This is a genomic window from Weissella thailandensis, from assembly GCF_005405465.1.
Taxonomy (GTDB): domain Bacteria; phylum Bacillota; class Bacilli; order Lactobacillales; family Lactobacillaceae; genus Weissella; species Weissella thailandensis.
This window is the reverse complement of the sequence record NZ_BJEC01000007.1, coordinates 57,672-101,190: the sequence shown is the minus strand read 5'-3', so window position 1 is coordinate 101,190 and position 43,519 is coordinate 57,672. Positions and strand designations below refer to the sequence as shown.

General features: G+C 41.9%; 60 protein-coding genes and 3 other annotated features (1 of these 63 running past the window's edge). Of the genes, 7 read left to right on the top strand and 53 right to left on the bottom strand.

Translation table 11 applies throughout. The features are described 5' to 3' along the window. On the top strand, positions 1 to 334 hold a 334-nt coding region (locus FFM62_RS04645), incomplete at its 5' end, for an IS3 family transposase (protein ID WP_137604531.1). A 59-nt stretch (positions 335 to 393) separates the two neighbouring features. On the opposite strand, the gene FFM62_RS04640 is transcribed toward FFM62_RS04645, so the two are convergent. The 22 genes from FFM62_RS04640 to cysS form a co-directional block, all read right to left on the bottom strand. Next, positions 394 to 1,269: a serine hydrolase gene (locus FFM62_RS04640; protein ID WP_168388671.1), complete on the bottom strand. Its 876-nt coding sequence runs from the start codon at positions 1,267 to 1,269 to the stop codon at positions 394 to 396. A 215-nt stretch (positions 1,270 to 1,484) separates the two neighbouring features. Next, a complete protein-coding gene (rplL, locus tag FFM62_RS04635; RefSeq protein WP_075270270.1) occupies positions 1,485 to 1,850 on the bottom strand; it encodes a 50S ribosomal protein L7/L12 in 366 nt (121 codons plus the stop codon). A gap of 90 nt (positions 1,851 to 1,940) precedes the next feature. Beyond that, positions 1,941 to 2,444, bottom strand: coding sequence for a 50S ribosomal protein L10 (gene rplJ, locus FFM62_RS04630; RefSeq protein WP_075270271.1), 504 nt, complete (start codon positions 2,442 to 2,444; stop codon positions 1,941 to 1,943). A gap of 29 nt (positions 2,445 to 2,473) precedes the next feature. Beyond that, positions 2,474 to 2,601: a sequence feature (ribosomal protein L10 leader region), on the bottom strand. A 67-nt stretch (positions 2,602 to 2,668) separates the two neighbouring features. Beyond that, positions 2,669 to 3,358 (bottom strand): 50S ribosomal protein L1, encoded by a 690-nt coding sequence (gene rplA, locus FFM62_RS04625; RefSeq protein WP_075270272.1) that lies wholly within the window; start codon positions 3,356 to 3,358, stop codon positions 2,669 to 2,671. Between the two features lie 96 nt (positions 3,359 to 3,454). Continuing rightward, a complete protein-coding gene (gene rplK, locus FFM62_RS04620) occupies positions 3,455 to 3,880 on the bottom strand; it encodes a 50S ribosomal protein L11 (protein WP_075270273.1) in 426 nt (141 codons plus the stop codon). 143 nt (positions 3,881 to 4,023) lie between these two features. After that, positions 4,024 to 4,578: a transcription termination/antitermination protein NusG gene (nusG, locus tag FFM62_RS04615; protein WP_075270274.1), complete on the bottom strand. Its 555-nt coding sequence runs from the start codon at positions 4,576 to 4,578 to the stop codon at positions 4,024 to 4,026. Positions 4,579 to 4,681: 103 nt separating this feature from the next. After that, positions 4,682 to 4,852, bottom strand: a complete 171-nt coding sequence (gene secE / locus FFM62_RS04610; protein WP_115471056.1) for a preprotein translocase subunit SecE — start codon at positions 4,850 to 4,852, stop codon at positions 4,682 to 4,684. A gap of 23 nt (positions 4,853 to 4,875) precedes the next feature. Then, the gene (gene rpmG / locus FFM62_RS04605) at positions 4,876 to 5,025 is read right to left on the bottom strand and encodes a 50S ribosomal protein L33 (RefSeq protein WP_075270276.1); all 150 of its coding nucleotides are present in this window, start codon (positions 5,023 to 5,025) and stop codon (positions 4,876 to 4,878) included. A 68-nt stretch (positions 5,026 to 5,093) separates the two neighbouring features. After that, positions 5,094 to 5,645 carry a hypothetical protein gene (locus FFM62_RS04600; RefSeq protein WP_075270277.1) on the bottom strand — a complete coding sequence of 184 codons (552 nt, stop codon included), beginning with the start codon at positions 5,643 to 5,645 and terminating at the stop codon, positions 5,094 to 5,096. 119 nt (positions 5,646 to 5,764) lie between these two features. Next, the gene (gene rlmB, locus FFM62_RS04595) at positions 5,765 to 6,571 is read right to left on the bottom strand and encodes a 23S rRNA (guanosine(2251)-2'-O)-methyltransferase RlmB (RefSeq protein ID WP_083603478.1); all 807 of its coding nucleotides are present in this window, start codon (positions 6,569 to 6,571) and stop codon (positions 5,765 to 5,767) included. After that, positions 6,555 to 6,980 carry a Mini-ribonuclease 3 gene (locus FFM62_RS04590; RefSeq protein ID WP_115471055.1) on the bottom strand — a complete coding sequence of 142 codons (426 nt, stop codon included), beginning with the start codon at positions 6,978 to 6,980 and terminating at the stop codon, positions 6,555 to 6,557. Before FFM62_RS04590 ends, rlmB begins: the two co-directional genes overlap by 17 nt. Positions 6,981 to 7,033: 53 nt before the next feature. Continuing rightward, complete coding sequence (pyrE, locus tag FFM62_RS04585; RefSeq protein ID WP_115471054.1) at positions 7,034 to 7,654, bottom strand: orotate phosphoribosyltransferase; 621 nt, start codon at positions 7,652 to 7,654, stop codon at positions 7,034 to 7,036. Between the two features lie 3 nt (positions 7,655 to 7,657). Then, on the bottom strand, positions 7,658 to 8,365 hold the full coding sequence (pyrF, locus tag FFM62_RS04580) for an orotidine-5'-phosphate decarboxylase (protein WP_115471053.1): 708 nt from the start codon (positions 8,363 to 8,365) through the stop codon (positions 7,658 to 7,660). Continuing rightward, entirely contained in the window at positions 8,362 to 9,333 is a 972-nt protein-coding gene (locus FFM62_RS04575; protein WP_115471052.1) for a dihydroorotate dehydrogenase, read from the bottom strand. The genes pyrF and FFM62_RS04575 overlap by 4 nt, the downstream gene beginning before the upstream one ends. 38 nt (positions 9,334 to 9,371) lie before the next feature. Then, positions 9,372 to 12,548 (bottom strand): carbamoyl-phosphate synthase large subunit, encoded by a 3,177-nt coding sequence (carB, locus tag FFM62_RS04570; RefSeq protein WP_115471051.1) that lies wholly within the window; start codon positions 12,546 to 12,548, stop codon positions 9,372 to 9,374. Beyond that, positions 12,541 to 13,626, bottom strand: a complete 1,086-nt coding sequence (locus FFM62_RS04565) for a carbamoyl phosphate synthase small subunit (RefSeq protein ID WP_115471050.1) — start codon at positions 13,624 to 13,626, stop codon at positions 12,541 to 12,543. The genes carB and FFM62_RS04565 overlap by 8 nt, the downstream gene beginning before the upstream one ends. 10 nt (positions 13,627 to 13,636) lie before the next feature. Further along, positions 13,637 to 14,914, bottom strand: a complete 1,278-nt coding sequence (pyrC, locus tag FFM62_RS04560) for a dihydroorotase (RefSeq protein ID WP_115471049.1) — start codon at positions 14,912 to 14,914, stop codon at positions 13,637 to 13,639. Next, the gene (locus FFM62_RS04555; RefSeq protein WP_115471048.1) at positions 14,895 to 15,818 is read right to left on the bottom strand and encodes an aspartate carbamoyltransferase catalytic subunit; all 924 of its coding nucleotides are present in this window, start codon (positions 15,816 to 15,818) and stop codon (positions 14,895 to 14,897) included. The genes pyrC and FFM62_RS04555 overlap by 20 nt, the downstream gene beginning before the upstream one ends. 274 nt (positions 15,819 to 16,092) lie before the next feature. Then, a complete protein-coding gene (locus tag FFM62_RS04550; RefSeq protein WP_115471047.1) occupies positions 16,093 to 17,049 on the bottom strand; it encodes a KpsF/GutQ family sugar-phosphate isomerase in 957 nt (318 codons plus the stop codon). Beyond that, positions 17,033 to 17,884: a 3-deoxy-8-phosphooctulonate synthase gene (kdsA, locus tag FFM62_RS04545; protein WP_115471046.1), complete on the bottom strand. Its 852-nt coding sequence runs from the start codon at positions 17,882 to 17,884 to the stop codon at positions 17,033 to 17,035. Before kdsA ends, FFM62_RS04550 begins: the two co-directional genes overlap by 17 nt. A 200-nt stretch (positions 17,885 to 18,084) precedes the next feature. After that, a complete protein-coding gene (locus FFM62_RS04540; protein WP_115471045.1) occupies positions 18,085 to 18,564 on the bottom strand; it encodes an S-ribosylhomocysteine lyase in 480 nt (159 codons plus the stop codon). Between the two features lie 80 nt (positions 18,565 to 18,644). Further along, positions 18,645 to 18,857: a binding site (T-box leader), on the bottom strand. Positions 18,858 to 18,934: 77 nt separating this feature from the next. Next, on the bottom strand, positions 18,935 to 20,350 hold the full coding sequence (gene cysS / locus FFM62_RS04535) for a cysteine--tRNA ligase (protein WP_115471044.1): 1,416 nt from the start codon (positions 20,348 to 20,350) through the stop codon (positions 18,935 to 18,937). A 232-nt stretch (positions 20,351 to 20,582) separates the two neighbouring features. Here cysS and FFM62_RS04530 point away from each other — a divergent pair, with 232 nt between their 5' ends. Then, on the top strand, positions 20,583 to 21,599 hold the full coding sequence (locus FFM62_RS04530; protein WP_115471043.1) for an aldo/keto reductase: 1,017 nt from the start codon (positions 20,583 to 20,585) through the stop codon (positions 21,597 to 21,599). 107 nt (positions 21,600 to 21,706) lie between these two features. Here the strand turns inward: FFM62_RS04530 and nadE are convergent, their stop codons facing one another. Together nadE and FFM62_RS04520 are read right to left on the bottom strand one after the other, a co-directional pair. Beyond that, positions 21,707 to 22,531, bottom strand: a complete 825-nt coding sequence (nadE, locus tag FFM62_RS04525; RefSeq protein ID WP_115471042.1) for an NAD(+) synthase — start codon at positions 22,529 to 22,531, stop codon at positions 21,707 to 21,709. A gap of 20 nt (positions 22,532 to 22,551) precedes the next feature. After that, complete coding sequence (locus FFM62_RS04520) at positions 22,552 to 24,030, bottom strand: nicotinate phosphoribosyltransferase (RefSeq protein WP_115471041.1); 1,479 nt, start codon at positions 24,028 to 24,030, stop codon at positions 22,552 to 22,554. 131 nt (positions 24,031 to 24,161) lie between these two features. Here FFM62_RS04520 and FFM62_RS04515 point away from each other — a divergent pair, with 131 nt between their 5' ends. The 4 genes from FFM62_RS04515 (at position 24,162) to FFM62_RS04500 (ending at position 28,020) form a co-directional block, all read left to right on the top strand. After that, positions 24,162 to 24,866, top strand: coding sequence for a YoaK family protein (locus FFM62_RS04515; RefSeq protein WP_115471040.1), 705 nt, complete (start codon positions 24,162 to 24,164; stop codon positions 24,864 to 24,866). Between the two features lie 24 nt (positions 24,867 to 24,890). Further along, positions 24,891 to 25,158 (top strand) — a binding site (T-box leader). A 103-nt stretch (positions 25,159 to 25,261) separates the two neighbouring features. Then, the gene (locus FFM62_RS04510; protein ID WP_115471039.1) at positions 25,262 to 26,092 is read left to right on the top strand and encodes a MetQ/NlpA family ABC transporter substrate-binding protein; all 831 of its coding nucleotides are present in this window, start codon (positions 25,262 to 25,264) and stop codon (positions 26,090 to 26,092) included. A 186-nt stretch (positions 26,093 to 26,278) separates the two neighbouring features. Further along, positions 26,279 to 27,325 (top strand): methionine ABC transporter ATP-binding protein, encoded by a 1,047-nt coding sequence (locus tag FFM62_RS04505; protein WP_115471038.1) that lies wholly within the window; start codon positions 26,279 to 26,281, stop codon positions 27,323 to 27,325. Continuing rightward, positions 27,325 to 28,020 carry a methionine ABC transporter permease gene (locus FFM62_RS04500; protein WP_115471037.1) on the top strand — a complete coding sequence of 232 codons (696 nt, stop codon included), beginning with the start codon at positions 27,325 to 27,327 and terminating at the stop codon, positions 28,018 to 28,020. Before FFM62_RS04505 ends, FFM62_RS04500 begins: the two co-directional genes overlap by 1 nt. Positions 28,021 to 28,084: 64 nt before the next feature. On the opposite strand, the gene FFM62_RS04495 is transcribed toward FFM62_RS04500, so the two are convergent. From FFM62_RS04495 to rpsJ, 29 genes are all read right to left on the bottom strand, one after another. Next, entirely contained in the window at positions 28,085 to 28,300 is a 216-nt protein-coding gene (locus tag FFM62_RS04495; protein WP_115471060.1) for a hypothetical protein, read from the bottom strand. Positions 28,301 to 28,703: 403 nt separating this feature from the next. Next, positions 28,704 to 29,090 (bottom strand): 50S ribosomal protein L17, encoded by a 387-nt coding sequence (gene rplQ / locus FFM62_RS04490; RefSeq protein WP_075270298.1) that lies wholly within the window; start codon positions 29,088 to 29,090, stop codon positions 28,704 to 28,706. A gap of 38 nt (positions 29,091 to 29,128) precedes the next feature. Next, positions 29,129 to 30,073 (bottom strand): DNA-directed RNA polymerase subunit alpha, encoded by a 945-nt coding sequence (locus FFM62_RS04485; protein WP_075270299.1) that lies wholly within the window; start codon positions 30,071 to 30,073, stop codon positions 29,129 to 29,131. A gap of 51 nt (positions 30,074 to 30,124) precedes the next feature. Next, entirely contained in the window at positions 30,125 to 30,511 is a 387-nt protein-coding gene (gene rpsK, locus FFM62_RS04480) for a 30S ribosomal protein S11 (protein WP_075270300.1), read from the bottom strand. A 33-nt stretch (positions 30,512 to 30,544) separates the two neighbouring features. Next, positions 30,545 to 30,910 carry a 30S ribosomal protein S13 gene (gene rpsM / locus FFM62_RS04475; RefSeq protein ID WP_075270301.1) on the bottom strand — a complete coding sequence of 122 codons (366 nt, stop codon included), beginning with the start codon at positions 30,908 to 30,910 and terminating at the stop codon, positions 30,545 to 30,547. Positions 30,911 to 30,966: 56 nt separating this feature from the next. After that, positions 30,967 to 31,086 (bottom strand): 50S ribosomal protein L36, encoded by a 120-nt coding sequence (rpmJ, locus tag FFM62_RS04470; protein WP_040760535.1) that lies wholly within the window; start codon positions 31,084 to 31,086, stop codon positions 30,967 to 30,969. Between the two features lie 35 nt (positions 31,087 to 31,121). After that, the gene (infA, locus tag FFM62_RS04465; RefSeq protein ID WP_002827967.1) at positions 31,122 to 31,337 is read right to left on the bottom strand and encodes a translation initiation factor IF-1; all 216 of its coding nucleotides are present in this window, start codon (positions 31,335 to 31,337) and stop codon (positions 31,122 to 31,124) included. Positions 31,338 to 31,427: 90 nt separating this feature from the next. Beyond that, positions 31,428 to 31,997 carry an adenylate kinase gene (locus tag FFM62_RS04460; protein ID WP_115471036.1) on the bottom strand — a complete coding sequence of 190 codons (570 nt, stop codon included), beginning with the start codon at positions 31,995 to 31,997 and terminating at the stop codon, positions 31,428 to 31,430. Next, on the bottom strand, positions 31,994 to 33,301 hold the full coding sequence (gene secY, locus FFM62_RS04455) for a preprotein translocase subunit SecY (RefSeq protein WP_115471035.1): 1,308 nt from the start codon (positions 33,299 to 33,301) through the stop codon (positions 31,994 to 31,996). The genes FFM62_RS04460 and secY overlap by 4 nt, the downstream gene beginning before the upstream one ends. Continuing rightward, positions 33,301 to 33,735, bottom strand: a complete 435-nt coding sequence (rplO, locus tag FFM62_RS04450; protein ID WP_115471034.1) for a 50S ribosomal protein L15 — start codon at positions 33,733 to 33,735, stop codon at positions 33,301 to 33,303. The genes secY and rplO overlap by 1 nt, the downstream gene beginning before the upstream one ends. 41 nt (positions 33,736 to 33,776) lie before the next feature. Continuing rightward, positions 33,777 to 33,962 carry a 50S ribosomal protein L30 gene (gene rpmD, locus FFM62_RS04445; RefSeq protein WP_075270305.1) on the bottom strand — a complete coding sequence of 62 codons (186 nt, stop codon included), beginning with the start codon at positions 33,960 to 33,962 and terminating at the stop codon, positions 33,777 to 33,779. 11 nt (positions 33,963 to 33,973) lie between these two features. After that, the gene (gene rpsE, locus FFM62_RS04440; RefSeq protein ID WP_075270306.1) at positions 33,974 to 34,477 is read right to left on the bottom strand and encodes a 30S ribosomal protein S5; all 504 of its coding nucleotides are present in this window, start codon (positions 34,475 to 34,477) and stop codon (positions 33,974 to 33,976) included. Between the two features lie 19 nt (positions 34,478 to 34,496). Continuing rightward, positions 34,497 to 34,853 (bottom strand): 50S ribosomal protein L18, encoded by a 357-nt coding sequence (gene rplR / locus FFM62_RS04435; protein ID WP_115471033.1) that lies wholly within the window; start codon positions 34,851 to 34,853, stop codon positions 34,497 to 34,499. Positions 34,854 to 34,939: 86 nt separating this feature from the next. After that, a complete protein-coding gene (gene rplF / locus FFM62_RS04430) occupies positions 34,940 to 35,476 on the bottom strand; it encodes a 50S ribosomal protein L6 (protein WP_115471032.1) in 537 nt (178 codons plus the stop codon). 31 nt (positions 35,477 to 35,507) lie between these two features. Next, complete coding sequence (gene rpsH / locus FFM62_RS04425; RefSeq protein ID WP_075270309.1) at positions 35,508 to 35,906, bottom strand: 30S ribosomal protein S8; 399 nt, start codon at positions 35,904 to 35,906, stop codon at positions 35,508 to 35,510. Positions 35,907 to 35,949: 43 nt separating this feature from the next. Next, positions 35,950 to 36,492, bottom strand: a complete 543-nt coding sequence (rplE, locus tag FFM62_RS04420) for a 50S ribosomal protein L5 (protein WP_075270310.1) — start codon at positions 36,490 to 36,492, stop codon at positions 35,950 to 35,952. Between the two features lie 30 nt (positions 36,493 to 36,522). Next, positions 36,523 to 36,831: a 50S ribosomal protein L24 gene (gene rplX / locus FFM62_RS04415; protein WP_075270311.1), complete on the bottom strand. Its 309-nt coding sequence runs from the start codon at positions 36,829 to 36,831 to the stop codon at positions 36,523 to 36,525. A gap of 32 nt (positions 36,832 to 36,863) precedes the next feature. After that, a complete protein-coding gene (gene rplN, locus FFM62_RS04410; protein WP_075270312.1) occupies positions 36,864 to 37,232 on the bottom strand; it encodes a 50S ribosomal protein L14 in 369 nt (122 codons plus the stop codon). A gap of 45 nt (positions 37,233 to 37,277) precedes the next feature. Next, positions 37,278 to 37,544 (bottom strand): 30S ribosomal protein S17, encoded by a 267-nt coding sequence (rpsQ, locus tag FFM62_RS04405; RefSeq protein WP_075270313.1) that lies wholly within the window; start codon positions 37,542 to 37,544, stop codon positions 37,278 to 37,280. 23 nt (positions 37,545 to 37,567) lie between these two features. Further along, complete coding sequence (gene rpmC, locus FFM62_RS04400; protein WP_075270314.1) at positions 37,568 to 37,774, bottom strand: 50S ribosomal protein L29; 207 nt, start codon at positions 37,772 to 37,774, stop codon at positions 37,568 to 37,570. Then, positions 37,774 to 38,193 (bottom strand): 50S ribosomal protein L16, encoded by a 420-nt coding sequence (rplP, locus tag FFM62_RS04395; RefSeq protein WP_075270315.1) that lies wholly within the window; start codon positions 38,191 to 38,193, stop codon positions 37,774 to 37,776. Before rplP ends, rpmC begins: the two co-directional genes overlap by 1 nt. 1 nt (position 38,194) lies before the next feature. Then, entirely contained in the window at positions 38,195 to 38,863 is a 669-nt protein-coding gene (gene rpsC, locus FFM62_RS04390) for a 30S ribosomal protein S3 (RefSeq protein WP_115471031.1), read from the bottom strand. 13 nt (positions 38,864 to 38,876) lie between these two features. After that, the gene (rplV, locus tag FFM62_RS04385; protein WP_075270317.1) at positions 38,877 to 39,224 is read right to left on the bottom strand and encodes a 50S ribosomal protein L22; all 348 of its coding nucleotides are present in this window, start codon (positions 39,222 to 39,224) and stop codon (positions 38,877 to 38,879) included. Positions 39,225 to 39,240: 16 nt separating this feature from the next. After that, on the bottom strand, positions 39,241 to 39,522 hold the full coding sequence (rpsS, locus tag FFM62_RS04380; RefSeq protein ID WP_075270318.1) for a 30S ribosomal protein S19: 282 nt from the start codon (positions 39,520 to 39,522) through the stop codon (positions 39,241 to 39,243). Between the two features lie 52 nt (positions 39,523 to 39,574). Then, on the bottom strand, positions 39,575 to 40,408 hold the full coding sequence (rplB, locus tag FFM62_RS04375; protein ID WP_115471030.1) for a 50S ribosomal protein L2: 834 nt from the start codon (positions 40,406 to 40,408) through the stop codon (positions 39,575 to 39,577). Positions 40,409 to 40,424: 16 nt separating this feature from the next. Then, entirely contained in the window at positions 40,425 to 40,712 is a 288-nt protein-coding gene (gene rplW / locus FFM62_RS04370; RefSeq protein ID WP_115471029.1) for a 50S ribosomal protein L23, read from the bottom strand. Beyond that, positions 40,712 to 41,335: a 50S ribosomal protein L4 gene (rplD, locus tag FFM62_RS04365; RefSeq protein ID WP_075270321.1), complete on the bottom strand. Its 624-nt coding sequence runs from the start codon at positions 41,333 to 41,335 to the stop codon at positions 40,712 to 40,714. The genes rplW and rplD overlap by 1 nt, the downstream gene beginning before the upstream one ends. Before the next feature lie 24 nt (positions 41,336 to 41,359). Beyond that, entirely contained in the window at positions 41,360 to 41,986 is a 627-nt protein-coding gene (gene rplC / locus FFM62_RS04360; protein ID WP_075270322.1) for a 50S ribosomal protein L3, read from the bottom strand. A gap of 93 nt (positions 41,987 to 42,079) precedes the next feature. Beyond that, positions 42,080 to 42,388 (bottom strand): 30S ribosomal protein S10, encoded by a 309-nt coding sequence (gene rpsJ, locus FFM62_RS04355; protein ID WP_115471028.1) that lies wholly within the window; start codon positions 42,386 to 42,388, stop codon positions 42,080 to 42,082. Positions 42,389 to 42,854: 466 nt separating this feature from the next. Between rpsJ and FFM62_RS04350 the strand changes: the two genes are divergently transcribed. Next, positions 42,855 to 43,519, top strand: partial view of a polyprenyl synthetase family protein gene (locus FFM62_RS04350; RefSeq protein WP_240005911.1) — the 5' portion only. 325 nt of this gene lie beyond the right edge of the window; only the first 665 of its 990 coding nucleotides appear in the window; its start codon is at positions 42,855 to 42,857; the stop codon falls past the right edge of the window.

The following is a 43,519-nucleotide window of genomic DNA, read 5'->3' as shown; positions in this document are numbered from 1 at the left end:
AAATACTAGACCCAAATTAAATTACCGTTTAACAATCCACTCTGACCAGGGATTCCAGTATCAAAATTATGAATATGTCTCACGTTTGCAGAACAACCATGTGTTTCAAAGTATGAGTCGCAAAGCGACCTGTCTAGATAATGCTATGGCGGAGAGCTTCTTTCATCTCTTGAAGGTAGGAACTGTCCATAATAACCATTATCAAAACTATGACGAGCTGAAGTCTGCCGTCAATAATTATATCTATTACTACAACAATAAACGGATTAAAACAAAGCTGGCCGGAAAAACTCCGGTTCAATACCGAAGTCTTTCCGACCAGCTAGTTGCTTAAACTTCTCTCCAATTTTTGGGGTTCAGTTCATCCCAACCGTTTTTTACCAAATATATTTTTTATTTCGATAACTCGCGATATGCTTGTTTTGATAGTTTTTCAATTAACTTAATGCCGTCTTCTTCTGTCTCGTCACCATTAGTCAAAACAGCTATCACATAGTCTGCTTGTTTATTTTTAACATGGCCGATACTATTGACGACCCAGCCATCATCAAGTGGTAACCAACCATTCTTGACTGATGTTTCAGCATCAGATGGGACGCCGCCGGTAATTCCCCAGCTTTGATTAGATTCAACGTGACTCATTAATTCCTTAGCATATTGCCGTGAGTCATCATTCAACGTATCACTACTATAAAAAAGATTGCGTAACAAAGTGACTTGATCCGGTGCTGTTGTGGTTGAATTACCCCAGGCTGACGCATCCATCTCTGAATCATTCATTGATAGTGTTGCAAACAAATCATTTGGCGCGGTATAACCACCCATTTGATATAACAGATTTGTTGTTGCGTCATTATCACTTTGTTCAATCATGGCTGTCGCCAATGTTTTTTGATTATCTGTCAGTGGATCATTCGTAGACTCATGTTTACTTAATAAGGTCGCCAGAACAGACACCTTCACAATACTAGCGGTAGAAAAAGTATCTTGATTGCTTTGTCGTAAGGTGATTGTCCTGTCATGTTTTTTATCATAAACGGCAACATCCACATTAGCATTTTCTTCTTTTAGTGTTTTTTGCCATGATTGGGACAGATTCTTTTTATAATTGACCTGTGTTTTTTTAGGAGTAATCGTTCGCATTATCTCCTCGTGGTGTGGCCATACGATGGCGATAACACCAATGGTCACAATTACCGCAATGGCAATTGATAACCACTTCATCTTTTTCTTTTTTGGGTTTTCTTCACGTGAACGTAACCCGCGCATGTTTTTATTATTCATAATTAATAGTATACGACAAGTTTCTATAAACAGTATTAACTAATTTTCTTAATTTTTTGGCAATTATGACATAAATATTGCTAAATGTCATTTTGCTTGTTACATCGGTTCAAGATAAAATTATTGCATAAAAAAAAGCTACTTGCATACACAAGTAGCTTTCTTTTTATAGTCATCTCTGACCACTTAAACGAATTTAATTACTTAACAGTAACTGAAGCACCAGTTTCTTCAAGCTTTGCCTTCAATTCGTTAGCGTCGTCTTCTGAAAGACCTTCCTTGATAACTGAAGGTGCATCGTCAACAAGACCCTTAGCGTCCTTCAAGCCCAAGCCAGTTGCTTCACGAACTGCCTTGATAACCTTAACCTTAGCAGTACCTGCTGAAGTCAACTCAACGTCGAATTCAGTCTTAGCAGCGGCGTCACCACCAGCTGCACCAGCAGCTGCAACAGGGGCAGCAGCTGAAACACCAAATTCTTCTTCGATAGCTGAAACCAAGTCAGCCAAGTCCATGATCGTAGCTTCCTTTAATGAAGCAATGATTGAATCCTTATCAAATGCCATGATAAATAATCTCCTCTTTATATTTGCGTTTTTTGCAATTTTAATTTTGGGCAATGCCCGGGAATTTAAGACGCGAAACTAAGCGAATGCTTAGGCTTCAGCCTCTTCCTTTGCGTCTGATACAGCTTTAACTGCATAGGCAACGTTGCGGACAGGTGCTTGCAATGTTGACAACAACATTGATAGCAAACCGTCACGGTCTGGTAATGCAGCATACTTATTGATTTCTTCAATAGATGCCATATTACCATCGATGAATCCACCCTTGATTTCCAAGGCATCGATATCATCAGCGTACTTCTTCAAAACACGGGCAGGTGCGATTGCATCGTCGTTTGAAAAGGCAACGGCTGAAGGACCAGCAAATAGGTCGTTCATATCTGACCAATCAGCAGCTTCAGCAGCGCGAACCAAGACTTTGTTCTTGATAACACGTAGTTCAACGCCTTCTCCACGTAATTCAGCACGCAACTTAGTTGACTCGTCAACAGTCAAGCCACGGACGTCAGCAACAACGGCAGACGTTGCGTTCTTGAACTTGTCGGCAACTTCGGCAACTTGTTGTGCTTTAACAGCAATGGTTGCTTCACTCATGGTATAATGTTCCTCCTGTTTAGATTTTGATTCTTACCAAAAGACCCTCAGTACAAACTGCACCGGGGGTCAAAAGTCGCTTTCGCGTTTTTTCACTTCCTCGGCGGGATATTGAGTCTTTCGACACCTGCGTCTTAGGTAGAATCGATATATTACTCTGACTACTTTAACAGGTAGTCGAGGAAGTGTCAACAAATACTTCTACTATATTTAGAAGGATCTAATTATAGTGAAGAAATGTCGATGTTCACAGCAGGACCAAATGTTGAAGCGATTGATACGTGTTGTACGTATGTTCCCTTAACAGCTGATGGGCGTGAACGCAAGATAACAGAAGCCAATGACTTGATGTTTCCTGCAAGCTTGTCAGCATCGAATGATACCTTACCAACTGGTACAGCAACGTTTCCGTCACGGTCAGTACGGTAAGTAACCTTTCCTGACTTAGCTTCTGAAACGGCCTTAGCTACGTCAAACGTAACAGTACCAGTCTTAGGGTTAGGCATCAAGCCCTTAGGTCCCAAGACACGACCAACACGTCCAACTTGTGCCATCATATCTGGTGTTGCAATAGCAACATCAAAGTCTAACCAGCCACCTTGGATACGTTGTACCAAGTCAGCGGCACCGACAACATCAGCACCAGCTTCTTCAGCTTCTTTAGCCTTATCACCTTGTGCAAAGACCACAACAGTTTGGTCCTTACCAGTACCGTTAGGCAAAACAACGGCACCACGCAATTGTTGATCAGCTTGACGCGTATCAACGTTTAAGTTAAATGCAATTTCAACAGTTGCATCAAACTTGGCAAAGTCAATATCCTTTACCAATGCAGCAGCTTCATCGACAGTGTAAACTTTGTTACTGTCAACCTTTTCAGCAGCTGCCAAATAATTCTTACCATACTTAGCCATGGTAGCTATTCCTCCTTGCAAACGCGGTCAAACGGTCATTGACCTCCCGCTTGATCTTGCCTAGTTTCCTATGCGATCCGTACGTTACTTGTTTAATTAACCTTCAACAGTGAAGCCCATTGAACGAGCAGTACCTTCGATCATGCGAACAGCTGCATCTACATCAGCTGCGTTTAGATCTTGCATCTTAGTTTCTGCAATTTCACGAACTTGTGCTGCAGTAACTGTAGCGACCTTCTTCGTGTTTGGCTCACCAGAACCCTTTTCAGTACCAGCGGCCTTCTTCAAAAGAACAGCTGCTGGAGGAGTCTTAGTGATGAACTCGAATGAACGATCTTCATACACAGTAATAACTACAGGGATCAACAAACCACCTTGATCGGCAGTACGAGCATTAAACTCCTTTGCGAATCCCATGATGTTAACACCAGCTTGACCCAAAGCAGGTCCAACTGGAGGTGCAGGTGTAGCCTTACCGGCTGGAATCTGCAACTTAACAATACTTGAAACTTTCTTAGCCACGATTGTTTCCTCCTTCGTGTTTGTGGTGTAAATGGCGCGTTTCGATTTACGCCTCCCACATATGTGCATAATAACAACACATACTAGATTATAATAACAAAACACCTAGCTTATAGCAAGCTAAGTGTTCAAATTTGTTATATTTATTTAACTGGCTTGATATCGTTAAATGAAATTTGCGTTGGTGTGTCACGACCAAAGATGTTGATCAAGATAGTAACTTCTTGACGTTCATCATCGATTGCTGTAATTTCACCACCTTGACCAGCAAAACTACCTGAAACAACATCAACTGAATCACCAACAACGACATCCAAGTGTTCAACCTTGCGTTCAACTAAATTCATGCGAGCAAGCATATCATCAACTTCTTCTGGTAGCAAAGGCACTGGCTTTGAACCACCACCGTGTGAACCTAAGAATCCAGTAACACCTGGTGTATTACGAACAACATACCAAGCTTCGTCAGTCATGATCATTTCAACCAAGGCATAACCCGGAAAATCATTTTCTTTAACAATCTTGGTCTCGCCATCTTTTTCAACTTCGACTTCTTGCTCTGGCACTAATACACGGAAAATATAATCCGTCATACCCATTGTTTCAATACGTGATTCCAAATTTGATTTCACGCGATTTTCATATCCTGCATATGTGTGCAAAACATACCATTGCTTATCGAATGACTCAGTTGCCATGATTGCCTCCTCAGACTGTTTGACGTAAATTTTTGTAAATTAAAAACCCTCTAAAATGAGGGTTTTATCTGCTAATTCATAGCTATAGTATAGCGCATTTTGTTTACTTAGACAACCAAGTAATTCCTTGTTCAAATACCCAGTCAGCGCCACCAAAAATAAGCGCAAAGGCTAATCCGGTAAACACAACGATGGTTGTATTATGGACATTTTCATTAAATGTTGGCCAAGTAACTGTATGCATTTCTTTAATAACACTTGATATAAACTTCATCTGTAAACCTCTGTTCGATGCTCTTACATTGTTTCCCGATGCAATGTGTGATTACCGCAATACTTACAATACTTTTTTACTTGTAAACGTTCAACACGAGTTGGCTTTTTAGCAACCATATAATTTCGTGAACCACAAACACTACATGCTAAAGCGACTTTTTTCTCTGCCATTTGGCGCCACCGCTATTCCTAACTTCTTTTTTAGTATAGTAAAGTTTAACACTTTTACTCCCAAACGGCTAGTTGTTTTTCATTTCCAAGCGATAGATCTGACGCCATTTACGTCGAATACCATAGCACCACGAACGTGAACGGTGGATCAGTTGGGCAGCTTCCGCCATACCATAACCTTGCACGAGCAAAAACACCAGTTCGCGCTCTTTACCAGGTAATGTTGCGTACCATTCCATAATAAAAGCCACCAAATTTTGCTGATGAACGGCATACCGTTCGCAAGCGGTTTGAGTTTCATAAGGTGCAATATCATCTTGTAAAGCAGGTACTTGAAAATCTAGTACCTTGTATTCACTGCGCCAAAGCTGGACAACATGGGTTTGCAAGGACTGTTTATAATACAATGTCAATGCTGCCCAAGTTTGATTATGCAATAATCGTAACGTTTTATGGAGCACGACCCGACATTCATGTTGCCAATCAATCGGCTGCGTGCGCACACGTTGTTGTTGGTAAGTCTTCCAAATCAAACCTTCAAATTCATGCAAGATGGCTTGAAAAGCTACCTCATCTCCCGCTTGGGCTGACAAAATTAAATCTGCTCGTTTATCACGCACCTGATTCACCCTTTCCTTACTAATGTAAGAAAAGCATACGTAAAGGCGAGCAATGTGTCACACTTATGTTAGTCACAGCAAATGCTGACCACCCAAATATGTTGCAAAAACATGGTTTCTTATGCCAATGGGTGACGACTATTATAACCTTGATAAATAAGCAAGCTTGCTGCTACCGAGGCATTCAAGCTTTGCACATGACCAATCATTGGAATGGCTAATGTTTCGTCAACAGACTTTTTCAATAGCGGCGAGATACCTTTACCTTCATTACCAATAATCAAGGCAGTTGCCCCATTAGCATCCCAGCGTCGATAATCCTTACCATTCATATCAGTACCAAACACCCAAACACCGCGTTCTTTCAATTGTTCAACGGTTTGTACCAGGTTGGTAACACGGGCAACGGGAACATGTTCAATTGCACCAGTTGACGTCTTGGCGACAACAGAGGTCAATTGTACCGCCCGGCGCTTAGGAATAATAATCCCGTGAACACCTGCTGCATCAGCAGTTCGCATGATTGACCCCAAGTTATGTGGATCTTCAATTGAATCTAATACCAAGAAAAAAGGTGCTTCATCTTTTTCAGCTGCTTTAGCAAATAACTCGTCAATCGTTGCATATGCATAAGCTGCAATTGATAACACGACTCCTTGATGGTTTTCACCATTAGTTAATTCATCAAGCTTTGCTTTTGGTGCATCTTGCATAACCAAGCCACGTTTTTTCGCTAAGTTCGTTAGTTCATGACGTGCTTTATCTGCCAATCCAGTCTGTAACCAAACTTTGTTGATTTCAGTCTTACCTTTCAACGCCTCGACAGCTGCATGATGTCCATAGACAAATTCAACTTGGTTATCTGCTGTCACCTCAGGTTTTTGTTGCTTGCTACCAACATGTTTTTTATTATTTCGTTGTCCCATGATTAACCGTTCGCCCACTTTCCACTTGTTTATAAATCCATGAAATTAATTCTTCGAAGCGTTCTGTCTGATCACTAGCACCTAAATAACCAAACACTGCTTCAAATCCGGTTGAAATGCGGTAGGTCACAACATCCGTATTTTTAGCCTTGGTATGTGAGTTAGCATTACGTCCACGTTTAAAGTATTTTTGTTCCGTTTCAGTATAAATTCCTTCTGCTTCGATTAACGCATATAATGCTGCATGTGCCTTGGCTGAGACATACTTCTTTGATTCACGTTGTAATTTTGCTGGCTTGGTAATGCCTTTCGCTAATAGGTGACGTCGAATATACACCTCATACACGGCATCGCCATAATAAGCTAAATCCAGCCCATTTAATTGTTCATAATTTATCTTCTCGTTCATGTTTCCTATCATACCATTTTATGCGTAAAAATTGGACATAAACTCATTGACAATTACGCCAGTGTTTGGTGCCAGCCAGCAATCATCGCTAACTCATCATGGGTAATTTCACCAGTTTCTTTTGCAACCTGAATTAAGCTAGAAAAATTAGTTAGCGATGAAAAAGTTGTCACCGCCTGTGAAAAGTTATCCGTGGCTGCTGGTAATTCATAAGAGAAAATAGCAGTGACCCCTAACACTTCACCACCAGCTGCCCGCGTTGCTTTAACAGCGCCCAAGACAGAACCACCGGTCGAAATCAAATCATCAATCAAAACAACCTTTTGACCACTTTGCAATGAACCTTCAATTTGTTTACCAGTCCCATGATCCTTGGGTTGTGCTCGTACATAAATTAATGGTAAGCCCAGTTTTTCAGCAACCCAGGCCGCATGCGGAATCCCCGCGGTCGCAACGCCCCCAATCACCTCAACATCTGGATATTGTTCTTTAATGAGAGTAACCAGACCGTCAATAATCGTTTTACGAGCTGTTGGAAATGAAATAACTTTACGGTTATCCGTATAAATTGGGCTTTTAATCCCTGATGCCCACGTGAATGGGTCATTTGGTTGTAATTTGACGGCATCAATATCTAATAATGCCTGTGCTACCGCTTGTTGATAATTTGTCATTTTTTACCCCTTATGAAATGCTGTCACAACTTGTTCGTATGTTGCTACTGGATCGACTGCTTGTGTAATGGAACGGCCGACAACAATCCCGTTCGTTCCCCTTTGTTGCGCCTGTGTCGGTGTCATCACACGACTCTGATCACCTTGCGCATCTCCTAATAAACGAATTCCTGGCGTAATCGACAAAAATTCGTCACTCGTTGCTTCATGAATAGCCTGCGATTCATAGGCTGAGGAAATAACGCCAGCTAAACCGGCCTGTTGCGCTAATTGTGCCAGATGGATCACAGAATCATTCAAAGAAACCGCAATCTGTTGCGTCGCTTGTAATTCGGCTTCCGTAAATGACGTGAGCTGCGTAATTGCCAAAAGCTTTGGTCCATGGGTAGCAGCCAGGGTCGCTTCTTTAGCTGCGGTCATCATGCGCACACCACCAGCAGCATGCAAGGTTAAATAATCAACGCCTAAACGAGCGATATTTTTTGTTGCCTGCCCGACAGTATGAGGAATGTCATACAATTTTAAGTCGAGAAAGACAATGTAGCCACGCTCTTTCAAGGCCGCTACAAAAGCTGGTCCTTCACGATAGAAAAGTTCCATCCCCACCTTAACCGCCAATTGCTGATCTGCTGGAAATTGATCCAGAAAACGCCAAGCAACTGTCGCTTCAGGAAAATCTAAGGCAATAAAAACTGGGTTCTGCACACTCATGCTTGCTCCTTCTTAATTGCTGTCCATTCATCTTCATTTTCAGGTAAGGCCCGCAATGCACCAGTAACGTCGCTCACTTTATCAAAATGATACTTATCTAGCGCCGCTGGTAAAGCATCAATCAACTTAGGCAATCGTAGCTTATCGACGCTATTCATGACACCAACTTGTACTGCACTAGCACCGGCCAACATTAGTTCTAAGGCATCATCAATCGATGACACGCCACCGACACCAATGATTGGAATGTGGACCACAGAGGCTGCTTCCCAAATCAATTCAACAGCAAGCGGATGAATCGCTTCACCTGACAAACCGCCCTTACCACGATATAAACGTGCTGAACGACTTTGCAAGTCTAAGCTCATCCCCACTAAAGTGTTGACCATCGTCAAACCATCAGCACCCGCATTTTCAGCAGTCACTGCTAGTGGCTTAATATCAGTCACGTTGGGTGATAACTTGGCATAAATCGGCTTTGACGTGGCTGCGCGCACAGCACTCACCACTGCATGGATGCCAGTCTCCGTTACGCCAAAGGCCCGGCCACCTTCATCAACATTGGGACATGATAGATTCAGTTCGATCGCATTAACGGTTTCTATATCGTCAATAATTTTTGCTAGTTGTACAAATTCATCAACGGTTGCCCCTGAAATTGACAACATCTTAGGTAAATCTGGTAATTTTTCAGCCAGTTCCGGCAAAAAATCGGCGGTCACGGCATCTATTCCTGGATTAGCTAAACCAACCGAATTTAAGACACCGGCTTTGGTATTGACGATCCAAGGTTGTGGATTCCCCGTCCGTGGGGTCAACGTTGTCGTCTTTAACACCAAAGCCCCTAACTGATTAAGGTCAAAATCATCCATATGATCAAGGCCGTAATAGAAGGCACCTGACGATGGCATAAATGGATTTTTAAGTGTTAAACCTAGTAAAGAAACGGCGTAGCGTTCATCATTCATGTGCGAATTCTCCTTTATTATTGCCAGTCTTATTGTTGTTATGCAGGGGTAACCGTAAAGGCTTGTGATTCAAGGACACTTAACAGGGCCTTCACGGTATCAAAGGCTGTAAAGAGTGGTACCGCATTCTCAATCGCAGCATTACGAATCAAGCGACTGTCGTTGACTGTGGCCACATCTTGGTGCGTTGAATTAATGACTAACTGTAAATCACCTTGGCTCAAGGCCGTTACGGCATTGTGCTTCGTTTCACTGATTTTATCTAGCACTTGGACGTTCAAACCGTTGTGCATGAAATAATCACCCGTTCCAGCTGTTGCAAACAATTGGAACCCTAGTTCATTAAAACGCTTTGCTAATGCCAAAGCCTCAACCTTATCTTCATCAGCAATGGTAAACAACACATTCCCTTCATGTGGAATCTTAATATTTGAAGCGACAAAGGCTTTGTAAAGGGCCTTTTCGAAGGTCTTATCTGAACCCATGACTTCACCCGTTGATTTCATCTCAGGTCCTAATAGTGAATCTACCGCTGGTAACTTGGTGAATGAAAAGATTGGTGACTTGACGTGCACCATCTTTGATTCAGGAACCAAGCCAGTTTCAAAGCCCATGTCTGCCAACTTTTCCCCTAGCATGACACGTGTGGCTAATTGTGCCAATTTCAAGTGCGTTACTTTTGAAATAAACGGTACTGTTCTTGATGCACGTGGGTTAACTTCGATCACATAAGCTGTGTCTTCATGAATAACAAACTGCACATTCATCAAGCCAATCGTATCCAAACTCTTAGCTAAGGCGATTGATGCAGTGGTGATTTCTTGCTTCACTTTGTCAGACAATGTTTGCGTTGGATAAACCGACATTGAATCACCTGAATGGACTCCGGCACGCTCAATGTGTTCCATAATTCCTGGAATAACCACCGTTTCACCATCAGAAAGTACATCAACTTCGGCTTCAGAACCGACCAAATATGAGTCGATTAATACGGGATGATCATGTGAAACTTGGACCGCCCGTCCCATATAATCTTGTAGTTCAACCTCATTATTCACGATTTCCATGGCACGACCACCTAAGACGTACGATGGACGGACCAACACTGGATAACCTACTTCTTCAGCCGCGTGCAAAGCGTCACCAATCGTTGTCGCAGTTTTACCCATTGGTTGCGCTAGCGCTAATTGCTTGATCACTTGATCGAACTCTTCACGATCCTCGGCACGATTCAAGTTAGCCACACTAGTTCCTAAGATATTCACACCTGCATTAGCCAGTGGTTCTGCCAAGTTAATGGCAGTTTGACCACCAAACTGCACAACGACCCCGATTGGTTGCTCCAAATTAATCACATTGCGCACATCTTCCAAAGTTAATGGCTCGAAATACAACTTATCTGAAACCGAGAAGTCCGTTGAAACCGTTTCGGGATTAGAATTCATAATAATTGCTTCATAACCAGCGGCTTGAATAGCCTTGACCGCATGGACAGTGGCATAGTCGAACTCAACACCTTGACCGATACGGATAGGTCCTGATCCAAGCACCAACACGCTTTGTTTATCAGTGACAATTGATTCATTCTGCTCTTCATAAGTTGCATAGTAATAAGGTGTTTGTGACGCAAATTCAGCTGCCACCGTATCAACCATTTTATAAACGGGTTGAATGGCTGCATCTTCCCGTAACGATGTAACATCAGTAGCTGACCATTGCCAGATATCCGCGATGGTCTGATCGGCAAAACCATTTTGCTTGGCTTGTTGTAATGATTGTTCCTCGCCAACATGTTGTGCCAGATTTTCTTCAATTTCAATGAGATGGAGCACCTTATCCAAGAAGAAGTAATCAATCTTCGTCCGGTTATGGATTTCATCTATTGAAACACCCCGACGTAGTAATTCACCAATCATGAACAAACGATCATCACGTGCGGGCATCAAGTCATTTAACAACTTTTCAGTTGAAATCTCGGCAAAGTTAAGATCACGCAGACCAATGGCGCCAATTTCTAATGAACGGACCGCCTTATTCATGGCTTCTTCAATATTGCGACCAATAGCCATAACTTCACCAGTGGCCTTCATTTGTGTACCTAAATGACGGTCAGCGGTTGCGAATTTGTCAAATGGCCAACGTGGAATTTTGACAACCACATAGTCCAAGGCTGGTTCAAAGGCGGCCTTTGTTGTCCCAGTAACTGGGTTGATAATTTCGTCCAATGTCAAACCAACTGCTATTTTTGCCGCCATCTTGGCAATGGGGTAACCCGTTGCTTTTGAGGCCAAAGCTGATGAACGTGACACACGTGGATTAACTTCGATAATATCGTAGTTAAACGAATTTGGATCCAAGGCCATTTGAATGTTGACCCCACCTTCGATTTTCAAAGCTCGAATAATCTTCAAGGCTGCGTCACGCATCATTTGCAATTCACGGTCAGACAAAGTTTGGACTGGTGCCACCACAATTGAATCACCCGTATGAACACCAACTGGGTCAAAGTTTTCCATTGAAGCCACAATCAAAGCATTGTCAGCTGCATCACGCATAACTTCAAATTCAATTTCCTTGTAACCGGCGATTGATTGCTCAATCAACACCTGGGTAACCGGTGACAGCTCTAAGCCATTTGCCGCGATTGCTTTTAATTCTTCTTCATCATTGGCAATTCCACCACCAGTACCACCTAAGGTATAAGCTGGTCGCACAATAACCGGGTAGCCACTTGTTTCAGCAAATGACAAAGCTTGTTCAACCGTAACTGCAATCATTGATTCAGGAACTGGTTCGTTTAGGCGGGTCATTAGATTTTTAAAGGCTTCGCGATCCTCAGCCTCTTCAATCGCTGATAATTTTGTTCCTAATAAGATAATGCCTAATTCGTCCAAAATACCTGTTTCGGCCAGTTGCTTGGCCATGTTCAAACCAGTTTGACCACCCAAGGTTGGCAAGATGGCATCAGGACGTTCCTTGCGCAGAATTCGTGATAAAAACTCTAATGATAATGGCTCAATATAAACCTCATCAGCGATTTCACTATCTGTCATAATCGTGGCGGGATTTGAGTTCACCAAAACGACCTCGTAGCCCTCTTCTTTTAGTGACATCGCAGCTTGGGTACCTGAATAATCAAATTCAGCTGCTTGGCCGATAATAATCGGACCTGAACCAATTACTAAAATTTTATGAATATCTGTACGTTTAGGCATGTTGCATTTGTCCTTTCTTAGTGGCGACGATCATTTCTAGGAAGTCATCAAATAAATATTCAGCGTCATGGGGACCAGGTGCTGCATCCGGATGGAATTGCACTGAAAAAGCAGGTCGATTTTTTAATTGCAATCCTTCAACAGTGTGGTCATTAATTTCCTCATGGGTAATTTCTAAATCGGTTCCAACGATTGATTCAGCCGCAACCGCATAACCATGATTTTGTGAGGTGAAATCAATTTGATCCTTCACTAAATTACGAACTGCATGATTGAAACCACGATGACCGAATTTTAATTTGTAGGTTTCAGCTCCGTTAGCCAGCGCGAATAATTGATGTCCCAAGCAAATACCCATTAGAGGCAAAGTTTCTTGTAGTTCACGAATAACTGGTAAAATATGCGCCACTGCCTCTGGATTGCCTGGACCATTTGACAGCATGACCCCATCTGGTGCCATGTCCAAAATCGTTTGTGCCTCAACATCAGCTGGGAAAACCATCACGTTAACGCCACGTTTTGCTAATGAACGTAAAATCGAATTTTTCAAACCGAAGTCGATCAAAGCAATTGATAAACCTTCAGTAGGATTGACATAGGTTGTTTTCGTCGTCATTGCAGCCACTTCATTGATATCTGCTTGAATATCTTGGAGCTTCGCAACCGTGTCCGCCTGAATTTCGTCAACAATGGCCGCCTTCATGACCCCATGTTCACGAATTTCCTTAGTCAACGCCCGCGTATCAACGTTGGTAATCCCTGGTAAATCCATTTTTTCAGCCCATTCGGCAATCGACATTTGTTGGCGCCAATTTGATGGGCGCCGCGCAATTTCATGAGCCACAATTGCCGTTGCAGTTGGCTTTAGTGATTCATAATCATCACGATTAATCCCATAATTACCAATTAGTGGATAAGTAAAGGTCAATATTTGTCCAAAATAAGAAATGTCCGTCAATGATTCTTGATAACCGGTCATCCCCGTATTAAAAACAATCTCTCCTTCCACAACTTTCTCTGAACCAAAACCTTCACCGGTATAAATTGAACCATTTTCTAAAACAAGATAGCGTTGCATCTTTACCCCCTTATGCTTCGTAAGCAACCTGACCGTCGACTAATGTTAATACTGTTTGTCCATAAATCGTCGCACCGATAAACGGTGTGTTGACCCCCTTCGAAAGGAATTCATCTGCTGTAATCGTATGGGCATGAGCGATATCAAATAATGCTAAATCTGCTGGTGCCCCAACCGTTAACTCGCTTTGTCCGGGTAAGTTAAATGCCACTCGTGGTTGAACAACCATCCATTGTAGTAATTGTTCTAGTGTGGCAATTCCTGATTTCACAAAATGTGTATACATCAATTGAAAACTTGTTTCAATCCCTGTAATACCAAAGGCTGCGCCAATGAATGAGCGTTGTTTTTCTGCCAAACTATGTGGCGCATGATCTGTTGCGACCATATCGATCGTGCCATCTAGCAAACCCGCAATAACAGCTTGGCGATCAGTTGGCGTACGCAATGGCGGATTCATCTTAAAGTAGGCATTATCACCAGTAATATCAGTTTCATCAAGTAACAAATGGTGTGGTGACACTTCAGCCGTTACCTGTACACCTTGCGACTTGGCACAACGAACTAAGTCAACCGATTCCTTCGTTGAAATATGCGCCACATGATAGTGGACCCCAGTTGCTTTGGCGATTACCAAGTCTCGTGCCAACTGCGATGACTCAGCTAGTGGATCAATCCCTGGCAAGCCCAATTCTTTTGAGCGCTTGCCTAGATTCATCACACCGCCATTAACAAGTGATTCATCTTCAACATGGGCAACTAATGGTCGCTTAACCTTAGCGGCTGCTTGCATGGCAGTTAACATCGTAGCGGCCGTTTGAACACCTTTACCATCATTCGTAAAGGCAATGGCGCCATCTGCAGCTAAGGCCTCCATGTCACTCACGTCAGCTGATGTCAGTCCTTCTGAAATCGCTGCATATTGGTAAATATGCACCCGGCCATTTGCTTCATTATTGTCTTTAATTTGTGTAAACGCAGCTGGCGTTGCTGGTACCGGATCAAGATTTGGCATTGCTAGCACCGTCGTAAATCCACCACGAGCTGCTGCCTGAGAACCGGTCGCCACCGTTTCTTTATAGGCAAACCCAGGTTCACGGAAATGCACATGAACATCCACTAACCCCGGTGTCAACAAAGCACCTTGCGCATCAATTGTGCGTGTGGCTGGTGTTGTGATTTCGTCGGCAATTTCAGCAATTTTCCCTTCACTGATTAAGACATCTTGCAGTTTCAACTCATTATCATGTACTAATAAATGCGCCTGTTTAATTAGTAATCGTGTCATAGCTTTTCTCCTCAATCATTGCACTTAAGATTGCCATTCTGGCATACACCCCATTAGCCATTTGCGTGAATATCCGCGCTTTATCAGCTTCAACTAAGTCATCGGCGATTTCAACACCACGGTTCACTGGTGCGGGGTGCATAATAATCGCATCATCTTTTAACTGGTTATACCGTTCATGAGTCAAGCCAAACTGTTCGTGATATTCATCGATTGAAAATTTTTGATTTTCGTCGGCTGCCAAGCGTTCATGTTGTACGCGTAGTAACATCAGCACATCAATGTCGTTTAAATCTTCATCGATAGCTTGATAATTACCATATTGATCAAAATCTGTTGGATACCAGTCTGCCGGTCCGGCAAAACTAACCGTCGCTCCTAACCGGTTTAAAATTTCGGCATTTGAGCGTGCGACTCGTGAATGTGATAAATCACCGACGATTCGGATATGCAAGCCTTCAAAGTAACCAAACTGTTCATAAATCGTCATCAAATCCAAGAGACTCTGTGACGGATGCTGCCCATTACCATCCCCCGCATTGACTAGCTTTGGCATCAGTGGTGATTGTTCCTCAATAAGTGGCCGATACCAATCATTGATACTGTGGCGTAACACCACGACATCCACACCGATGGCGCCAAGCGTCTTTAACGTATCGCTTAAACTTTCCCCCTTTTGTGTGGAACTCGTTGCTGCATTGATATTAATTGTCGACCAGCCTAGTTTACTTTCAGCCATTTGAAAGCTGCTAGCAGTACGTGTTGAATTTTCAAAAAATAGATTAGCGACATGTTGCGTCATTTGTGGTAAATCTTTCTCCCCATTCTTATAGGCTAAACTAGCCACGATGAGTGAAGTAATTGCTTGTGTTGATAACTGATTCAAATTCACAAAGTTCCGCATGATAATCTCCTTATTGATTACACAAAAAAAGCCTTAGGAATCCAGTGGGTTCCTAAGGCTTGTCATTCAATTAGTCATACAGTTATCCCTGTTAAGGTACTGTTTACCAATCAACGTCACCCTTGATAGTCTCACTGGACTACACTTAAAAGGTATTAATGATTGGTAATAATATAGCACGGTTACATACTTTAGTAAACAGTTTAACTATTTTTATGTTTTTATTAAAACGTTTAATGTATTGGCGTTAACGTATAAAATAATTTTAATTTATTTATTCATCAAGAACATCATGAATCGTAATAATCCCAACAACCTCACCTGCCTCTTCAACAACTAAGTTGGAGATATTATGTGACGCCATTTTCTTCCAAGCAGAACTATTACGCTTATTGGCATCGATGCTAACGAACCCTTCGGTCATATAATCTGCTGCCGTTGATTTTTTAACCATTGGTACCTGTAGCATTTTCTTACGGATATCGCCATCAGTCACGATACCAACCACATTGTCATCATCATCTTTGACCAACGTCATCCCAACACTAAAATCACTGATCCGATAAATCACATCATTGATTGGGGTATGGATGCGGACATACGGAATTTTTGTATGCATCACATTCTTAACGCGCTGCAACAACAACTTTCCAATCGAACCTCCCGGATGATACAAAGCAAAATCATCACGTGTAAATTCGTTTGCTTTCTGAACGGCGATCAGCAATGCATCACCAACTACTAAGGTTGCAGTCGTTGAACTAGTTGGGGCTAATTTCGTTGTGTCCGCTTCAACAGCCACATCAACAATTAGTGGATAACTGGAATTTTGGGCCAAAGTTGATTCAGGAGCTCCCGTTAGCGCCACCGTTTTTAATTCATCATCGAAAATCTGTCGCAGGGCAAAGAACGTCTGCAGCACCTCTTGGGTTTCACCACTATTAGAGACAAAGAAAACCAAATCATCTGCTGATACGCGTCCCAAATCACCGTGAAAGGCATTTCCCGCATCAATAAAGAAACTGGCAACACCAATTGATGAAAACGAAGCTGCAATCTTTTCAGCAATAATCCCTGATTTTCCAATAGCAATAAAAATTAAACGACCAGTAGTCTCTAATACTGCGTCAACTACTTGGTCGAAACTTTCGTCCAGTTCATCACGTACCTTCTCTAAAGCTGTAATTTCAGTATTGAACGTCTCTTTTGCATCATTATAGTAAGTCTTCATCTGCATACACCGCCTTATTCTCAAGATGTTGATGGAATAATCGATTAGCTTCTTCTAAAATAGGTCGTGCCTTTGATAGATATAATTGACTATCCTGATCTGAGATTGCCTTGGGTGGATTTGGATGTACTTCAGCAAAGATACCATCAATCCCAATTGATAACGCTGCGCGCAATAATGGGAAAACATAGTCACGATTACCACCTGAATGATTACCATAACCACTTGGAATCTGTACTGAATGCGTTGCATCAAAGATAACTGGATAATCGGTTTGACGCATTTGAATCAAGCTCGTCATGTCAACAACTAGTTGATGATAACCGAACATCGTACCTCGTTCAGTCACCAGGATATGTTCATTCTGAGAAGCGACCTTGTTGACGGCACTTTGAATATCTTCGGGAGCCATAAACTGGGCCTTCTTAATATTAACGACCCGTCCCGTCTTAGCAGCCGCCAATAGCAAATCAGTTTGACGACTTAAAAATGCTGGAATCTGCAAAACATCTGCTACCTCAGCAACCGGTGCACATTGATATGATTCATGCACATCAGTCACGATGGGTACATGATAATTTTCCTTAATTTGACGTAAGACCTCAAGTCCTGCTTCCATACCAGATCCACGATCTGATGAAATCGAACTACGATTAGCCTTATCAAATGATGACTTAAAAACATAATTAATGCCTAATTCGTCAGTTATTTCTTTTAATTCCTCAACGACCTCGGCACAAGTTTCATAAGATTCTATGGCACATGGTCCTGCTAGTAAAGTTAAACGATCGTCCTTAAAGCCGTACTCATGAAATACTTCACTAATTTTTGGCATATTCTTCTCCCCCGTTCTTAACTAGTGCATCTAAAATTAAAGAATTTTAATTTTTATGTATTATAGCCTGTTTTCATATTTTTTGCACCTCTTAACACTCAGCGGGAGCTTGTTACTAAAATAAAAAAACTGGTTAATCCTTATTAAATAAAGGGTTGACCAGTTTATAAATTTAATGACCACATCGTGGCATTTTTCACTTAGACTTCGACGACATGACGTACATATGGATCATCTGAGAAACCTTGTTCAAGAATAATCTTTGACCATTCTTTAGCTGAATGTAGACTGTGATCCTTGTAGTTACCACATTCTTTAGCAACCGTTGCTGGGACATCATCCCAAGTGATATCATCACGAATCTTACGCAAGACACGTGTAAACGTTTCAGCAACCTGCGTTGGCGTGTAATCTACCCAACTAATAATGTGGAATCCAGTACGACAACCAAATGGTGAAATATCAATAATACCATCTAGTTCATCACGTACCAGACTGGCAAATAAGTGCTCCAATGTGTGAACCCCAGCCGTTTCCATAGCGGTTTCGTTTGGCTGTGTCAAACGCAAATCATAATTTACAATTTGTCCCCCATTTGGACCTTGTTGCGTCTCAATCTTACGCACGTAAGGTGCCTTTACCTTTGTGTGATCCAATGTAAAGCTTTCAACTTCTGCCATGTTTAAATCCCTCCTATATGTTTCTTTTCCCTATATCTGCATTATAACAACTAACAAAAACGTCCCGCAATCATTTCTGATTACGGGACGTCACCACGTGTTACCACCCGAGTTCGATAAGCCGCTGCTTATCCTCTAAACGTTATAACGAGCGTCCCCGAATGGCACTAGCGATTTTGTTCATGTCATTATGACTCCGAGACCATCTTCTAGCAACGTCATTACTAGTTTTCACCAACCACTAGCTCTCTCAAAATGACTAATCACTATACTCATCTCTTCTATGTCGATACGCTTATCCTAAATCTTCCAGTAAATTGTGTCAACAGTAAAATTAAAACTCTCTCATTTTAAATCGCTTCAGAATGCCTTACTGACGATGCCACCGTGTACCTTGTGGTGTATCTTCCAAAATAATACCTTGTTCAGCTAACAAATCACGAATCTCATCTGAACGCGCAAAATTCTTGTTGGCACGTGCATCATCACGTTCTTTAATCAGCGTTTCAATATCATCATCCAATAATTCATCTTCTGATAAACTATCAACACCAAAAACACCCATTAATGTCGCAATTTTATCCAAGATAAAGTTAACGGTATCCTGATAAACGACTTCAGCAGACGTATACTGGTTGGCTAAATCAACTAAGCCATAGATAGCAGTTAATGCATTCGGCGCATTAAAATCATCATCCATTGCCGAATTGAATTGGTCAACTAATTCAGTGGCGGCTGCATCAACGGTCGTCTCATCCCCAGCAATCGCATCAGCCAGACGGAACTCTAGATTACGATAACCGGTACGAATCCGATCCAGATTATTAGCTGCTTGTTTCATATTACTATCTGAATATGCAATGGCGCGACGATATTGCGTGGTTGCCATAAAGAACCGCAAGACCGCTGGATCATCAATTTGTTGCAATAAATCGTGGACAGTTACGAAATTACCCAAAGACTTCGACATCTTTTCGTTTTCATCACCAACCGTCACAAAACCATTATGCAACCACTTATTAACAAATTGTTCACCCGTATGTACTTCACTTTGGGCAATTTCATTTGTATGGTGTGGAAATGCCAAATCAATCCCACCACCATGGATATCAAAGTGGTTACCCAGGTATTTCGTTGACATCACTGAGCATTCAATGTGCCAACCGGGCCGACCTTTACCCCATGGCGAATCCCAAGCAATGGCCCCATCACCATGCTCACCTTTCCAGACTGCAAAGTCCATCGGATCCTCTTTGCGTGTTAGTTCTTCATCATCCAATCGGCCAGCTGCATTAGACGTCATTTCATCTAGATTCTGGTGAGCTAGGGCACCATAATTCTTAAACTTCTTCGCACGATAATAAACATCCCCAGCTGATTCATACGCATAACCTTTTGCAATCAAGTCGGCAACAAAATCAATAATCTCTGGAATATGCTCAGTTGCCCGTGGGCGCACGGTTGCCGGCTTAATGTTTAATGCTGCCGTATCTTCATTGAAAGCAGCAATATATTTATCAGCTAACCCAGGGACCGTAATACCTTGTTCAGCCGCTGCCTTAATCATTTTGTCATCAACATCCGTAAAGTTGGAAACATAGTTCACTTGATAACCACGATACTCAAAATAACGGCGGATAGTATCAAACGCAATAGCAGAACGCGCATTACCAATATGAATATAGTTATAGACGGTGGGTCCACAGACGTACATATTGATTGTGTCATCATGTATTGGGTGGAATGGTTCTTTTTCCAACGTCATCGTATTGAACATTTTAATCATATTCGCGTCCCTCTCTCTTAAAAAAATATCATTTTTATATGGTCTACATAAATAGTTCAACTACTATGCAAGCTCACACCCATATTTTACCATAAATTCATCACCTGCTTGAATGCGGATTCAATAAGCTACGACAGCTATTTTTACGTCCCTAACTTGGATAAATAACCGATAACAGTTACAATTAGCCTTGAAACTATTTCACGAACTACTAATAGGGGGAAGATACGATATGTATCAAGCAAATGAACATCGATATGACAACATGGTTTACAACCGTGTTGGTAAGAGTGGTTTGAAATTATCAGCATTTGGATTAGGGTTGTGGCACAACTTCGGTAGTGTCGACCCAATTGAAAATCAGCAAGCAATTATTCATCAAGCGTTTGACTTGGGGATTACCTATTTTGACTTAGCAAATAATTACGGCCCTGTACCAGGTAGTGCTGAAAAGAATTTCGGTGAGATCATGGCTCACGATATGCATGCTTATCGTGATGAACTCGTGATTGCTAGTAAAGCTGGTTACGAAATGTGGGATGGTCCATACGGCAACTGGGGCTCAAAGAAGAGTATCATCGCCAGCGCTGACCAAAGTCTACGTCGTCTTCAGTTAGACTATGTTGATATTTTTTATTCACATCGCCCAGATCCTGAGACACCAGTTGAAGAAACTGCTTTAGCCCTTGACCAGTTGGTTCGTTCGGGCAAAGCATTGTACATTGGTATTTCTAACTACTCAGGCGCACAAACTAAGGCAATCATTGATGTCTTCAAGGAACTAAAGACACCATTCATCGTGCATCAACCTCGTTACAATATGTTTAATCGCCAAATTGAGAGCGACTTACTCCCAGTACTACGTGAAGAAGGCAAAGCCGCCGCTGTGTTTAGCCCACTTTCACAAGGATTATTAACGGATAAATACCTAAATGGTGTCCCTGAGAATTCCCGTGCTGCCAAGTCTACTAGTCCGTTCTTACACCCACATCAAGTCGAAGCAACTATTAAAACTGTGCAACAATTAAACGAAGTTGCACAGCAACGTGGACAAACTTTGGCTGAGATGGCCCTTGCTTGGAACTTACGTGAGCCAGAAATCGCTAGTGTGATTATTGGTGCCAGCCGACCACAACAATTGGTCGATAACGTCAAAGCGCTAGATAATTTGTCATTTAGTGATGAAGAATTAGCAAAGATCGATGACATTTTGGATCAACAACCAGCTATTGATTGGAAAAAAGATTAGAGTGTGACAAAAGTTGGTTTGAAGCCGGTGTGTCACGCAATATATACAAAAATAGGATGGCACATTTCTTGTGCCATCCTATTTTTTAATTAATTTGAAGTCTTTCGTTAACGCCACCAACGATCAAACACCGTCACTGGTTGACGACGCTTGTGTTCTGTTGTTGTATATAGTCGTTCAATTTGATTAGCATCTGCTTCAGAAACTGTTTTACCTTCTAAGTAATCATCAATTGCATCGTAAGTCACCCCTAAAGCAACTTCATCTGGTTGACCTGGGCGATCTTCTTCCAAATCAGCCGTTGGTACTTTTTCATAGAAACCAGCTGGTGCTCCCAAGTATTCCAAAAGCTGTCGACCTTGACGTTTATTCAAACGGTACAATGGTGTGATATCAGCAGCCCCGTCACCAAACTTTGTATAAAAACCAGCCAAGGCTTCAGCTGCATGATCGGTCCCAACAACAACACCTTTATAGGCAGCTGCAACACCATATTGGGCAATCATTCGTTCACGAGCTTTAATATTACCCTTATTGAAATCGGTCACCGATACTCCGGCAGCTTCTAACTGATGCACAACACCGAGAACAGATTCTTCAATGTTAACCGTTACTGTTTTATCAGCCGCTTGCCATTTAATGGCTGCTAAAGCATCTGACTCATCAGCTTGTTCATTATATGGTAACCGCATAGCGATAAATTGATACTCGCCATCCCCCGTTTCCTCACGTAGTTGTTCAACTGCAAATTGGGCGATCTTACCAGCTAATGTTGAATCCTGTCCTCCAGAAATACCTAAAACAAGTGACTTCAATCCCGTCCGCTTCAGATAATCTTTCAGCAAAGCGACTGAACGTTTAATTTCAGTTTCTGGGTCAATGGTTGGTTGTACACCGAGTTTTTCAATAATTTCTGTTTGTAATGGTCGCATAACAGAGTCCTCCCTATTACTTATTCCTGAGTTTGATCAATTTGATCCACATATTCACGAGTTGCCTTAATCAAGTTCATTTTATGATCCCAAGCCGCTTGCGATAGATCCACTGGATACTCTTGTGGATTCATGTCACGCCGGTATTCTGAATACAAAGAATTAACATGACGCTTAGTGAACTCACGGATATCATCTAACGATGGCAATTCATAAACTAATTCACCATCCACAAAGATATCCTTCAAAATTGGTCGTGCCGTGTAATCAACTACTGTCTTACTTAGGTAGGTGTGGTTTGGATGGAACATATACAATCCGTTTGGTAGGTTTTGCGGATTTTCATCCCACAAAGCGACGTAATCCCCTTGCGACTTGCCGTCAGAATTACGAGTGATTCGCCAAACCTGCTTTTGACCGGGCGTTGAAATTTTCTCTGCCGTACCAGAAATTTTAATCGTATCGGTCATTTGACCATTTTCGTCCTCAACCGAAACCACCTTATAAACACCACCTAAAGCAGCTTGATCATAGGCAGTAATTAACTTGGTTCCGATACCCCAAGTATCGATTTTGGCATCCTGGAATTTCAAACTTTTAATCGTTGTTTCATCAAGGTCATTTGATGCCACAATAGAAGCATCCTTAAACCCTGCCTCATCAAGCATCTTACGAACACCCTTTGAAACATAGGCCAAATCACCTGAATCAATCCGCACACCAACAAAATTGATTTTGTCACCCATCTCTTTCGCCACGCGGATGGCCGCAGGGACACCTGAACGCAAAGTATCGTAGGTATCTACCAAGAAGACAACATCACGATGCGTTTCAGCATACGCTTTGAATGCATCATAATCGTTACGATATACTTGTACTAGACTATGAGCATGAGTACCAGAAATCGGAATACCAAACAGCTTACCCGCACGAACATTAGACGTGGCATCAAAACCACCAATGTACGCTGCGCGAGTTCCCCAGATAGCAGCATCCATTTCCTGAGCACGACGTGAACCAAACTCCATCAAACTTTGATCCCCAACAACTGAACGAATCCGTGATGCTTTCGTTGCAATCAAAGTTTGATAATTAACGATATTTAATAATGGCGTTTCAATCAATTGCGCATCAAATACGGTTGCTTCAACCTGCACGATTGGTTCATTATTAAAAACAATATCCCCTTCATGTGGTGTACGGACAGTTCCTTTAAAACGCCAATTTTTCAAATAGTTTAAAAATTCTTCATTAAATTGACCTGTTGAACGTAAATACTCAAGGTCACTTTCAGAAAAATGTAAACCTTTTAAAACACCAACCAATCTCTCCAAGCCAGCAAAAACAGCGTAACCATTTTTGAAAGGCATTTTACGAAAATACATCTCATAAACTGCTTTACGCTCATGGATGCCCTTCATAAAGTAAGTTTGCATCATTGATAATTGGTATGCATCAGTGTGTAGTGCCAAGCTATCATCTGGATATGCTAAAGCCATAATAAATAACTCCTTGTTTTATTTAACTAATATTTTAACACAAAACCCAGGGTGTAAAGTCAGTCTTGTTTATCCCACTAGTGGTATACTAATTAGATATTTTCATCAAAAATTACGGAAGGAACTCCTTTATGATTAACAATCAGCACTATCCCATCAAAGAATCACGACGAGCGGGGATGTTGCTTGCAGCAACTGCTGGATTTATTGATTCATATACTTTTTCAGTACATGATATGCGTTTTGCTAGTTTTCAAAGCGGTAATCTACTCCAAGTTGGTTTGAATATTGCTGGCGGTAAGTGGCTGCATGCTACCATCTATTTTTGGCCAGTCTTGGCTTTCCTACTTGGCTCAGCTTTTAATCAAATTTTAAAAGTGTATACTAACAAGTCACATCAATCACATACATTAGCTGCATTAATAGTTGAATGTTTGGGTCTCTTACTAGTTGCTATCTTAGAATTGCAGAGCGTCTCAGCCAATATCATTCTGCCTCTATTAGCCTTTTTTATGGCAATTCAGGCTGATACATTTAATAAAATTCATGGTATGGCTTATATGACCATTTTAAGTACTGGCAACTTACGTACGTTTAGTAGTGGTGTAACAAATTGGCTGATATACCATGATGAGATGGCTTTACGGCAGGCTGTCCGAGTCGGACCAGTCATTCTTGCCTTTTTATTCTCAGCCATTATTGCTTACTTTGCGATGCAATTTTTACAACAAGCAGCCTTATTCATTGCCCCCCTATTTTTGATAGGTGTGATTATTTTAATTAACCGAGAAGAAAAATTCACCAAAAGTGTTGACACAACGCCTAACATACACTAAAATACGTTTTAGTATTTCAGAAAGATAAACAAGTTGATCAGGGAAGTAAATTAACGGTGATTCGCTTAGAGAGACAACGTTTGGTGAAAGTTGTTCGAAACCCCATTAATTGAAAATGGCCTGTGATTGGCATTAATGAGTAGCAAGTCTATAAATTAGTGACGGAATGGTCTACGTTAACAGACACACGAATCGGCATAGCATCATATCGCTCACTGCCTGCTCGTTGCTAAGGCCTTAATTAGTAATGATTAAGGTGAAGTAGAATGGTAACACGAGACTCGTTTCTATCAGATTATGCAAATAATCAAGATAGGGACGAGTCTTTTTTTATCCCTATCAATCTGAAATAATATCAAACTATGTATCAATAATTAATAAGGAGAATTAGGATTATGCATAAAGGGTTAAGGATTGGTGCCATATTAGCAGTCAGTGCATTTGCGGCTGGAACAATTGCTCCAGTTACTGCAAACGCTGCTTCAAAGAAAACAGTGACTGTTGGTATTGTTGGTACAAGCGATAAGAAACTATGGGATCAAATTAACAAAACAACACAAAAGAAGTACAACTTAAAGGTTAAGACAAAGGTCTTCACCGATTATAACCAACCAAATAAGGCCGTTGCCGATGGTTCACTTGATTTGAACTCTTTCCAACACCGTTATTTCTTAAACAATTGGAATAAGTCAAATGGTCACAAGGTTAAGGCCATTGGTAAGACATTTATTACCCCTATCCGTCTTTATTCTGAAAAGCACAAAGACATCAAGGATTTCAAAAAAGGTGATACAATTGCCGTTCCTAACGATGGTACTAATGAAGATCGTGCTTTGACTTTGCTACAAACAGCTGGTTTGATTAAGCTTAAGAAGGGTGTCGATTTGCCAACCCTTAAAGATATCAAGAAGAACAAGTTGGACTTGAACTTTAAGGAAGTTGCTGCTGACCAAGGTCCATCAGCATTGAAGTCTACAGATGGTGCGGTTATTAATACAAATTATGCGCAAGAGGCCAACCTTAAGTTGAGTTCAGCCATTTACGTTGAACCAATCAACAAGAAATCAAAGCAATGGATCAATGTCATCGCCGCACGTAAGAGTGATGCAAATAAGAAAGCTTACAAGCAAGTTGTTAAGACTTACCAAAGCAAGCAAACTAAGAAGTATTTGAGCGATACTTGGGGCAAGGCGGAAGTGCCAGCATGGGATATCAAGTTAAAGTAATTTGACCTAATGTGCACAACCATCCAGAGAGCGAGACAAAGGTCTGAAGTTACGTTACATTGAGACTTTGGACTTTTGAAACGCGTTTATGCTATGAATTTATAATTAATGTATTTTTAGCACAAAAGGCTGGAACATTCTCTGATGTTCCAGCCTCCTGATACATATCAAGAGTAGGAGAAGAATATGGCTGTCATTTCATTAAAAAATATCAATGTCACTTTTAAGCAAAAAAAGCGTGAAATTGTCGCTGTCCAAGACGAAACAATTGATGTTGAAAAAGGAGACATCTACGGAATTGTAGGATACTCAGGTGCTGGTAAATCAACCTTAGTTCGGACAATTAATTTACTGCAACGCCCAACCAGCGGTTCAGTACTTGTTAATGGTACCGATATGTTGCAATTATCACCTAAGGAATTACGTGATCAACGTAAGAAAATTGGGATGATTTTCCAACATTTCAATTTAATGAGCGAGTTAACTATTTTTGGTAATGTTGCCCAACCTCTAAAACATTCCAACTTATCAAAGTCTGATAAAAAAGCTAAAGTAAACAAACTGCTTAGCTTAGTTGGTCTAGCTGATCGTGCTGAAAACTTTCCAAGCCAATTATCTGGTGGTCAAAAGCAACGTGTTGCTATTGCTAGAGCCCTAGCTAACGATCCTGAAATTCTAATTTCTGATGAGGCAACATCTGCCCTTGATCCACGGACAACAAACCAAATTCTAGCTTTATTAAAAAAGTTAAACCAAGAATTAGGTCTCACAATCGTTTTGATTACCCACGAGATGCAAGCTATTAAAGAAATTGCTAATAAGGTTGCAGTGATGGAAGATGGTAAAATCATCGAACGTGGCTCATTGTTAGAAATTTTTACAAATCCACAACAACAATTAACAAAGGACTTTATCAACACTGCTACTAACTTGGATGAAGCCATTGTTAGAGTAAACGAATTGCTAGAAACCCAACCATTAGCAGCCGATGAAGAGCTAGTGAAGATTAGTTACGTTGGATCCGATACAGCTCAACCACTACTTTCAACAATTTTTGCAGACTTTGGTGTAACAACTAATATTCTCTATTCAAATATGGAAATTTTGACACAAACACCTGTTGGTATTGCCGTTGCTATATTCAAAGGAACTGATTCACAACGTGCTACTGCTAAAGCAAGCTTCACAGATCATGGCGTTGCAATCACTGAATTACAAGGAGGTGCCAAATAATGATGGGATGGATTGAAGAAAATATGCCAAATGCCTATGCGCTTGGCTGGTCAGGAGATTATGGCTGGGGTGTTGCCATTTGGCAAACCGTATACATGACAGCCGGTGCTGCAGTTATCGGTGGTCTCATTGGATTGCTATTTGGAATCGGTCTTGTATTAACGGCTGATGACGGAATTGCCCCTAATCGTCCAACTTTCCAAATTTTGGATAAAGTTGTTTCAGTTGGACGTGCAATCCCCTTCATTATCATGGTGGTTGCTTTCTCACCATTAACACAATTAATTGTGGGAACGACGATTGGAACGACAGCTTCCCTAGTTCCTCTATCACTAGGAGTTTTCCCATTCTTTGCACGTCAAGTACAAGTTGCTTTGCTTGGTGTTGATAGTGGAAAAGTTGAAGCAGCCCATTCTTTCGGTGCGACAAACTGGGACATCATTTCAGATGTTTATCTACGTGAAGGTCTCGCTGAACTAATTCGTGTTTCAACAGTTACATTGATTAGTTTGGTAGGATTAACTGCTATGGCTGGTGCCATTGGTGCTGGTGGTCTTGGTACAACAGCCATCGTTACTGGTTACCAACGTTTCCAAAACGATGTGATGTGGACAGCCACAATTATTATCTTGCTATTTATTGTTCTTATCCAATTCGTTGGTGATTTGCTAGCAAGACATGCTCGTCATAATTAAATCAAAAATAAAAGGCTGGGATCATATTCCAGCCTTTTTTATATTTAAAAATATGATTTCAAAATTAAACAGTATAATAGTTTTTCCCAGGCTGGCGTACTTTATCGACAATGAGGAAATTTCCAACCTGTTGTCGAATACGTACTGTATCACCTAAGCTCAAATCAATTCCCCGATACTGAAAATGCTGGCCATTGATTAAAATACGATCTAACGTAAAATTACTTGGCGTTAAATGAACGGTCATACCAGTCGTGTTTACATTGCGTTTTTCTTGCATTTTTTGTCCCCCCGGACTAACATTACCTTTAGTATATACTAGCAATGCTAACACGACAATCATTTCATGCTCACTTTGTGCGATTTTACACAAATAAAATAATTTCTTAAAATAAAAGTCGCTTTAAGTCATCTAAATAACCAATAAGCCCTGTCTCATCAACATACTAATATCAGATGAGACAGGGCTTATTGGTTATTTTATGGTCATTTTCTATTGTTCTTAAATGACATTAAGCTGAATGAACTCGGTTTTATATATAAAAAACTGCACAAAAAAACCTCACACGTTATAGGCGCGACATAAATGCCTTTCAACCTAGACTTGGCTTTCGCCATCATCTTAACAGTTTATACCTTATAACATGAGAGATCTCATTGTTTTTATTAATTAACCAATGAAATTAGTCAACCAATTCCAAGATAACCATTGGAGCAGCGTCACCACGACGTTGAGTAGTCTTCAAAATGCGAGTGTAACCACCGGCACGACCCTCAAAGCGAGGTGCAACATCGTTAAATAAGTGTTGCAAAGCTGTTTCAACTTGAACTTTGTTATCATCAGTTGTGTTTACGTCTGCAATAACGTTACGCAAGAAAGCAGCTGCCTTACGGCGTGATGATAAATCACCATGCTTACCCAACGTAATCATTTTATCAGCAGTACGACGAACTTCCTTAGCACGAGCTTCAGTAGTCGTGATGCGACCGTTGATCAATAGATCAGTAGTCAAATCACTTAACAAAGCCTTACGTTGTGCACTGTTACGTCCCAACTTACGGTATCCCATGAGTGTGTCCTCCTTTTCTTGGTATTCTATCGTTTAATCTAATCTTCCTTGCGGAACCCTAAACCGAGCAATTTAAGCTTGTCCTGGATTTCGTCAAGTGATTTCCGACCGAGATTACGGACAGACATCATTTGAGTCTCCGTACGCTCAGTTAACTCTTGTACAGAGTTAATCCCGGCCCTTTTGAGACAATTATAAGAACGAACAGACAAATCCAATTCTTCAATTGGTGTATCTGCATGTTTCGTTGTTGGCTCTTCTTCCTTGTCTGCCATCACTTGTGCAGTAATTGCCCGTTCAGACATATCAATAAAAGCGTTCAAATGATCAGACATAATACGAGCAGCTAATGAAACAGCTTCAGTAGCTGACAATGAACCATCAGTCCAAACATCTAAAGTCAACTTATCAAAGTCGTCACGTTGACCAACACGAGTGTTTTCAACTTGATAGTTTACGCGTTCGATTGGGGTAAAGATTGAATCAATTGCTAGAACGCCAATAGGCATTTCGTCATGCAATTCCTTATTCTGGTCCCCTGAAATATAACCACGACCGCGAACAGCCGTCAAAGTCATATGCAAGGTAGCCCCAGCCGCAACAGTAGCGATGTGAAGATCGTTATTCAAGATCTCAACATCACTATCACCAGCTATGTCACCGGCCGTCACATCAGCGGGACCGGTTACGTTAACTTCGAGTGTTTTTTCATCATCACTATCGATGCTCATTGAAACCTTTTTAAGGTTCAAAATGATTTGCGTAACATCTTCAACGACACCTTCGACCGTTGAAAATTCATGCAAAACGCCATCAATCTGTACTGAATTGATTGCCGCACCGGGCAATGAAGACAACAATACACGGCGTAGTGAGTTACCCAAAGTAGTTCCGTAACCACGTTCAAGCGGCTCAACCACAAACTTACCGTAATTGCTATCCTCTTCAACCAACATAATCTTAGGATTTTCGAATTCAAGCATACTGTTTGTTACCCCTTTCAAAGCATGTTGTGCACTATTTGCAACCGGCAATTAGACACGACGACGCTTTGGTGGACGTGAACCGTTGTGAGGCACTGGAGTAACATCCTTAATTGATGAAACATCCAAACCAGCAGCGGCTAACGCACGGATAGCAGACTCACGGCCTGAACCAGGTCCCTTAACAGTTACCTCAACAGTCTTCATGCCATCTTCCATTGCACTCTTTGCAGCAGCTTCAGCAGCCATTTGCGCAGCAAATGGTGTAGACTTACGGCTACCCTTGAAACCAAGTGCCCCAGCTGATGACCAAGAAACGGCGTTTCCTTGAACGTCGGTGATCATTACGATCGTGTTGTTAAATGTTGCGTGGATGTGTGCTACACCAGATTCAACACTTTTACGTACACGACGCTTACGATTAGTACGACCTGCCATAATCAAGTTATCTCCTTTCCAATTAGTTTAAACTTACTTCTTCTTACCAGCAATTGAAACAGCTGGGCCCTTACGCGTACGAGCATTGTTCTTCGTGTGTTGTCCACGAACTGGCAACCCCTTACGGTGACGGATACCACGGTATGAATTGATTTCTTGCAATCCCTTGATGCTCATTGTAACTTCACGACGCAAGTCACCTTCTACCTTAATACCATCAACGACGGCACGGATAGCGTCTTCTTGGTCTGGAGTTAAGTCACGAACACGGACATCTTCAGAAACCTTTGCTTCTGCCAAAACTTTTTGTGCAGTAGAATTACCGATTCCATATACATATGTTAATGCGATCACGATACGCTTATCGCGAGGCAAATCAACACCAGCAATACGAGCCATTACGATTACCTCCTTCTTCTATATAATAATAAATAAATTTAAAACGTCAGTAAGAATTACTTACCTTGACGTTGCTTGTGCTTTGGGTTTGCAGAGCAAATCACCATTACACGACCATTACGCTTGACAACCTTGCAGCTGTCGCACATACGCTTAACTGATGGACGAACCTTCATGATATTTACCTCCTTGAATTTTTTGTATGACTTGCTTACTTAAACCGGTATGTAATACGGCCCTTCGTCAAATCATATGGCGACATCTCAACTGTTACACGATCTCCAGGCAAAATACGAATAAAATTCTTCCGAATCTTACCAGAAACGTGTGCTAAGATGTCTGCGCCGTTTTCCAGTTCAACGGTAAACATGGCATTAGGCAAAGTTTCCTTTACCACACCAGAAATTTCAATAACATCACTGGCCACGTTGCTGCCTCCTTAGTTGTGACATTGGAGAACGTAACAAGTTATTATAACACAATAGTTTTACCTTGAACAGCAAAATCTGCACTATAATTAGTTGTTCTCCAAACTATCAAGTAACTTCTTTACATCTGCGAACACGGTGTCCAACTCATGAGCACCATCAATCTTATGCAGAATGCCTTTTTCAGCATAGAAATCTGCGATTGGCTCAGTAAGTTTTCCATTCACGTCCAAGCGATTCTTAATCACTTCAGGCGTGTCGTCCGCACGTCCACGCGCCATCATACGGTCAACTAACACTTGCGTATCAGCAGTAAAGTAAAGGACGGCGTCCAATGAACGACCTTCTTTGCTTAACATATCTTCCAATGCATGTGCTTGCTCTAAGTTACGAGGGAATCCATCTAGGATGAATCCTGGCTTCGTATCTTCTTCATCTAAGCGCTCTGCAACGATACCGTTAGTAACTTCGTCAGGAACTAGGTCACCAGCATCCATGAAAGACTTTGCCTTCATACCAAGCTCAGTTTCGTTGGCCATTGCCGCACGGAACATATCACCCGTACTGATGTGTGGCAAGTTGTACTTCTCTACGATCTTTGCAGCCTGGGTTCCTTTACCAACACCTGGCAAACCCAACAACATGATGTTCAAACTCATTTTGCTTCGACTCCTTCTCGAATAAATCCAACATACTGCCGCTTCATCATCAATCCTTCAAGTTGGCGAATCAAGTCAATTGCCACTCCGATGACAATCAAGATTGACGTTCCTGACATAGCAAGGTTACTATCCAACCCAAAGACATGCGTCGCTAGGATTGGTGCTAAAGCGGCAAATCCTAGGAACAAAGCGCCGACCACTGACAAACGCATCAGTAGACCTGACATCCACTTTTCAGTTGATGGTCCAGGCCAGACGCCCACAATATAACTACCCTGCTTTTGCAAATTCTCTTGCACCTTTTCAGGGTTAACCTGAACAAACGCATAGAAGAATGTAAACAAGACAATTAGTAATGTGTAAACAATACCACCTTGCATCGTTTCGATTGAAAGGTATTGCATAACTGTATTATACCAACTTGCATCCGCAAACTTAGTTGCAAAAGCTTGCAAAATTGTTTGTGGCGTCACCAATAGAGATGACGCAAAGATAACTGGAATCACACCTGCAATATTAATACGCAATGGTAGGTAAGAAGAACTTCCTGATCCTACTGAACGGCGTGTATATTGCATAGGAACTTTACGAATAGCTTGGTTAAACCAAGTAACAAAAGCAATGACAACCACAAAGATAATCATCAAACCTACCAAGAATGCCCATCCACGCGCTGGATCGTCACCTTGTAGAATGTGTTCCTTAAATAATTGATAAATACCTGCTGGCAAACGCGCAATTATACCAGCAAAAATCAACATTGAAACACCTTGACCAAGACCACGTTCAGTGATCATCTCACCCAACCAAACTGATAACATTGTACCAGCAGTTAAGATGAATCCGATCAATAAGTAAGTCTCAGTATTTGGTGTTTTTACCAGATTAACCTGGCTAAGTTGGTTAAATCCAGCCGTTATTCCAATAGATTGGACAAAAGCTAGACCAATGGTCAACCACCGGGTGACTTGGTTCAACTTACGCCGTCCAACTTCACCTTGTTTCGACCATTCAACAAATCGTGGCACAATATCCATTTGTAGGAGCTGTACCACGATTTGTGCAGTAACGTATGGTGAAACCCCCATTGCAAACAATGAGTAATTTGTTAGTCCACCACCGCTAAACATATTCAAAATGCTGCCGAGCCCAGAATTTGCTACCTCAGTCAGTGCTGCCGTGTTAATACCCGGCACAGTAATGTAGGCACCTAATCGGTAAACAATTAAAATCCATAAAGTGAAAAATAATTTCTTACGAATGTCTTTTTCTTTTAATGAATTGAGCACGGTTTTCAGCATTAGATCACCTCAGCTTTACCACCAGCAGCTTCGATAGCTGCGGTTGCTGATGCTGAGAACTTGTTAGCCTTAACAGTCAATGACTTGTCTAATTGACCATTAGCCAAGATCTTAACGCCGTTCAACTCACTTTTAACGATACCGGCTTCAACCAACATTGCTGGTGAAACTTCAGTACCATTATCGAAGCGGTTTAACACATCAAGATTGACAACAGCATACTCTTTACGGTTAATGTTCGTGAATCCACGCTTTGGAATACGACGGAACAAAGGCATTTGTCCACCTTCGAATCCTAGACGTGTCTTACCACGAGCCTTTTGACCTTTTTGACCACGTCCCGCAGTCTTACCATTACCTGATGATTCACCACGTCCAACACGGTTGCGAACGTTACGTGCGCCTTCAGGCATTTGAAGTTCATTTAGCTTCATTAGGGTTTTACCTCCTTCAATGCAATCTAATTATTGAGCTCTTACTTAACTACTTCAACCGTAACCAAGTGAGCAATCTTAAACACTGCACCACGCGTTGCTGCGTTGTCAGGCAATACAACTGATGAACGCACCTTGTTCAATCCAAGGGCTTCCACAATTGCACGTTGCTTTGGCAAACGGTGGGCAGCACTCTTTACAAGAGTAATTTTAACTTGTTCAGCCATGTTCTGCCTCCTTAATCTGCCAAGTGCTCTAATGAGACCTGACGCAAATCAGCAACTTCTTCAGCGTTCTTCAATGAGTTGATTGCATCGAAAGTTGCGCGTACAACGTTGATTGGCGTAGCTGAACCTAATGACTTTGCAGTCACATCAGCAACTCCGGCCAATTCCAAAACGGCACGAGCAGCACCACCTGCTGCTACCCCAGATCCTTCAACGGCGGGCTTCAATAAGATACGGCCACCCGAGTGGACACCCAAAATAGAGTGAGGAAGGGTTGTACCAACAGTAGGTACACTAATAATGTTGCGCTTTGCATCTTCAGCAGCCTTACGGATTGCTTCAGGAACTTCTTGCGCCTTACCAGTACCAAAACCAACATGTCCGTCACGGTCACCAACTACTACCAAAGCAGCGAAACGCAAACGGCGTCCACCTTTAACAACCTTGGTAACACGGTTGATGGCTACAACGTTTTCTTCAAGCTCACCGAGCTTATTTGCATCGATAAATGCCATGTTTTCTTTCCTCCTTCCCTTAGAACTTCAAGCCAGTTTCGCGAGCAGCTTCTGCCAAAGCTTGTACACGACCGTGGTATAAGTAACCACCACGATCAAATACAACAACTTCAACGTTAGCTGCCTTTGCGCGCTCTGCGATTAAAGCACCAACTTTAGCTGCCTGTTCTGTCTTTGGAGCAGCTTCGATTGACTTGTCCAATGTTGAGGCACTAGCAAGCGTCACACCCGCTACGTCATCAATTAATTGCGCGTAGATGTTCTTGTTAGAACGGTAAACGTTCAAGCGTGGGCGCTCAGCAGTACCAGAAATCTTGCCACGAACGCGAGTGTGTCGGTGTTGACGCACTTTGTTCTTGTCTGACTTCGTAATCATGTTCGTAACCTCTTTTTTATTATTTGAAAGATATACTCATAAGTAAATCGTAACGTTGCGTACGACTTTAAGCACAGGGCTTAAGCTTACTTACCAGTCTTACCTTCCTTACGTACAACGTATTCATCTTCGTAACGAATACCCTTACCCTTGTATGGTTCAGGTGAACGTACGGCACGGATTTCAGCTGCGAAATCACCAACAAATTGCTTGCTGATTCCTTCAACTGTAATCGTATTTGCGTCAGGAACTTCAACTGTTAAGCCTTCACGAGCTTCAAATTCTACTGGGTGTGAGTAACCGACGTTCAAAACAAGCTTGTCGCCTTGCTTTGCGGCACGGTATCCAACACCGACTAGTTTCAAGGTCTTCTTGAAACCATTTGAAACACCCTCGACCATGTTGTTAACAATGGCACGAGTAGTTCCGTGAAGTGCCTTCATACGAACATCATCTGATGGACGAGTGAATGAAACCTGAGTTCCATCAACAGTCAAATTGATCTCATGGGCAAGTGAACGTGATAATTCACCTTTAGGACCCTTGACAGTAACAACATCACCATCGCTTGTTACTTCAACATTTGCGGGTAATGTGATGGCCTTATAACCAATACGACTCATTGGTTGACACCTCCTTGTTTAAATTTTATTTTTACCAGACGTAAGCCAATACCTCGCCACCAATTTTCTTGGCGCGAGCTTCTTTATCGGTGATAACACCTTCAGAAGTTGAGATGATTGCAACACCCAAGCCGTTCAATACCTTAGGTACATCATCTGACTTAACGTATGTACGCAAACCAGGCTTTGAAATACGCTTCAAACCTGAGATTACACGTGTTTTGTCAGCAGAGTACTTAAGGAAAACGCGGATGACACCTTGCTTGTCATCTTCAATGTATTCAACGTCACGAACAAAGCCTTCACTCTTTAAGATCTCGGCGATGTCCTTCTTGATCTTTGATGCAGGTACTTCAACTGAGTCGTGGCGAACCATGTTCGCATTACGAATGCGAGTCAAGAAATCTGCAATTGGGTCAGTCATTGACATTGATATTTGCCTCCTATTATTAATTACTGTAAATCAGTGTTGATTACTTTGAGAAAGGCATACCCATTTGAGTAAGCAATTCACGAGCTTCTTCGTCGGTGTTTGAAGTCGTTACAAGAACGATATCCAAACCACGAACACGATTAACCTTATCATAATCGATTTCTGGGAAAATAAGTTGCTCACGTACTCCCAATGTGTAGTTTCCACGGCCATCAAAAGCCTTTGGTGAAACTCCACGGAAGTCACGAACACGTGGCAATGAAACGTTGATCAACTTATCTAAGAAGTCGTACATACGCTCACCACGCAAAGTAACCTTTGTACCGATTGCCATACCCTCACGCAAACGGAAGCCAGCGATTGACTTCTTTGCACGAGTGATAACTGGCTTTTGACCAGCAATCAATTCCAATTCAGCAACAGCTTCATCCAAGTTCTTTGAGTTTGAAACAGCGTCACCAACACCCATGTTAAGCACGATCTTTTCGATCTTAGGTGCTTGCATGATTGATGAATACTCAAACTTCTCAACCAATGAAGGTGTAACTTCATTGACGTACTTTTCTTTCAAGCGATTTGCCATGATAATGATTTCCTCCTTTCACCTAGAAAATTATGCCAAAGTCTTTCCAGACTTCTTAGCGAAACGTACCTTCTTACCATCTTCAACTTTGTAACCAACTTTGGTTGGTTCGTTAGTAGAAGGGTCAAGCAATTGTACGTTTGAAACGTGGATTGGAGCTTCAAGCTCAACAATACCACCTTGTGGGTATTGGTTATTAGGCTTTTGGTGCTTCTTAACCTTATTGACACCTTCAACAACGACACGGTCTTGTGATGAAATAGTCTTTACAACTACGCCTTCCTTACCCTTGTCCTTGCCGGCGATAACCTTAACCTTGTCACCAGTCTTCACAAACATGCGAGGCTTCCTCCTTGATTTAATGATGGTAATTACAATACTTCAGGTGCCAATGACACAATACGCATGTAATCATTGCCACGCAATTCACGCGCAACAGGTCCGAAGATACGAGTACCTACAGGGCTCTTGTCATCTTTAACGATAACAGCGGCGTTTTCATCGAAACTGATGTATGAACCATCAGTACGGTGAGTACTAGCAGCAGTACGAACGATAACGGCTTTAACAACGTCACCCTTCTTAACATTTCCACCAGGAATAGCTTGCTTAACAGTTGCAACAACCATGTCACCGATTCCAGCGAACTTACGACCAGATCCACCTAATACCTTGATAGTCAAGATTTCGCGTGCACCTGAGTTATCAGCAACCTTTAAACGACTTTCTTGTTGAATCACGATTTTGTCCTCCTTCCGTTATTGGTAATATTCGAGATTAAACGATTAGATAATAACGGCCTTCTCGACGATTTCTACCAAACGGAAGCGCTTTGTAGCTGACGTTGGGCGCGTCTCCATGATACGTACCAAATCACCTGTCTTAGCTTCGTTGTTCTCATCGTGAGCCTTAAACTTTTTCGTGTACTTAACACGCTTACCGTAAACTGGGTGGTTCTTGTAAGTGTTGATTGCAACAGTCACTGTCTTATCCATCTTATCTGAAACCACGCGGCCTTGGTAAGTCTTACGTGTGTTACGAGCTTCAGTCATAACGAACGGTCTCCTCTCTTAGTCTACTTGTTCAATTCTTGTTGACGAATGACCGTCTTGATACGGGCAATTTGCTTACGTACTTCTGACAATCGCGCCGTGTTCTCAAGTTGACCTGTAGCTAATTGGAAACGCAAATTAAATAACTCTTCCTTGTAGCTCTTTTCTTGGGCAACCAGCTCAGCTTGGCTGAGACCCTTGATTTCATTTTTTTGATCCTTGATCTTCATTATTCACCCTCCACTTGACGAGCCAAGACCTTAGTCTTAACTGGCAACTTGTTAGATGCAAGACGCAAGGCTTCACGGGCAACCTCTTCAGGAACACCACCGACTTCAAACATAACCTTGCCGCGCTTTACAGGTGCTACCCAGCCTTCTGGGGTACCTTTTCCGTTACCCATACGAACACCAACACCCTTTGAAGTGTATGACAAGTGTGGAAAAATCTTAATCCATACTTTACCACCACGCTTCATGTAACGCGTCATAGTAATACGAGCAGCCTCGATTTGACGGTTTGTAATCCAGTGTGACTCAGTAGCTTGTAAACCGAAATCTCCGAAAGCTACTGTCTTACCACCTTTAGCCTCACCACGCATCTTACCGCGGTGTGGTCGACGGTACTTTACACGCTTTGGAACTAGCATGTTACTCGCCTCCTTGCTTCTTTTCTGACTTTATCTCTGGCAAAATATCACCACGGTAAATCCAAGTCTTAACTCCGATTTGACCGTAAGTAGTCTCTGCCTCATTCCATGAGTAGTCAATGTCTGCACGCAATGTGTGCAAAGGCACTGTACCCTCTGTATATTGTTCAACACGAGACATATCTGCACCATTCAAACGTCCAGAAACTTGTGTCTTGATACCTTTGGCACCAGCACGAGTTGCACGTTGGATAGCACTACGCATTGCACGACGGAAAGCCACACGGCGAACCAAGTCTGCTGCAATTTGTGAGCCTACCAATTGGGCGTCCAAATCAGGCTTCTTGATCTCAATGATGTTGATGTGAACACGTTCACCCTTGGCAACAAGCTTTGCAAGCTCATTACGCAATGCATCAACTTCAGATCCACCTTTACCAATAACCATACCTGGCTTAGCAGTGTGGATTGAGATATTTACACGGTTAGCAGTACGCTCAATTTCAACACGTGAAATTGATGCTTCAGCCAACTTAGCTTCGATGTACTCACGCAACTTTAAATCTTCGTGCAAAGTTGTTGCGAAGTCCTTCTTATTTGCGTACCATTTGGCATCCCAGTCGCGGATGATACCGACACGCATACCAGCTGGGTTAATTTTGTGACCCATGACTCAACCCTCCTTACTTTTCTTTTACCACAATAGTAATGTGGCTTGTACGCTTGTTGATTGGTGAAGCTGATCCCTTAGCACGTGGACGGAAACGCTTTAACGTTGGTCCTTCGTTTGCAAAGGCTTCAGCCACTACCAAATCTTCGCGATCTAATGAGAAGTTGTTCTCAGCGTTTGCTACTGCTGAGTTCAACACTTTGTATACATTTTCTGAGCTGTGGTTTGGCAAGAATTGCAAAATTGCAAATGCCTCAGCCACAGACTTACCACGAACTTGGTCAAGCACTTGGCGGACCTTACGTGGAGCGACACGAACGAGTTTGGCCGTGGCGCGTGCTGACGTGATTTGTTCAGCCATTGTATTGTCCTCCTAATTACTTACGAATAGTTGCTTTATCGTCTGCTGCGTGTCCGCGGAACGTACGCGTAGGAACGAACTCTCCAAGTTTGTGACCAACCATGTCTTCTTGTACCAAAACTGGCATGTGCTTACGACCATCGTAAACTGCAAAAGTTAATCCGATGAAACTTGGGAAAATCGTTGAGCGACGTGACCATGTCTTGATGACAGTATGCTTATCTGAAGCATTAGCCTCTTCGACCTTCTTTAACAAAGAAGCATCAGCAAATGGCCCCTTCTTTAGGCTACGACCCATTTTGAGGTCCTCCTCTCGTTTTTTAAAAACTTATAATAGCTGGAATCTATTTTTACTTGTTCTTACGGCTACGAACGATAAACTTTGATGAACGTGCCTTTTCGTTACGTGTCTTCTTACCAGCTGTCTTCTTACCCCATGGTGACAATGGTGATGGCATTCCAACAGGAGCCTTTCCTTCACCACCTCCATGAGGGTGATCGTTAGGATTCATTACAGATCCACGAACGTGTGGACGTTGACCCTTCCAACGACGGCGACCAGCCTTACCCCAGCTGATCAATGAGTGTTGTTCGTTTCCAACAACTCCAACTGTGGCACGGTTTACTGCCAAGATCATACGAACTTCACCTGATTGTAGGCGAACTAGTACGTACTTTCCTTCTTTACCTAGCACTTGAGCTGATGCTCCAGCTGAACGGACAAGTTGTCCACCATGACCAGGCTTTAATTCGATATTGTGAATTTGAGTTCCATCAGGAATCTTTGATAATGGTAATGAGTTACCTAACTTAATATCAGCATCTTCTCCAGATTGAACTGTCATACCAACTTCCAAGCCCTTAGGTGCCAAGATATATGCCTTAGTACCATCAGTGTATTGTAGCAAAGCGATGTTTGCAGTACGGTTTGGATCATATTCGATCGCAACAACCTTAGCTGGTACATCATCCTTAGTACGCTTGAAGTCGATAATACGGTATTGGCGCTTGTGTCCACCACCACGATGGCGTACAGTCATGTGACCGTATGAGTTACGAGCACCAGTGTTTGACTTTGATTCCAACAAGCTCTTTTCAGGCGTCGTCTTAGTGATTTCAGAAAAATCTGAAGACGTCATATTACGACGACCGTTAGAGGTTGGCTTGTACTTCTTGATAGCCACGCTAATTTCCTCCTAATTAGTTTTCGTTGAACAATTGAATGTCCTTTGAAGCTTCAGACAACGTAACAGTTGCCTTCTTACGCTTCTTAGTGTAACCAGCAAAGCGTCCTTGACGCTTCAACTTACCACGTACGTTAGCAGTGTTGATCTTTTCAACTTTAACGTCGAAAATTTCTTCAACAGCACGCTTAACTTGTGGCTTAGTGGCGCGAACATCAACTTCAAACGTGTAACGCTTTTCATCCAAAACGCTCATCGTTTGTTCAGTGATGACCGGGCGCAAAATGATATCGCGTGCGTCCATTATGCCAAAACCTCCTCAACTTGTGCCAAAGCTGATTGAACTACAACCAACTTATCGTTGTTGATTACGTCAAGCACGTTAACACCCTTAGCAGTCATAACAGTCACGTTTTCTAAGTTACGTGCTGCTAGTGCTGCATTAGCATTATCATCGTCCAAGACAACCAACGTCTTTTCATTTACGTTTAAGTTGTTCAAAACTGCCTTAAATTCCTTAGTCTTTGGTGCGTCGAATGACAATGCATCAACAACAACCAATGAAGAATCCAAAACCTTTTGTGACAACACTGACTTCAATGCCAAACGGTAAGCCTTCTTAGGCATCTTGTAGGCATATGAACGTGGTGTAGGTCCGAAGACAATTCCACCGCCACGCCATTGTGGTGAACGGATTGAACCTTGACGGGCACGACCTGTACCCTTTTGACGCCAAGGCTTCTTTCCACCACCAGAAACCGCTGAACGGTTCTTTACAGCATGTGTACCTTGACGCATTGAAGCGCGTTGCATCAATACGGCATCCGTAATGACATTGTTGTTTGGCTCTACACCAAATACTGAATCGTTTAATTCAATATCACCGGCATTTGAACCATCTTGCTTAAACAAAGCAACCTTAGTCATGATTATTTCCTCCCTTCGTCCTTATTACTTAGCTTTTTTTGAGTACTTAACAGTAACAAGTGACTTGTTGGCACCAGGAACATTACCCTTAACCAAGATCACGTTGTTTTCTACATCAACGCGAACAACTTGCAAGTTTTGTACAGTACGCTTACGGTTACCCATGCGTCCAGGCAACTTCTTACCCTTGAAGACGCGGTTAATAATGGCACCCAATGAACCAGGACGACGGTGGTAACGAGAACCGTGAGCCATAGGTCCACGAGCTTGGCCATCCTTCTTGATGTTACCTTGGTAACCATGACCCTTCGTAATTCCAGTTACGTCAACAGCTTCACCAGCGGCGAAGATATCAACCTTAACTTCATCCCCAACATTGAATTCTCCCTCAGCATCGCGGATTTCACGAATGTAGCGCTTAGGGGTCGTGTTTGCTTTGGCAACGTGACCTTGCTCAGGTTTGTTGCTCAAAACTTGGCGCTTATCTTGGTAACCCAATTGAAGTGCGTTGTAACCGTCATTTTCCAAAGTCTTAACTTGAAGAACAACGTTTGGCGTAGCTTCAACAACTGTTACAGGGATAAGTTCACCAGTCTCAGTGAATACCTGAGTCATGCCGACTTTGCGGCCTAAGATACCCTTAGTAGTCATGACTATCTCCTTTTCAAATAGTAAATCTAATATTTTTGGTTAGTTAAATGCATAACCAGGCAAATTGATTATCTATAATCTAAGCTATAAGAATTACAACTTAATTTCGATATCAACACCACTTGGCAATTCCAACTTTGACAATGCATCGACTGTCTTAGCAGTTGGGTTCATGATGTCGATCAAACGCTTGTGAGTACGCAATTCGAATTGCTCACGTGCATCCTTGTGCTTGTGAGGTGAACTCAAAACTGTGTAGACCGTGCGTTCCGTTGGCAATGGAATAGGACCTGAAATTTCAGCACCTGTACGCTTTGCCGTTTCAACGATCTTTTCAGCTGATGAATCCAAGATCTTGTGCTCGTAAGCCTTTAAACGGATACGAATTTTCTTATTTGCCATGATATAAATTCTCCCTTCGTCCATATTGGAATATGAAACTAACTCCGTGGAAACTACCGACACGCCCCACAAGGCTCCATGGCAATGGGCCTTGTGGCAATGCTGCCGGGTGTGTCGCAACCTCCCACATCATTGCTCGTCAATGGCACGCCAATATGCGAGACACATTTATGTGTGTCCCACATTTCGCGTACTTGATTATGATACAGCAGTCATGCTTGATACGCAAGCATTTTGTTTATTTTTTTCAAACAATTTTTGATCTGTTTTTTGTATCACAACGTCATTCATCATACACAATTTAAAAACCAAATACCAATATAAACTCTCATGATTGTTAATTATTTTTTATAGATTAAATTTCGTCTGTCGATTCGCTTTTTTTCATATATAATAGATGATAGTTTAAAAGACGTTATGTCAATTGATGTTACACAATATAGTAGATTTAAGGAATTCCAAATTAATGAAACAATCACTTACGCAAATCCACAAAATGTGGGAAAGATTTCCATCAGTTCAAAAAGAACTCCAAGATGTGTTATTTATTATCCAGGACTCATTAAAGGCAAATGATAAAGAAGTTGAGAAGGCATTATTGGATATGTTCCGCGCTGGCGGCAAAATGCTACGACCAGCGTTCGTAATTATTATCGGGCAATTCTACCCCGGTAATGCTTCAAAACTAAAACATATTGCTGCCTCAATTGAAATGCTCCACACGGCAACGCTTGTTCACGATGATATTATTGATGATTCACCAGAACGACGACATGCGCCAAGCATACAATCAAAATTTGGCAAAGATATCGCAGCATACGCTGGTGACTATCTGTTTGCTGCGACCTTCAAAACACTAGCCTTTCATACTGACGACATGACAGTCGTTCGTCAATCAACGAAATTACTAGAAGACATTTTAACTGGCGAACTTACCCAGCGTACTAATCATTATGATCGTCATATGACATTAGCCGATTATAAAGAACAAATCGCTGGTAAGACAGCCGCTTTGTTTGTACTTTCTGCGAAATTAGGTGCGACAAATGGTGACGCTCCTGAAGAATTCGTTAACTTAGTGACCGACTTTGCCTACAATGTTGGCATGGCTTTTCAAATTTTAGATGATAT

Coding starts and splice junctions, on each gene's coding strand:
- FFM62_RS04640 (WP_168388671.1), bottom strand. CDS start 1,269: ATGCGCGGGTTACGTTCACGTGAAGAAAACCCAAAAAAGAAAAAGATG.
- rplL (WP_075270270.1), bottom strand. CDS start 1,850: ATGGCATTTGATAAGGATTCAATCATTGCTTCATTAAAGGAAGCTACG.
- rplJ (WP_075270271.1), bottom strand. CDS start 2,444: ATGAGTGAAGCAACCATTGCTGTTAAAGCACAACAAGTTGCCGAAGTT.
- rplA (WP_075270272.1), bottom strand. CDS start 3,358: ATGGCTAAGTATGGTAAGAATTATTTGGCAGCTGCTGAAAAGGTTGAC.
- nusG (WP_075270274.1), bottom strand. CDS start 4,578: ATGGCAACTGAGTCATTCGATAAGCAATGGTATGTTTTGCACACATAT.
- secE (WP_115471056.1), bottom strand. CDS start 4,852: ATGAAGTTTATATCAAGTGTTATTAAAGAAATGCATACAGTTACTTGG.
- rpmG (WP_075270276.1), bottom strand. CDS start 5,025: ATGGCAGAGAAAAAAGTCGCTTTAGCATGTAGTGTTTGTGGTTCACGA.
- rlmB (WP_083603478.1), bottom strand. CDS start 6,571: ATGGGACAACGAAATAATAAAAAACATGTTGGTAGCAAGCAACAAAAA.
- FFM62_RS04590 (WP_115471055.1), bottom strand. CDS start 6,980: ATGAACGAGAAGATAAATTATGAACAATTAAATGGGCTGGATTTAGCT.
- pyrE (WP_115471054.1), bottom strand. CDS start 7,654: ATGACAAATTATCAACAAGCGGTAGCACAGGCATTATTAGATATTGAT.
- pyrF (WP_115471053.1), bottom strand. CDS start 8,365: ATGAGTGTGCAGAACCCAGTTTTTATTGCCTTAGATTTTCCTGAAGCG.
- FFM62_RS04575 (WP_115471052.1), bottom strand. CDS start 9,333: ATGAATGATGAACGCTACGCCGTTTCTTTACTAGGTTTAACACTTAAA.
- carB (WP_115471051.1), bottom strand. CDS start 12,548: ATGCCTAAACGTACAGATATTCATAAAATTTTAGTAATTGGTTCAGGT.
- FFM62_RS04565 (WP_115471050.1), bottom strand. CDS start 13,626: ATGCAACGCTATCTTGTTTTAGAAAATGGTTCAATTTATACCGGTGAA.
- pyrC (WP_115471049.1), bottom strand. CDS start 14,914: ATGACACGATTACTAATTAAACAGGCGCATTTATTAGTACATGATAAT.
- FFM62_RS04555 (WP_115471048.1), bottom strand. CDS start 15,818: ATGCGGAACTTTGTGAATTTGAATCAGTTATCAACACAAGCAATTACT.
- FFM62_RS04550 (WP_115471047.1), bottom strand. CDS start 17,049: ATGAAGACTTACTATAATGATGCAAAAGAGACGTTCAATACTGAAATT.
- kdsA (WP_115471046.1), bottom strand. CDS start 17,884: ATGCCAAAAATTAGTGAAGTATTTCATGAGTACGGCTTTAAGGACGAT.
- FFM62_RS04540 (WP_115471045.1), bottom strand. CDS start 18,564: ATGGCAGAAGTTGAAAGCTTTACATTGGATCACACAAAGGTAAAGGCA.
- cysS (WP_115471044.1), bottom strand. CDS start 20,350: ATGATTAAAATGTTCAATACGATGACGTTGGAAAAAGAACCATTCCAC.
- FFM62_RS04530 (WP_115471043.1), top strand. CDS start 20,583: ATGTATCAAGCAAATGAACATCGATATGACAACATGGTTTACAACCGT.
- nadE (WP_115471042.1), bottom strand. CDS start 22,531: ATGCGACCATTACAAACAGAAATTATTGAAAAACTCGGTGTACAACCA.
- FFM62_RS04520 (WP_115471041.1), bottom strand. CDS start 24,030: ATGGCTTTAGCATATCCAGATGATAGCTTGGCACTACACACTGATGCA.
- FFM62_RS04515 (WP_115471040.1), top strand. CDS start 24,162: ATGATTAACAATCAGCACTATCCCATCAAAGAATCACGACGAGCGGGG.
- FFM62_RS04510 (WP_115471039.1), top strand. CDS start 25,262: ATGCATAAAGGGTTAAGGATTGGTGCCATATTAGCAGTCAGTGCATTT.
- FFM62_RS04505 (WP_115471038.1), top strand. CDS start 26,279: ATGGCTGTCATTTCATTAAAAAATATCAATGTCACTTTTAAGCAAAAA.
- FFM62_RS04500 (WP_115471037.1), top strand. CDS start 27,325: ATGATGGGATGGATTGAAGAAAATATGCCAAATGCCTATGCGCTTGGC.
- FFM62_RS04495 (WP_115471060.1), bottom strand. CDS start 28,300: ATGCAAGAAAAACGCAATGTAAACACGACTGGTATGACCGTTCATTTA.
- rplQ (WP_075270298.1), bottom strand. CDS start 29,090: ATGGGATACCGTAAGTTGGGACGTAACAGTGCACAACGTAAGGCTTTG.
- FFM62_RS04485 (WP_075270299.1), bottom strand. CDS start 30,073: ATGCTTGAATTCGAAAATCCTAAGATTATGTTGGTTGAAGAGGATAGC.
- rpsK (WP_075270300.1), bottom strand. CDS start 30,511: ATGGCAGGTCGTACTAATCGTAAGCGTCGTGTACGTAAAAGTGTTGAA.
- rpsM (WP_075270301.1), bottom strand. CDS start 30,910: ATGGCTCGTATTGCTGGTGTTGATTTGCCTCGCGATAAGCGTATCGTG.
- rpmJ (WP_040760535.1), bottom strand. CDS start 31,086: ATGAAGGTTCGTCCATCAGTTAAGCGTATGTGCGACAGCTGCAAGGTT.
- FFM62_RS04460 (WP_115471036.1), bottom strand. CDS start 31,997: ATGAGTTTGAACATCATGTTGTTGGGTTTGCCAGGTGTTGGTAAAGGA.
- secY (WP_115471035.1), bottom strand. CDS start 33,301: ATGCTGAAAACCGTGCTCAATTCATTAAAAGAAAAAGACATTCGTAAG.
- rplO (WP_115471034.1), bottom strand. CDS start 33,735: ATGAAGCTAAATGAACTTCAAATGCCTGAAGGCGCACGTAACGTTCGC.
- rpmD (WP_075270305.1), bottom strand. CDS start 33,962: ATGGCTGAACAAGTTAAAATTACTCTTGTAAAGAGTGCTGCCCACCGT.
- rpsE (WP_075270306.1), bottom strand. CDS start 34,477: ATGGCATTTATCGATGCAAATAAGCTCGGTGAGCTTGAAGAAAACGTT.
- rplR (WP_115471033.1), bottom strand. CDS start 34,853: ATGATTACGAAGTCAGACAAGAACAAAGTGCGTCAACACCGACACACT.
- rplF (WP_115471032.1), bottom strand. CDS start 35,476: ATGAGTCGTATTGGTTATAAGGCCATCACATTACCCGCAAATGTTGAA.
- rpsH (WP_075270309.1), bottom strand. CDS start 35,906: ATGTCAATGACTGACCCAATTGCAGATTTCTTGACTCGCATTCGTAAT.
- rplE (WP_075270310.1), bottom strand. CDS start 36,492: ATGGCAAATCGCTTGAAAGAAAAGTACGTCAATGAAGTTACACCTTCA.
- rplX (WP_075270311.1), bottom strand. CDS start 36,831: ATGTTTGTGAAGACTGGTGACAAGGTTAAGGTTATCGCCGGCAAGGAC.
- rpsQ (WP_075270313.1), bottom strand. CDS start 37,544: ATGACTGAAGCTCGTAACACACGTAAGACTTACCAAGGCCGCGTGGTT.
- rpmC (WP_075270314.1), bottom strand. CDS start 37,774: ATGAAGATCAAGGATCAAAAAAATGAAATCAAGGGTCTCAGCCAAGCT.
- rplP (WP_075270315.1), bottom strand. CDS start 38,193: ATGCTAGTTCCAAAGCGTGTAAAGTACCGTCGACCACACCGCGGTAAG.
- rpsC (WP_115471031.1), bottom strand. CDS start 38,863: ATGGGTCACAAAATTAACCCAGCTGGTATGCGTGTCGGTATCATCCGC.
- rplV (WP_075270317.1), bottom strand. CDS start 39,224: ATGGCTGAACAAATCACGTCAGCACGCGCCACGGCCAAACTCGTTCGT.
- rpsS (WP_075270318.1), bottom strand. CDS start 39,522: ATGGGTCGTAGCCTAAAGAAGGGGCCATTTGCTGATGCTTCTTTGTTA.
- rplW (WP_115471029.1), bottom strand. CDS start 40,712: ATGGACGCACGCGATATCATTTTGCGCCCGGTCATCACTGAACAAACG.
- rplD (WP_075270321.1), bottom strand. CDS start 41,335: ATGACTAAGGTTGCTTTGTTTAAGCAAGATGGTTCAAATGCCGGTGAT.
- rplC (WP_075270322.1), bottom strand. CDS start 41,986: ATGACTACTAAGGGTATCTTAGGCCGCAAAGTCGGCATGACTCAGGTA.
- rpsJ (WP_115471028.1), bottom strand. CDS start 42,388: ATGGCAAATAAGAAAATTCGTATCCGTTTAAAGGCTTACGAGCACAAG.